This window comes from Cohnella pontilimi (genome assembly GCF_005049045.1).
Classification (GTDB): domain Bacteria; phylum Bacillota; class Bacilli; order Paenibacillales; family Paenibacillaceae; genus Cohnella; species Cohnella pontilimi.
This window is the reverse complement of sequence record NZ_SUPK01000007.1, coordinates 1-57671: the sequence shown is the minus strand read 5'-3', so window position 1 is coordinate 57671 and position 57671 is coordinate 1. Positions and strand designations below refer to the sequence as shown.

The following is a 57671-nucleotide window of genomic DNA, read 5'->3' as shown; positions in this document are numbered from 1 at the left end:
GCCGTATTTCCCTCTTTCTCGCCGGGGCAGCATCAAGCGTTCACGGTTTGGATGACGCTCGGCTATGCGCTCACACTGCTGGTGCCTGCGGCCGTGGACCGGCTGGTGCCGGATTCCGCGGGGCGTGTCGCTGCCGAAGACAAGGACGAAGAACTGGAAAACACGGATGGCAGAGCGGCCTCCGAACGCACAGCGGAAGAACCGGCAACTCCGGAAGCCGAGTGAAATCCTGAACCGTCAGATTTCATGCGGCCGGAATGCGAGCTTTCACCTTTCCACCGATTCTTCTCAAGTGCCAAAGTACACTTATTCTTCTCGGTTTCCACCCCATTCTCGATTTGAAGTGCTAAAGTACACTTATTTTTGCAGGAAATCGGCTCCGACAGGCCGTATACCAGGAAAATAAGTGTACTTTGGTTCTTGTTCGGCTCATAACGCGAAAAACCGGCCGAAATAAGTGTATTTTGGCACTTGCCGCGCGATTGATGACCCATATCGCAGGAGGTTTCCCCCGTATGTCAACGTCAACCGAAGAGCACAAACGCGAAGCGCCCGCCCGCGTCCGCTGCCTGATCGTCACCGTGTCCGACACCCGGACGCCGGAAACGGACAAGAGCGGCGCGCTCATCCGGCAGCTGCTCGAGGAGCACGGGCATCCGGTCACCGGGCATCGGATTGTGCCGGACGAATATGAGATGATTTCCGCGCTGCTTTGCGAAGCGGCGGACGATGCCTCCGTCGAAGCCGTGCTCCTGAACGGCGGAACTGGAATTGCCAAGCGGGATGTCACCGTGGAAGCGGTGCGGGCCGCCCTCGACAAGGAGCTGCCCGGCTTCGGCGAGATATTCCGCTATTTGAGCTTCGCGGAGGACATCGGCTCAGCGGCGATCTTGTCCCGTGCAGTGGCCGGCACGATCGGCAGCAAAGCCGTATTCGCCATGCCGGGTTCGACAGGCGCGGTGCGGTTGGCGATGACCCGGCTCATTCTCCCCGAGCTCGGGCATGTAATGCGGGAAATTTATAAAGACCGCAAATAACACGGCGACTATAAAAACAGCCTTCCCATGACTCCGCATACGCAGCGGATCATCGGAAGGCTGTTATTCATTATGATTTCAAAATCGCTTCAATCCGCGACAATTCTTCGTCGCTAAAGGACAAGTTATCGACAATGGCGGCATTATCGTCGAGCTGGCTAACTTTGCTCGCGCCGATCAACACGCTGGTGACACGGCCTCCGCGAAGTACCCAGGCCAAGGCCATTTGAGCCAGCGTCTGTCCGCGCTCCTGCGCGACATCGTTCAAGCGCCGAACCTTGTCCAGACGTTCCGGCGTGATGCTGCTCTCGTTCAGGAAAACCGACGCCCCCGCTGCGCGGGAATCGCCCGGAATGCCACCCAGATACCGGTTGGTCAGCAGCCCCTGCTCGAGAGGCGAGAACGCGATGGAGCCGACCCCGTTCTCCTCCAGCACATCGAGCAGCTCGTCCTCGATCCAGCGGTCGAACATGCTGTAGCGCGGTTGATGGATCAGCAGCGGGGTGCCGAGCTGCTTCAGAATCGCGATCGCTTCGCGGGCTTGCGGCGCGCGATAGTTCGAGATGCCGACGTACTGTGCTTTGCCGGAACGTACGATGTGATCGAGCGCGCCCATCGTTTCTTCGAGCGGCGTATCCGGATCGGGGCGGTGGTGGTAAAAAATATCGACGTAATCCAGTCCCATACGCTTCAAGCTCTGATCCAGGCTGGCGACCAAATACTTGCGGGATCCCCACTCTCCGTAAGGGCCTTCCCACATGTAATAGCCGGCTTTCGTGGAGATGACCATTTCGTCGCGGTAAGACTTCATGTCCGTCGCCAGCAGTCGGCCGAACATCTCTTCCGCGGATCCCGGAGGCGGACCGTAATTGTTCGCCAGGTCGAAATGGGTTATGCCCAAGTCAAACGCCCGGCGCACCATCGCGCGCCCGTTCTCGAAGGTGTCGATTCCTCCGAAATTGTGCCACAGCCCCAGCGATACTGCCGGCAGCTTCAATCCGGAACGTCCGACACGATTGTACTTCATCGTGGCGTAACGTTCCTTGCTTGCCGAGTAAGTCATAGCTCCTGCCCCTTTCCCATTCAGAGAATTGGATGACGCTCTGCCGCCCGCCCGTCCGGCAGCGGCAGCGCCACGAGTCGCGGCGGCGCTTCTTCTCCCGAATACAGCACCACCAGCGCCGTTCCCTCGGATCTATCCACACGCCCGTCCTGCATCCACAATCCGTGATCGAACGGCAGACGATCCAATGCCGCCTTCTTTTGCAGCTCCCGTTCGTCCATGCTCATCCGCTCCGCCGCCCATTTCAGGCCGCTCGTCCATTCCTTTTTGTCCATGCGGTCATCCCACCACGTTTTGCGCGGCTTGTACTTGTGCTGCAGGTAATAGTCGATTTTGAGCAGCCCGAACGCCACATCGCGGTCCAGCTCAGCCGGCGCGTCGCTTTCCAGGAACGACCACAGCCGGATGAACAAATCCTCAAGCTGGTGCCCGATCCGGCTCCATCCGCGGGCTTCCCAATAGTCTCCAAATTTCTGGAAAAAATCAAAAGGGGACGCATACACACGGCTTACCAAATATTCCATGGTGCGGTCCATCCGGTGGGCGTTCCAATATTTATCGAGTACGTCTTCCACCCGTTTAATGCGGACAATATCCCCGAACGGCATCAGATCGTTGCCCAGCATCTCGTAAGGTGCCCGTTCCATATAGATGTAGCCGAATTTGTCCGCATCCCGCCGCAGTCCGGTTCCCCGCAGCATTTTCAGAAAACCCAGCTGCAGCTCCTCCGGACGGAGCGCAAAGACGTCGTTAAACGTTTTGCGAAACGTATCGTAGTCCTCATGCGGAAGCCCGGCGATCAAATCCAGGTGCTGGTCGATTTTGCGGCTTTCCTTGATTTTGGTCACCGTTCGCGTCAGCTTGGCGAAGTTCTGCCTCCGCTGCACGGCCAGATTGGTCACGTCGTTCGTCGACTGCACGCCGATCTCGAACCGGAAAATCCCCGGAGGCGCATGCTCCGCCAGGAAATCCAGCACCTCGGGACGCATGATGTCAGCGGTAATCTCGAATTGGAACACGCAGCCGCGATGGTTATCGATTAAAAATTGAAAGATTTCCATCGCATAGTCACGTTTGATATTAAAGGTGCGGTCCACAAATTTGATGAGTTTGGCGCCGCTGTCGATCAAGTAGGTCAAATCCGCTTTCACCCGCTCCATATCGAAGTAACGGACGCCCACCTCGATGCTGGACAAGCAAAACTGGCAGCTGAACGGGCAGCCGCGGCTCGTTTCGAAATAAACGACACGGTTCCGTAATGACGGAATATCCTCCTCAAAACGGTGGGGCGAAGGAATCTCGTTCAAGTCCAGCTTCGGACGGGGCGGATTCAGCACGGCCTCGGCCTGTCCTTCTTTGCGGTACGCGAGACCGAACACGAAATGATATTTGCGCTCTCCGGCCAATTGCCGAAGCAGATCGCGGAACGTCTCCTCTCCTTCTCCCATCACGATAAAATCGACCGCCGGCAAACGGCTCATCCATTCCGCGGTGTCGTAGGATACTTCCGGCCCGCCCAGCACGATTTTCACATCCGGCAGCACTTTCCGCAGCATGTCCGCCACAGCGATCGTCTCTTCAATGTTCCAAATGTAACAGGAAAAGCCGATCACATCCGGCTTGCGCGAATACAGGTCCGCCGCTATGCTCATGGCCGGATCTTTAATGGTAAACTCCGCAATCTCGATATCGAACTCGCTTGCGTTGAAAGCTTTCAAATAGCGTAAGGCGAGCGAAGTGTGAATATATTTGGCGTTCAGCGTCGCGATGACGACTTTCATGGCGTTGATCCTCTTTCCTAGTCAGGCTTCTCTTCTATTGTAACGGAAGAAACCGCCGCAAGACAAAAAGAAAGACAGCCCCGGCCATTACACACAGGGATGTCCTTCTTCATGCGGCTGCTTAGGAAGCCTTCAAGCCTTCCTTGGCACGCTTCTCGATTCCGTCGCGGAACATCTTCATTGCCGGAATGTCCACTTGCATCCCGTCGTCGGCTTTATTGAAGAAGGCACCGTTCGTTTGACCCAGCACTTCCAGCAATTCAGCCGTCAACTTCGCAGTGACCGTACCCGGATGGCTTGACACCGTTTTTTGAAAATGGGTTTTCATTTCCGGAAGCACGTGATAGGAATCGTCATAGTTCGGCGTATTGTCCAGACCCACCAGGTATAAGGTCAAGTATTGGACAAACCATTGCTCTACTTTGGCATATTCCGGAGAGTCGGGATATTGCTTCGCGAAATTTTCGGCCTGGATGATCCGTTTCACCAGCTCGTCCCGGGAAATGGCAAAGGCGGCGTCCGTCATCGTTTTATGCTCCGACTCCGCGGCCATAATCGACAAATAGTCTTTCATGGCCGGGGAAGCACTTTCCGCCGATGCTTGGAGTTTCGCATAGTCGACGATCGGGTAGACGAACCCTTCGCTGGTCTCGAGCTTATACCCTCCGTTCAAGGCTTCGGATGCCAACTTCCGCGTCTCGTCGTCTTGGATGCCGTTAATTTGCTCTTGATTCAGAGGGAGGCGAAAATTCAGCTTGGACAGCTCTTGCTGGATTTTTTCGGCCTCAAATTTCTTCTCCATCTCCGGCTGGTTCCGGGTGTAATACTGATCCATCGCGCGCAGCATCTCATCGGCATCGGCCGGAGACGCCGCCGCCACCGACCGGCCGAGTTCGCTCAACAGCTGATCCGCCGGCATGTTCTCCGAAGCGTGCTGTACAAACTCATCCACCAGCCGTTTGTTCGCGGATTCCGATGGAGCCGGTGACTGCGTCTCCGGCGCGGTCACGGACGGAGAGCTCGGAGCGGGAGACGGTTGATCCGCGGCATTGCGGTCTCCGCAAGCGCCGATCAATAGGACTGCGGCAAGTGCCGCGGGGTATCCAGCCTTTCGCAAAAGGCGGTTCGTCATGGAACAGACCTCCTTAACCCTTTTGCTTAAACGGACGATTCGATTCCCTCTAAGGTTGCGGCTTCGGGTTATTTCACGCTTAATACAATACGTTCGCGGCGCCGCGCCGAAGCGAGGCATGCTTCGAGCAGCTTCATGCCGGCCACGGCATCTTCCGCAGGGAAAGCCGCCGGCTCGAGGCCGCGGACCGTACGGGCGAATTGATCCGCTTGACGTACGTAAGCGTTGACGCCGTAAGGTCCTTCCTTGCGCGTCGTGTTTCCTGTATACACGGTAATTCCGTCACCGTCCGCGGGCGGCAAAAAGGCATGATCGAGTACGATGCGGCCATCCGTTCCGACAATTTCGAGCGAGTTGCGATAATACGTCCACATGCCGCAATCGAATGTCAACGAAAGCCCGCCGCGAAATTCAACCAACCCGGAGGCCATCATGTCCACACCTCCATGATCGGGCGAGAACATCGCCTGAACGGTTACGGCTTCCGGCTCCGCACCGAATATAAAGCGGGCCGCGCTTAACGGATAACAACCCACATCGTACAGCCCGCCTCCTCCCCATTCGACGACGTACCGGATATTTTCTTTTTGAGCTGCGCCGTTAAATGAAAAAACACTATGTATGCCTCTTAGTTCGCCGATTTCCCCGCTTGCGATAATCTCCTTGACCCGAGCGATGCGCGGATGATGACGGTACATGAATGCCTCCGCTAAGTGCACGCCCGCAGCCCGGCAAGCTTCTGCCATTTCCTGCGCTTCTTCGGCATTCAGCGCGATCGGCTTCTCGCACAGTACATGCTTGCCCGCCCTTGCGGCCGCGAGTGTCCAAGGCTTGTGCAAATGATTCGGAAGCGGAATGTAGACCGCTTCGATATCCGGATCCGCCAATAGCTCCTCGTAGCTTCCATAGGCGCGGGGAATTCCGTATTGCTCCGCTCTCCTCCGTGCTTTCCCGATGTCGCGGCTGGCGATCCCCGTCAAATCGGCGGTCTCCGAAGCCAGCAAAGCCGGAATCACATCCCGGTCACCAATATTCGCGGCGCCGATCATTCCCCATCGTAAACGCTCCATGCCCGATCTTCCTCTCACTTGGAATCGATTCCCATTATAGCATGTGACCTTTCTTTCAAGCCCGCCATTTTTGCGATACAATGGAACGAATAATCGCTTGCCGACTGAAAGGATGAATCGAAAATCATGCCTTACCGCTTCATTGCCATCGATCTGGACGACACGCTGCTAACGGACGATTTGACCGTCACCGACACCACGAAGGAGGCGATGAAACGGGCGATTGCCCGGGGAGCGCACCTCACGATCGCGACAGGCCGAATGTTCGATTCCGCGCAGCGGATCGCCCGGCAGGTCGGATTGAACGTCCCGATCATCACCTATCAAGGTTCCCTGGTCAAAAACCTGCTGGACGAAAAAGTGCTGTACGAACGCGCGGTACCGGCGGCGGCCGCAGCCCGGCTCTACGAATATTGCCGGGAACACGGCCTCCACCTGCAAACCTATATAGAAGATAAACTGTTGACCGGAGAAGATAACGAAAAAATTCAGGCGTACGCCAAACAGTCCAAGATTCCGTATACCGTCGTGCCGGACTTCGGCTCGCTCGCGGCTTCCTCCCCGAAGCAAACGAAGCTGATCGTGATCGACGATCCGCAGCGGCTGGATGCGATCGCGCCGGAGCTCCGGGAGCTGCTCGGCCCTGACGTGCATGTGACGAAATCCAAGCCGCACTACCTGGAATTCCTTCACCGGGAAGGGACGAAGGGACACGCCCTGCGTTTTATGGCGGAACACTACGGCATTCCGATGGAAGAGACGATTGCCATCGGCGACGCGTGGAACGACCGGGAAATGATCGAAGCGGCAGGGCTCGGCGTCGCCATGGCCAATGCGGTACCCGCTCTCAGAGAGCTGGCGGACTATGTGACGCTGAGCAACAATGAGGACGGCGTACGGCACGTGCTGGAGAAATTCGTCCTGGGATAAATAAAACCGGCAGCCTGAATGCGATCAGGTTGCCGGTTCGTTATTTTCGCCTGTGTATCTTTGTTTGCTTCGCTTGGCTTTCAGTAGACGGAACATTTCGAGGCTTTCGAGCAAATGCAGCGCTTCCTCGTCCGTCAATTCCTCCGGCCTGCCCCCCACCCAAATCCGGTTGGCGGATTTTCCCTCGTTATCCCGGCCCGTCAGCAGCCAGTCCAAGGACACTTCGTACATTCCGGCCAATTCCCGCAGCGTCTCGTTATCCGGTTGAGACTTGTTGTTTTCGTATTTAGACACCGTCGTAAAATCGATACCTAACTGCTCGGCGACCTGATATTGGGTCAGACGTTTATTGGTTCTCGCTTTTTTCAACCGGGTACCGAACGTGTTCATCGCGATTTTCCATCCCCTCTGCCTTCAGTATACGGGATGAAAAAAACGTGTGAAATCGGGTTGAAGAAAATTCAAGATTGTAGTTGAAAATTGAATGAATTTCGAGTTAAAATAAGGAAAATTGACAGCTGCATTCCATCGTTTCGGAGGCGATCCCGTGTACTTGTACCCTGCACCTCTATGGATGTGGATTCTCGGTATTTCTTGCTTGATCCTGTTCTGTTATTTGGAATATCGGGACAGGCTCGATAACCCCAACCGCAAAAACGAGCGGGACACTCGGCCTTAATGTTAAGAATGAACCTCTAAGATTTCAAACCCAGCTTTCTGGGTGGGAGATGCGTGCGCAGCAATTCTTTTACCTGCTGCCATTGTGCGCCGATGTCTCGTTTTGGAACCAAAATTGCCCGATTGCGGGCCAAGTAGAGAATGAGCTCATTACGTGTTTCCGCCGCCCTGTAAACGTCTGCCCATTCTACCAGGTTGGATGATTCCGCCGTGGTATGCCGGATCCCGGTCTCCGAAAAATGCAGCTGCTGCTCCATTTGCGCCAGTTTATCGTTTTGGAACAGCTTCCGGGTTTTCACTTTGATCGACCACAAGTGCATGGCGATCAGCAGCCCGCTGAGCACCAGACCGGCCGGAATAAGGAGGCCGAACCGGCCGGCGTCCGCGGCACCGCCTCTCATGCCCGCGACCGCAACGAACACGATCCAGTAAAGGAAGAACAATAAAGCCATCTGCCGCCTTCCGTGGTATCGGTTGAACTCGGCATAATCGTCCGCCGTCAATTGGATGCGAACCGGTATCGTTTGTTGCTCCGGCATGGCCATATCCCCTTCTTAACCAAGCAATTTTTTCTCCATCGTCAATGTTTTGACCGTGCCCTCCGGCCGGACGACCAATTCCTGATCCACAATTTCGTAGCCCATATCCTGATACATCGCGACATTATTCTGCACGGTCTGTCTCACCCTGCAGCGGCTGACGTTCAACGCCTGGCTGCGTCCCTGCTGTTCAATCCAGCGGACAAGCCGTTTCGCGTAGCCTCTGCGTCTGCGGGAAGGGATAACGGACAAACGGAAAAAGGTAATCGCGTCGTCCCGCATTTCGTATCTGACCATGGCGGCGGGCCGCCCGCCTTCGTACAAAATCGCGGCTTCTTGTCCGGATTCGAGGCCTTCCCGAACGGACTCCACCGTCTCCTCCAAGGCGCTGGATGGCGGCACGGCCGTACTATACTCCTCGAAGGCTTCCATCATTAGCGAGTGCACGACGGCTGCGTCCTCCGCTCCCGCCGGACGTATATCGACGATCGGGTCGACCTTGACGATCGGAACAGGGCGGGTTTCTTCCAGTTCGGCGGAGAGAGCTTCAGTAGACAGCGGGGTCCGTTCTTTCCCCGTCGCCGACATGCTGTTGAAGTATGATTTCGCAGAACGGGTGAAGAGCAGAAAGACGATGACGAGGCCGATCACGAGTTCAATTTGATTTCGTATCGAAAAGACGAGAAGCAGAACGGCTGCCAATAAAGCCGGCATCCTCTTTTTGCGGCGAATGTAGTAAACGGTCAGAACCGCTGCTGCAACGGGGATGGCCATAAATACGAGATTCAGTACAAGCTCGCCGGCTGTAAATTCCTTGAGATTCACTTTACTTTGTTGCTGCAGAGTCGGCGATATCACAATGGCGATATTGATGCCAAGTGTCATCAGGCTAAGCAGCAATTTGACATAAACAAGCCATTCCGCGGTTCGAATGCTGTTCGGTTTCGGCAACGCAACGTCCTCCTCATGCTCGTCCGTCAAGGCTTCGAAAATGGACATATCCCCTCTATTGTATGTATTTTGATGTATAAACACAAAAAAAAGGCGCGTTTCGCCGTCCGGAACGGATGCGGCACGCGCCGAAAGCGGGTCTTATTCTCCCGCCAGCACTTGATACCATACGCCCTGTTTGGAATAAAGCGTATCGCGGACTTTGCTCCATCCCCCAAGATACCCGATGTCGAACAATTGCGGAGGCTCGGGATACCGGTCCTTCAGCTCGACGGCCAGCGCGGGCAGAACCGGCCGGAAGCCGTGTTCGGCGAACAGCTCTTGCGCCTGCCGGCCATGGAGAAACTCGACGAATGCTTCGGCGGCTTCGCGAACGCCGTGACGATCTGCATTGCGATCGACGACCGCGGCCGGATTCTCGATCAGTATCGTGCTTTCCGGCACGACGATTTCATAAGGAATACCTTGCAAGATTCGGGCCATCAGCTCGTTCTCATAGGTAACGATGACGTCGCCGACTCCGTATTCGAAAGCGGCCATCGACGCCCGCCCGCTCTTATCCATCGATTCGATGTTGCGGTGCACGTCCGCCAGAAACTGTTTGGCCGCCGCCGGGTCTTGGCGTCCGCCAGACGCTTCCGAGCGCTTCAGGCCCGCTCCGTAAATCGCATTGATGTCCCACTGCGCTCCGCCGGACGTTTTCGGATTCGGGTACAACACTTTGACACCGGGACGTGTCAAATCCGCAAAATCCGTGATGCCGAGCGGATTTCCTTTGCGCGTACCGAGAACCACAATGGACCGGGTGACCATCCCCCCGTCCGCCGACCGTTTCCAGTCCTTGGGCAGCAGACCCGCCTTCGCGATTTTATCCAAATCGCCTTCCATGGCGAGCAGCGCCACATCCGCTTCAAAGCCGCCTATGATGGCGCGCGCCTGCGTGCCCGACGCCTCATAGGACTCTTGGAAGCTGACGTTCTGCCCAGTCTTGCCCTTCCAGTAAGCCTTGAAGGCGGGTAGAATATCCGCGAGAGCATCCTTCGCCACCGAGTAGGCGCCAATGACGAGCGTGATGTTCGCCTTCCCGTCGGCCGGCATGGGAGTTCCCGTCGCGGTCGCTGCCGACGGCTCGGCATCGCCGCCGCACCCCGCCAGCATGAACACGAACGCCGCGAGAACGGAGAAGCCGGCCTTTCTCACCAGCCGCTGTAACACGCTATCCCTGCTTCCCGGCTTCCCCATGTTGATCTCACCTCTTTAAAAAATTACAATCCGGAGCGCTTAAATGTGAACGGGCATCGGATCTTCCTTCAGCCGGTTCTCCATTATCCAGCTGTCGTTGTCGTTGAATAGGTACGCCCTGTGCACCAGCACTTGAATCTCTTCGCCCGGGTGAAGCACTTCCTTCTCCAGCGAACGGTAGGTCACGAGGCGGGACGCTCCCACGTCCACTTCGACGAGCCACTCGCTGCCGCGGAAGTGCAAATGACGGACCCGGCCCGTCTCGGTTGCGGATAGCAGCCGAAACTCGTTCGCTTGGCCGATCTCCACATATTCCGGTCGGATGAGCGCCTTCGTGCCCGGCCAGTCGGCCGCCTGTTCGAAGCCCCGCAAAGTCGAGACATCTTCCACGATCGTCGATTCTCCGATGAATCCGGCTACAAAAGGCGTCTCCGGGTTTTTGTAGATGTCCCAAGGCGAACCTTTTTGCTCCAGATTCCCTTTATTGATAATCATAATCTCGTCCGCTACTTCGATCGCTTCGTCCTGGTCGTGCGTGACGAAAATGGACGTAATCCCGAGCCGGTCGATCATTTCCCTCAACCAGGCGCGGAGCTCTTGGCGGATCTTCGCGTCGATAGCCGCGAACGGCTCGTCAAGGAGCAGGAGCTGCGGTTCCGGGGCCAACGCCCGCGCGAAAGCGACCCGTTGCCGCTGACCGCCGGACAGCTGATGCGGATAACGCTTTTCGAACCCCGACAAGCCGGTCAGTTCGATCAGCTCCGCCACCCGCTCCTTGATCCGGTTTTTCGGCCACTTCTTGACCTCGAGCCCGAAAGCGATGTTCCCTTGAACCGTCATATGCTTAAACAGGGCGTAATTCTGGAATACGAAGCCGATCTCGCGCTCCTGCGGAGGCAAGTCGTTGACCCGAGTGCCGTGAAATACTATATCTCCGGAGTCCGGCGTTTCAAGGCCGGCCAGCATGCGGAGAATCGATGTTTTGCCTCCGCCGCTGGGCCCGAGAAGTCCGATGAGCTGCCCTTTGGCGATCGAGAAATGGACGTCGTTCACCGCCGGGAACTCGCCGAACTTTTTGGTTAATCCGCGAACCTCCACATGCATCTCGAACACTCCCTTTTCGCATGCTTTCAAGAAAAATGATTTATCCCTCTCGGCGGGACTTCGCCCATTCCATCAGGAGCAACAGTCCGACAGAGCCGGCCGCGAGCACCAGCGCCACCGCATTCGCCGAAGCCAGGTTGAAATTTTCGACGTCTTGATACACCAACGTTGTCGCCGTCTGCGTTTTGAACATGATGTTGCCGGAAACGACGAGCACGGCGCCGAATTCCCCGAGCGCCCGCGCGACCGTCAACACGACGCCGTACACGACGCTCCATCGAATCGAAGGCCAGGTGACCCGCCAAAATGTCGTCCACCCGTATGCGCCCAATGTCGACGCCGCTTCTTCCTGCTGGCTGCCGATTTCCTGAAGCACCGGCATCACCTCGCGGATAACCAAAGGAAACGTCACGAACAGCGTGGCCAGAATCATGCCCGGCAGCGCGTACGCGATTTGAATGCCGCCGCGCTCCAGCATCGCGCCCAGTGCGGTCTCCGGCCCAAGCAGCAGCACGATCATTAGGCCTCCGATGACCGGCGAAACCGCAAACGGCAAATCGACGATACTGTTGAGCAGGCGCTTCATCCGTTCGCGGAGCCAAGCCGCCCTGACAAGATATAAGGAAAACAGGACGCCGAACGCTGTATTGACGACCGTCACGACGACCACAATCAGCGCGGTCATCCCGAGTGCATGAAGCGCTTCTGGCCTGGTCAGTCCGTGCCGGAACCCTTCCCAGCCCTCGCTCCATGCGCCGATGGCGATTCGAACGACGGGCGCTCCAAGCAACAGCGCGAAGACGACGCACGTCAAACCGATCCAAAGCCGCCTCATACGCCTTTCCTCCGGGATTGCAAGTAATTGACCAGCCATAAAATGAGCAGCGAGAACGTAAGAAGTACAACGCTGACGGCCGTCGCTCCGGTGATGTTATCGCTCTCGATCTCACCGAAAATGTACACCGAGGCAATGAGCGTCTTGCCGGGGATATTCCCCGCGACGAGGACGACCGCTCCGAACTCCGCCAGCGCACGGGAGAAGGCGAGCATGGCACCGCTCGCAATGCCGGGCAGCATCGCCGGCAGAATGACGCGGACGAATGTTTTGGCTTTGGTTGCGCCCATCGTATACGCCGCTTCTTCCTCGGAACCGTCCATTTCCTCCAGCAGCGGCTGAACCGCGCGGATGACGAACGGGAACGTCACGAACACCATGGCGATGACGATGGCCGGTTGATGGAACAGGATCGAGAAGCCCAGCTGCTCCGCCCATTGCCCGACAACGCTTTGCGGACCGAGCAGCAGCAAAATCATGAGACCCGCCACCGCCGTCGGCAGTGCAAAGGGCAAATCCACCAGGCTGTTGAGCAGCCCGCGCCCCGGAAACCGGTACCGGATCAGCACCCAGCCGGCCATTGTGCCGATCAGCACGTTGATCATTGTCGAGACGAAAGCAAGCTTTACCGTAAGGAGCACAGCCTTCCAAGCCAACGGTTCCGTAATGTTTTCGGTGAATGCGGCCAAGCCGGCGGACAACGAATACCCATAAATGCCGAGGATGGGAAACACGATCAACAAAATGAAGTAAAGCATGACTGCGCTGCGAAAACCCCAACTCCACCAACGGCTCTGTAGCGTGGAACTCACGTTGACGCGTACCTCCTGAGCCCGAAGCCGAATTAATTACTTACAATTCCTATTTATTTACTCGGTATTAGTACTTTAGCAAAACGGAACTTATCCCGTCAACCGATTCAGACGGGCCGAAGCCCATTTTTATTAAAAAAACTGATGTATAGTATTCTTTTCGCTTATGGGCGGTGTTTGGACACTTTTCGTGCGGGATGACGGATTTCCGTTTAATATAGGAGAAAGGTGCGGGAAGGCCCGCCGTGAAGGCGGGTGTTACAGGGAGGCGTCGTTTTGAGGGAGTATTACACGAAAGTTATGCAGCCATCCTGAGCGTTCATTCGTTCTCGATAAAATAGCGCTCCTCGCCGGCTTCCAGGACGGCCTGTCCTTGCGTGAAGTCGGTGATCCAGGCTTGAAACCTCTCCGCTTCGCCGGCTTCCGGAAGGCACAATACGCGTACGCGATCGGTGAACGCGACGTCTCCGACCCGGATTCCGCGGTCCCTCAGCACATTTTCGAGCTTGCCGTACCAGGTATAATCGATATCAACGGTAATTTCCCGGTGAAGTACCCGGACGATCGGATCCGCCGCATCGATCCCCGCAACCGCACCGTCGGTATAGGCGCGAACCAGACCGCCTGCGCCGAGCATGATCCCGCCGAAGTAACGGGTCACCACGACCACCGTATTTTTGAGACCGCGGTTTTTGATCACTTCGAGGATCGGTTTGCCGGCCGTGCCGCTCGGCTCCCCGTCGTCCAGCGCTTTCTGGAATTCGTCGCGTTCGCCGATGAGGTAAGCGGAACAGTTATGTGTGGCGTCCCAATGTTTTTTTTTGATTTCTTCGATAAAGGCGACCGCTTCTGCTTCGGTTTCCGCCGGACGGGCGTGACCGATAAAGCGGGATTTTTTGATCACGATTTCACGGCTGCCGTACTGACGAACCGTCGAATAACGCGCAATCACCTGTATTTCCCCCAATCGATAAATTTACATGACGGTGCTGAGGACCGGTTCCTGTTATCCTGCTCTGTCACCAGGAGGTGCTTCATATGGAATGCCGGGTAGGATGTGCCGCCTGCTGCATCGCCGTGTCCATCACTTCGCCGATACCGGGCATGCCGCTGGGCAAGCCGGCCGGCGTACGATGCGTGCAATTGACCGAAAATAACGCCTGCAAGCTGTTCGGACGGCCGGAAAGACCTTCCGTCTGCGGCAGCTTGCAGGCGTCGATCGACATGTGCGGCGAAACGAATGAAGACGCGTTGCGGATTTTGTCGGATATGGAGCGATTGACGCGGCCGAATCCTCAGTGATTCATTCTGCTTCTGCGGATTCGCTTCAAGGATACGACTCCGTAGGCGACGACACCGGCGGTCATGACGATCGGGACGAGGAACAGCATATCCGCCATCCAGGCCTCCAGCCAGCTTCTGACCCATTCGTCCCGGACCAGCAATTCTCCGGCGGTGTATCCGAGCAGGCCGGCTCCCAGCCATACGATGATCGGGAAACGTTTCATCAAACTGGTGAGCAGTTGACTGCACCAGACGATGAGCGGAATGCTGATGGCCAATCCGAGCCCGATCAGCAGCCAGTCTCCGTTCGCCGCCGCGGCGACCGCTACGACGTTGTCCAAGCTCATAACCACGTCGGCGATGACAATCGTCCGGATCGCTTGTCCCATCGTAAAGCCCGCGGTTTCCTTTCCCTCTTCCTCTTCAGTGGAAAGCAGCTTCACCGCAATATACAGGAGAAGAAGGCCGCCGATTGCCTCGATAAGAGGGATGCGCAGCAAGTAAACGGCTACAAAAGTCAAGACCACTCGGAAAATAACCGCGCCGAACGTGCCCCAAAAGATCGCCCTTTTCTGCTGCTCAGGCTTCAGGTTTCGGCAAGCCATCGCGATAACCACCGCATTGTCCCCGCTGAGTACGATGTTAAGCAAAATGATTTTTAAAAGTCCCAATAGCCAATCAATATCCATGTTGAGCCCCTCTCCTGATGATCGGCTTGCGTCTTCGCTGAAACGAGGCCAGGCGATCATATACCTTATCGATATAAATGAAATACCCTGTTTTCCGGAAAAGCAGACTCCTTGCGGAGCCTGCTTCCGTTGGTATACATGCCTTTAATGCCGCTGATTAGGACAGGCGGGCTTCCAGCGCTTTTTTCTGTTCCTCGAAACCGGGTTTGCCGAGCAATGCAAACATGTTCTTCTTGTAAGCCTCGACGCCCGGCTGGTCGAACGGATTGACGCCGAGCAGATAGCCGCTGACGCCGCACGCGATCTCGAAAAAGTAGACCAGGTATCCGAACGTATAAGCGGACATGTCCGGCAAGTTCACGATGAGATTCGGAACGTTGCCGTCCGTATGCGCGAGGAGCGTGCCTTCGAACGCTTTCTTGTTCACGAAGTCCAACGTTTTGCCGGCCAGGAAATTCAGCCCGTCCAGATCATCCGGATCGCTTTGGATCGTAATTTGCTCCGCTACCTCGCCCACTTGCAGCACGGTTTCGAAAATGATTCGGCTGCCTTCCTGGATGAATTGCCCCATGGAATGCAAATCGGTGGAAAAGTCGACGGAAGCCGGGTAAATGCCCTTGAAGTCTTTGCCTTCGCTCTCGCCGTACAGTTGTTTCCACCACTCTGAGACGAAATGAAGTCCCGGTTCGTAGTTGACGAGAATCTCCACGCCTTTGCCCTTGCGGTAAAGTGCGTTGCGGACGGCTGCATATTGGTACGCCTGATTCTCGCTCAAATTCGGGTTGTTATATTGTTTGGAAGCGTCCTGTGCGCCTTTCATCATCGCTTCGATGTCGATGCCCGCAGCGGCGATCGGAAGCAGCCCGACAGCCGTCAGCACGGAGTAACGGCCGCCTACGTCGTCCGGAATGACGAACGACTCATAGCCTTCTGCCGACGCCAGCTTCTTCAGGGCGCCGCGCTCTTTGTCAGTCGTCGCGTAAATGCGTTTTTGCGCGGCTTCTTTGCCGTATTTCTTCTCGAGCGCTTCGCGGAAAATCCGGAAAGCGATCGCCGGCTCGGTCGTCGTGCCCGACTTGGAGATCACGTTAATGGACCAATCCTTGCCTTCCAGCGCTTGCAGCAGATGTGTCACATAAGTCGAGCTGATGTTGTTGCCGGCGAAAAAGATTTGCGGCGACTTGCGCTGCTCCTTGGAGAGCGTGTTATAGAAAGAATGCTGGAGCATTTCGATGGCCGCGCGGGCACCGAGATACGAGCCGCCGATGCCGATCACGACCAGCGCGTCGGAATCCGAGCGGATTCGGGCCGCCGCTTGCTGAATGCGCGAGAACTCTTCCTTGTCGTATTCGGTCGGCAGGTTGATCCAACCGAGATAATCGGAGCCGGCCCCGGTCCCGTTATGTAATTGCTCATGCGCCAATTTCACCGCAGGCGCCAAATAGTCGACCTCGTGCTGCCCGACGAACTGCAGCGCTTTGGAATAATCAAAGCGAATCCCTTTGCTCATGTTTCATCCTCCTTCTATACGGTAGCGTGTCCACTCGTTGCATTTTTAGGATACTCAAATTTAGGCCCCCGCACAAGCAAAAACCCGCCTTCCTTATCGGAAAACGGGGTTCGTGCGGCGCTTTTTCTTTTTAGTCGAAGTGACGGCGGGCTGGCCAAGACCCTTGCATTTTGCGAAGCAGGATGATCTCCCCGGTATGATAGGCGTCGTGGGCGATCAGGCTGTTCAGCGCACGTCCTATCGTATGGTCGGGCAAGCTTTGGTCGAAATCTTCCTCTTTCATTGCAGAGATCTTGTGACGGATTTCTTTGTGAACACGGTCCAACCGGGCCAGCGTTTCCTGCCAGGCGGCTTCGCTCTTCTCCGGTACCGCGAACGTATCGTCGTTCGTCACCCCCAGCGGATTGCCCGTTTCCTTGCCCAACCACCTTTTTAGAAGCCGCTCCTTGTAAAAAATCAAGTGGTTGACGTTGCCCCAAATCGTACTTAGGGAGTCGAAGCCTTGCGGTAACCACACCGCTTGCTCGGCGGTTACTCCTTTTAAGGCGTCCAGCAGCGGGGGATACCAGTCTTCCTTGTCGTAGGCGTGATCCCACCCGTGAAGCAGCAGTTCTACCCGGTTCTTCATCACGTTCTCCTCCTTGGATTGGATGTAACTTGCTAAATTATATATATTGGTTACACCAAAAACTGTAACATGAACCGTTTTGGCGTGCAAGTAACTAGTGAAACAATTTTACGGGTGTTACAATGGAAGCAGACAGCAAAGGTGCAAAATGGAGGCTTGGCGCGATGTTATGGGACGATTTTCTCAACAGCGACTATCATGATTGGCGGGGTACGGGAAAGTCCGAAGACCGGCTAGACAAGCCCGGATGGCTGGCGAATTGGCTCGCGGAGCACGGCTTGAAGGATCCGGGTACTCCGACTTCGGCAGATATGAAGGCCCTTAAGCGGCTGCGGGCGCAAATCCTCTCCATCGTGCAAAAGTTGGAGGGCGGTTCCGCGGTTGAGGTCAGCGATTTGGCGGAACTGAACCGCGTTTTGGAGGAAGGCCCGGCGGTCCAGAAGCTGGAGGAATCCGATGAGGGGCTGCGGCTGAACACGGTGCGGCTCCGCCATGATTGGGCCGGAGTGCGTGCCGAAATCGCTGCATCCTTCGCCCGCACGCTGACGGAAGGCGAGACGTCGAGGTTCCGCATTTGCGACAATCCGGATTGTCTCTGGGTGTACTATGACGAGACGCGTAACCGTTCCAAACGGTTTTGCGACGATAAGATGTGCGGCAATCTCATGAAAGTACGCCGATTTCGCGCGCGCCAAAAATCCGCCGGACCTGCAGGAAAGAACGGACATTCATGATCTTGGCCGAGCCGGCCTGCATGGACCGTATTTCGATTTTGCCGTTTGGTATGGTACAAAAGAGATAGACTTTTTTATTCCCCGATAAGGAGACTCGGCAATGAAAACGATCGGATTTATCGGACTCGGGGTCATGGGAGCGCCTATGGCCGCCAATTTGCTTCGCAAAGGTTATACGGTCACCATTTATAACCGGACACCGGGAAAAGCGGAAGAGCTCGTCTCGCTCGGCGCTCGGGCGGCGGACTCGCCGATGGAGGCGGCCCGCTCCGCCGACGTGCTGATCACGATGATCAGCAACGACCAAGCGGTGGAAGAAGTGTACTACGGGGAGAAAGGCGTATTGGCCGGAATCAAGCCCGGTGCCGCCGTCATTGACTGCAGTACGGTATCCCCGGCTCTCTCCCGCAGATTGGCCGGCGATATTCGGGACAAGTACGCGCAATTTCTCGATGCACCGGTTACCGGGAGCAAACCCGCCGCGATCGACGGCACACTGTTGTTCATGGTCGGCGGGGACAAGAAAACGCTCGAGGAGAACCGGGATATTTTCGAGACGATGGGCAAGCAAATCGTGTACCTGGGCGGCAGCGGCGCCGGTTCGATCGCCAAGCTCGCCCACAACACGATCGTCGGCATCAACGCGGCCGGCTTGATCGAAGGCCTGGCGATTGCCGCCAAAGGCGGAATCGACGCCTCCGCGTTTCTGCAGATCGTGCAAGCAGGCGGTGCGGCAAGCAAGCAGGCGGATCTCAAGGGCCGCAAAATCATTGATCACGATTTTAGCGTTCAATTCTCGCTGGCACTGATGCTCAAGGATTTGAAGCTGTCCTCCGTGCTGACCGATACCATCGGCGTTTCCACCCCGATGCTTGAGGCGGCCAAAAGCTTGTTCCAGTTGGGCCAAAACGCCGGCTACGGCGAATTGGATTTGTCCGCGTTGGCCCAGGTATATGAGGAATGGATCGGCATGCGGATCAGCGAGCTGCAGCCGGGCGAGCTTGAGGGGCATTCCGGCGCAGCGGACCGGAGGAAACAAGCGCGTCTGCCGCTGAATATTCCGGTCATGCTCTCGATTTATCAATGGCTGCAGGAAGGCTCGTTCTCCGGGCAATCGGCGGAAGGTGTTCTGCGAGACGTCTCCGAAGAAGGCCTGCAAATCGCCTCTACACTGCCGCTCGCCGTCGACATGTTCGTCATCATTCATCTGCCGCCGGATTCCGGTCTGCCGCCGATGACGGGCCGGATCATCCGGATCGACAAAGAGGACGACATGTTCCACTACGGCTGCCTGCTCAGCGGTCTCCCGCTTTTCCAGCGGCTCCAGCTGAAGGAGTATCTGGACAAGCATTTAAGCGAGTAATTCGCGTCTGCGATAGGAAAAGCCCCGATTTTTATCGGGGCTTAATTGCGTTCGAGCTTGCGAGCTGGCGTTCGGTCGAGGGAGATAAGTAGCAGCGTGCTGCTATGTGCCGGTTTGGCTAACGATGGCACGTGGTCGGGGCAGGTGCCGCTGTTAGTTAGTGTGAGTCACTAACGATGGCACATGGTCGGGGCAGGCGCCGCTGTTAGTTAGTTAGTGTGAGTGACTAAGGATCACGTGTGGTCGGAGAGTGCGTCGCTGTTAGTTAGTGTGAGTGACTATCGATGGCGCGTGGTCGGGGCGGGCGCCGATGTTAGTTAGTGTGAGTGACTAACGATGGCCAGTGGTCGGGGCGGGCGCCGATGTTAGTTAGTGTGAGTGACTATCGATGGCGCGTGGTCGAGGTGGGTGCCGCTGTTAGTTAGTGTGAGTGACTAACGATGGCCAGTAGTCGGGGCAGGCGCCGCTGTTAGTTAGTGTGAGTGGCTAACGATGGCCAGTAGTCGGGGCAGGCGGCATTGTTAGTTAGTGTGAGTGACTGCCATCCGATCGACGGAATAAATAGCAGCGTGCTGCGATACCAAGTATATTTGACAGACTCATCCGGTAGCGGCTTGCTCACTGAAAAATGGCGACCGGGGAGGTCGCCATTTTGCGTTCACCTATTTATTTCAGCGCATTCAAAGCATCGACGTGTCCATTGCCGAAAAATTTGCGGTCCGTACCTGTGACGGAGTTGACACCCTGCTTGAGAAGCAGTCCTTTCAGCTTCTGCGGGCTCATCGGTCCGTACTTGTCCAACAAAAGCGCGGCAACTGCAGACACTTTTGGAGTCGCCATGGAGGTGCCAGCCATCCAGGAGTAGCCGCCGTTTTTATAGGAGCTTAGGCACATGTCGGTGAACCAGTCGCCGTCCGGATAGCGAAGGAAGTCGCCGCCGGGAGCCGCGATGTCGACAAAGCCGGAGCCCCAGTTGGAGTAAGACGAAAGCGAGTGATCCGGTCCCGTCGCGGAAACGGTAACCACACCGGAGACGCTGCCCGGCGCTTCAAATCCGGCACCCACGAAATACAATCCGTCGCCTCCATACTCCGCATTGAGATAGCCGTTCACCTGCGCCTTGTTGCCTGCGTCAATCGCTTCGTTGCCGGCCGCGACAACGGGCAGCACTCCATGGTCCGTGGCGTATTGCAAGGCGCGTTTGAAGGCTCTTAAATCCGCAATATCATTGCCTAAACTCGTCTTTTTGCCTGTGATCGGATCAACGAAGAAAGCTTGCCCAATCACGTCGTAACCGCCCAAGCTCATGGAAATGACGTTCACGTGGTCGTTCGTCGCTTGAATGATGGCCTTCGCGATCCAACTCGTTTCAGCCGACGAAGAACCAAACACGCGGTATGCCCGGATTCCCATGTTCGGTGCAACGCCAAGGATTCGGCCGTTGCCGGCGATTGTTCCTGCCACATGCGTCCCGTGGCCGTGTACATCCGTAACCGCGCTTGCGGCGCCTGTCTCCGCCGGTTCGCTTCCCTGGAATCCGCCGGCCGGGACGAAGTTCATCGAGCCGGGCAGCAAGTTGGCCTTGATTGCCGGATGGTTCGGGTCAATACCGGTATCGATGATCCCTACCACCGTATTGTGAGATCCCGTTCCCAGGTTGTAGCTCGCCCCATCATGCGTGACATTTTTGATATCCCACTGATAGCTCTTATACAAATCGGCATTCAGATTTACTGCGGAACTGCTTGTGTCTGCAGGTCCCGTCGCAGCTGCGTCTGCGAACGGAGCCATGTGCGAATCGGGCAGGCTCCATTCAATAGAGGGGCTCACGAGATCCACGTTCGCAAGACTCTGGAGCTTCGTGAGCGCGCTGGAATCCGCTTGGACCTCCGCAAACCCGATCTCCGGAATCGAGTCGACCAGCGTGGCCCCCACTTTGTTCAATTGACTCTGAAAATCAGCAGGAATCGCGTTTTGCTTGAACAGCAAAGAAAAATGCTTTGCACTGCTTGACGGCTGCGCATAGCCGAAGCTTGGCATCACCATGCCTAAAGCGAGAACTGCGCCGACAGCGAACATACTTCTTTTACCGAACAACCGAATCCCTCCCCAAATGGATACCTTCACTTGCGGTTGTAAATATTCAAGCAACCGGCCTCCATTTCCTTTGATGAAAGACGTCATACCGGAACAACCTTTGTCGATTACATACAAATGTAAAACACAAAAGAGGCGACCCTTGGGCCGCCTCTTTCGTTTCGAATCGTTTAGTCATCCAAATACGAGCAAATATAGTCAGTGACTATGTTTACCTTCAGCTTGAAACTGGAGTTCGCCGGGACCTCGAATGAGGTCGGTTCGGTGATTTGGAGCCAGTCGTCCCGGTTCGGGAGGAGAACGGAAAGCTCACCGGAAAGGATGTCCATGACTTCCTTCTGAGCGGTGCCGAATTCGTATTCTCCCGGCAGCATGATGCCGAGCGTTTTGCGGGTGCCGTCCGGGAACAGCACCGTTCGGCTCGTCACCTTGCCTTCAAAGTACACATTGGCTTTCTTCACGACCGAGACGTTATCGAATTGGGACATCGTTTCTCTCTCCCCGACCAGATCTGCGGTTAAATCAGTTTGCGGAATTGAGCTGCTACATTATCGACCGTGAAGCCATATTCCTTGATAACGCGATCGCCCGGAGCGGATGCTCCGAACGTTTCGATGCCGAGAACGGCGCCGGAATCGCCGACGTAGCGCTCCCAGCCGAACGGATGAGCCATTTCGATCGCCAGCCGCGCTTTGACGTTCTTCGGCAGCACACTGTCTTTGTAGCTCTGCGGTTGCTTGTCGAACAAATCCCAGCTCGGCATGCTGACAACGCGGACATGAACCCCTTGTTCCGCCAATGCTTTCTGAGAAGCGACGGCCAATTGCACTTCGGAGCCCGTCGCGATCAGAATGCCCTGCGGCTCACCGTTGGCCGCTTCGGAGACGACGTACGCGCCTTTCGAGATGCCTTCTGCCGCTTTTTCCGCCGTTCCCGGAAGGATCGGCAGGTTTTGGCGGGTAAGCACGAGAGCGACCGGATTGTCGTTGTTTTTGACCGCATAGGCCCATGCAGCGGAGGTTTCGTTGCCATCCGCCGGACGGATGACCGTCAGACCCGGGATGATGCGGATCGAAGCCAGCTGCTCGATCGGCTCGTGCGTCGGGCCGTCTTCGCCGACCGCGATGGAGTCGTGCGTCAGCACATAGACGACGGGCTGCTTCATGAGAGCAGCGAGACGAACCGCCGGACGCAAGTAGTCGGTAAACACGAAGAACGTGCCGCCGTATACCCGAAGTCCGCCGTGCAGCGAAATGCCGTTCATCGCGGCCGCCATCCCGAATTCGCGGACGCCGAAGTATATGTTGCGGCCCTCGTAGCTGTCCGGTTTAAACACCGGCAAGCCTTTGAGGTGGGTCATCGTGGAGCTTTCGAGGTCGGCGGAGCCGCCCACGAGGTGCGGTACGTTTTTGGCCAGTCCGTTCAATGCGTTGCCGGAAGCTACACGAGTAGAAACCGGCTTGTCTTCTGGGGAATATTTCGGGAGATCGGCATCCCAACCCTGCGGCAGCTCGCGGTTCACGGCTGTGTCGAACTGCTTCGCCAATTCCGGATAAGCAGATTTATATTTCGCGAACATGGCGTCCCACGCCTTGTTCGTCTCTTCGCCGCGGCGTTTCACTTCCGCAAAATGAGCCCGAACTTCTTCCGGGACGTAGAACGGATCGTGTTCCCATTGATAAGCCTCTTTGGTCAGCTTCACTTCGTCCATGCCGAGCGGGGAACCGTGCGGACCGCCATGGCCGCCCTTGCCCGCTTTGTTCGGAGAACCGAAGCCGATGACCGTCTTCACTTCAATCAAGGTCGGACGGGACGTTTCGGCTTGTGCCTCGGCGATCGCCTTCTCGATGGCGCCCAAATCGTTGCCGTCTTCGACGCGGAGAACTTGCCATTTGTATCCCTCGAAACGTTTGGCCACATTTTCGGAGAAAGACAAATTCAGCTCGCCGTCCAAGGAAATGTCGTTCGAGTCATACAGGACGATCAACCGGCCCAGGTTCAAGTGGCCCGCCAGCGATGCGGATTCGTGAGATACGCCTTCCATCAGATCGCCGTCGCCGCAAATGGCGTATGTATAGTGACGGACCACATCGTAACCATCACGGTTATAGGTCGCGCCCAACTGGGCTTCCGCCATCGCCATGCCCACGGACATTGCGATGCCTTGGCCGAGAGGTCCGGTCGTCGCATCAACGCCCGCCGTGTGTCCGAACTCCGGGTGACCCGGCGTCAAGGAGCCCCACTGGCGGAAGTTTTTCAGCTCTTCCATCGGCAGATCGTAGCCGCTCAAATGAAGCAAGGAATACAGCAGCATGGAGCCGTGTCCGGCGGACAGCACGAAGCGGTCGCGGTTGATCCATGTCGGGTTCGACGGGTTGTGATTCATCGTTTTGGCGAACAGCTGATAGCCCATCGGAGCAGCGCCCATCGGCATGCCCGGGTGTCCCGAGTTCGCTTTCTCGACGGCGTCGATGGCAAGCGTCCGAACGGTCGTTACCGACATTTGATCGATCGATTTGGTGGTGTTCATGTATGGTCCTCCTTTTTATCTGTTGCACCGCCTTCTCCACTCCAGAGAAAGCGTTCGTACCATTGCTGGGCCGTAAAGGTGCGGATTGTGCCCATTGTACCATGTCGCCAGGCGCAATTTCCAACACAGCCCCTGCGCGTCTACAGCCTCTCCATTATCGCCTTACAGGCGCGCGGCGAAAGCTGACTTCCAGCTCGTCGCACGCTCCATGTTTTACACAAAGGCGACCGTCTTATTCTGATACACAAGCAGCCGGTCCTCCACATGCCATTTGATGGCCCGCGCCAGTACGGTACGCTCGATGTGGCGGCCGATACGTTTCAGATCGGCCACATTTTCGCGATGGCTGACCCGCTGTACGTCCTGCTCGATGATCGGACCGCCGTCCAATTCCTCGGTCACGTAGTGAGCCGTGGCTCCGATCAGCTTCACGCCGCGATTGTACGCCTGCTGATAGGGCTTGCCTCCGACGAACGCCGGAAGAAAAGAATGGTGGATGTTGATGATGCGGTTCGGAAAACGTTCAATAAATTTGGGCGAGATGATCTGCATGTACCGGGCAAGCACAACCAGGTCGACACTGCCGGCAGTCAGTTCCAACTGCTTGCGCTCGGCCTCCGCCTTCGTCTCCGGAGTGACCGGGATGTGATGATAGGGGATGCCGAACGATTCGACCAACTCTCTCATATCGTCGTGGTTGCTGACCACCATGCTGATTTCCGCGTCCAGATCCCCCGCCTGCCATTGCCACAACAGCTCGAGCAGACAATGGTCTTCCTTGGACACGAACAGCGCAATCCGTTTGCGGCGGGCAGCCCGGAAAACGCTCCAGCGCATCGAGAACCGGTCCGAGACGCGCGCGAAATCTTCCTGAAGCGACGGCAGACGCCGCTCCAAATCCTGCAGATCGAACTCGATCCGCATGAAGAACATACCGCCTTCCGGATCCATCGTGTATTGATCGGACTGCACGATATTCGCGCCTTGCTCGTATAAAAATTGCGAGACCGCCGCCACGATGCCGGCACGGTCGGGACAGGAAATGAGCATGCGCGCCCGGTTCGCGTTCTCCGGCCGGCGCCCCGCTTCCTGAGGCTGATAAGGATGCTGACTCATCGACGTTAGTAATCCTTCCGTTTGTGGAATTTTAGAGTTTAGTCAAGTATTCCTTGCCGGCGAGCATCGCCGTCAAACGCTGGTTGACCGCTTCCTCGCTATAGTCGCCTTCCAGCACGCGATTCTCCATGACCATATCGTACAGCCGTTCCATCGGCTCGCGGGGATCCGCTTTTTTCGCCTTGGCGTCTGTCTTCAACTGTTCCCAAGTGTTCAGCACATAAATGCGCGGATGGATGTCTTGTTTGTCGAAAAAGTGGTGAAGCCGCTCGACATCGGTCAAAAACTCTCCGCCGAACCGCCCCTCCGCATCACCGCGCAAAAGCGCGATTTCGGCTTCGTACATCGGACGCACGGTATTTTCCGATTTTCCGATCCACGGGGTCTCCAGCACAAAAGGCTTGTCCTTCAGCGCTTCGTGCCGCACGATGTTCGAAATGGCTTCGAACCCGATCCATCCGTGGCCTACCGGCGCATGGCGGTCTTTGGCCGCACCGGTCGGATTTTTGCTGTCATTCACGTGGATGACCGCCAGCCGGTCGAGGCCGATAACGTCGTCAAACTTGCGCAGCACGCCGTCGAAGTCGTTAATGACATCGTAGCCCGCGTCATGAATGTGGCACGTATCCATGCAGACAGTGAGACGATCGTTGTGCGGCACCTTCTCGATAATCGCCGCGATTTCTTCGAATGTCCGGCCGATTTCCGTGCCTTTGCCGGCCATCGTCTCCAGCGCGATGTTCACGTCCGTTTCTTTCGTGCCTTCGAGCACCTCCGTCAAACCTTCGGCGATGCGCGCGATGCCGTATTCGGCATCTTTCTCGGTGTAAGCGCCGGGATGCAGCACAATATTTTTCACGCCGATATGGTTCGTTCTCCGAACCTCTTCCTGCAGAAAATCGACTGCAAGCCGGAACGTGTCGTCTTTATACGACCCGAGATTGACGATATAAGGAGCATGCACGACGATTTCGCCGATGCCCGCCTTCGCCATCACTTGTTTGCCCTCGTCGATGAACAGCTTGTCCATCGATCTTCTGCGGGTATTTTGAGGGGCTCCGGTATAAATCATGAAGGTGCTGGAACCGTACGATACCGCTTCGTTGGCCGCGTTCAGCAGGCCTTTGTCGGAAAACGACACATGCGATCCGATCTTCAACATAAAATCTTCTCCTCCGCCTCTCCGATCCGCGTCCCGACAAGAGACACGGCAAGTTAAACAATCATTTTAACTATTGTATCGCTTGCGTCGAAATAAATCTAGAAATCCGCTATAATTTCAAGATGAGGTGATGACAGTTGAATTCCGCCCCAAACGGGTTTATGTTTTTTATCGCTTTCTGGACGATCGTATTGGTATTGTTCATGTCCATCGGCGGATTTTTCATGTTCCGGAAGTTCTTGAAGGTGCTGCCGCAGCGGGACGGAAAGTCCAAGCTCGATTGGCAAAACTATTGGGTCGAACGCAGCCGGCCGTTGTGGACGGAGGAATCGAAAGCGTTCCTGGACAAGCTCGTCTCGCCGGTGCCGGGCGCATTCCGCGATATTGCGAAGCATTCCATTGCCGCCAAAATCGGCCAGCTGGCCGTCGAAAGCGGGGCGCAGCACGTAACGGAAGAGCATTGCATTGAAGGCTACATCCTGGCTACGCCGCGGCGCGACCACCGCAGTTTGAAAGATTTTCTGGAGAAAAATCAGATCGATTATTCCGCTTATAAGCATCTCCTCGGTTGAGACTTTGTCAAAATCTTTCGAAACCTTTGCCGGCTTGCCACGTCTAACCTCTTGGAGGTGCAACTTATGAAAAAGCAATCGAGCAAAACTCTGGCATGGAGCACGGCCGTCCTGACATTGATGCTGATCGGCACAGCGTGCAGCGGCGGAAGCTACAACAATTCCGAGGCGTCTTCTTCCCCGTCCGCGGCAGCGGCGTTGGCGCCCAGCGCAAGCGCTTCTCCTTCGGAATCGCCCAGCGCAAGCGCTTCTCCTTCGGCTTCTTCCTCACCGGAGTTGAAAACCGCGACCGGTGAATATGTCGGCCTAAGCGACCCTCATTCGATCGAGATTAAGGTCGACGGCAAATCCGAGAACTTTCAGATCTCGCCCGAATCAGCAGACAAGATCTCTTCATGGGAAAACGGCACGAAAGTATCCTTCCAATACATGGAACAAGAATTGGATGTAGACGGCCAGAAAGTGAAGCAATTGATCATTACGGTCATCGATAAAGCCTAATCCGGGGAGGGGCGCCCATGCGCCTGTTGCTGTGCGGGGGAACGGGCTTCATCGGAAGCGCGCTGGCGGAGACACTGTCGGCTCGCGGAGATGAAGTGTGGATCGTAACGAGGAACAAGCCGGCGAATCCGGTGCCAGCCGCCGCGGGCTATATAACCTGGGACGAGTGGGCGGCGGAGCCGAATCGCTGGAACGGATTTGACAGCGTCGTCAATTTGACGGGCGAAACGATTAACCAGCGGTGGACGGATGCCGCGAAACGGCGGATTGTCGGTTCGCGGGTGCAGGCGGCGGAGAGGATCGCATCCATCATGAGCAGGATGGATGCTCCGCCCCCGGTTGTGGTGAACGCGTCCGGCATCTCGCTGTACGGGCATTCCGGGGACATGATATTCGACGAATCCTCACCTGCGAAGCCTGCCGATTTCCTCGGCCACACGGTGGTTGAATGGGAAAAGGCGGCGGATCGCATCCCCGCACAGCGCCTCGTGAAGCTTCGGATCGGGCTGGTGCTTGCCCGCCGGGGCGGCGCCTTCCCGCTTCTATGGCTGCCTTACCGGCTGTTCGGCGGAGGCCGCATGGGCACCGGCAAGCAAGGCATGCCGTGGATCCATTTGCGGGACATGGTCGGATTGATTTTGCTTAGTCTCGACAACTCCGATGTCAGCGGTCCCTTGAATGGTGTCGCCCCCGATCCGGTGACGAACGATGAGTTCGGCCGGACACTCGCAAGTGTGTCCCGTCGGCCGCACTGGTTTCATGTACCGGCGGGCTTGATGAAGCTCGCGCTCGGTGAAATGAGCACTTTGGTGCTGACCGGGCAGAAAGCGATGCCGCGCAAATCGCTGGACCACGGTTATCGATTCGCCTATTCGAAATTGGAAGTCGCCTTGCGGGACATCACCCGCTAGGCGTCTTTTTATCCGCTTCGTTTGAACCGGTACTTAGACTCCGCCACATCGAGACAGTCCTCCGGCTGCAGCAGATAGGATTCATACGGAACCATCGACGTTCCGTTCAGGCGGGTTCCATTGCGAGAGCCGAGATCTTTAGCCTTCCAGCCTTCCGGAGTTCGGCTCAGTTCCACATGAGCGCGCGATACGCCGACACCGTCATCCACATGATTCGCCGCTACAGGCGAACGGCCGATCACGACCGGAGTGTCCTGCAGCGGAATATGCCCGGGATGGCTCCCGGACTCCCAGTCCAGATAATATGCTTCCTTTTTTGTAGTAGCAGATGCGCCCTCCAGCTGCTGGGTCATATCCGCCTGCCAAGAAGAGCCCAATGCGGAAGTATGTTGAGCGCGGCCGCGATTGTCTAAGGATTCGGATATCGGAAGGATGCCCTCCTGAGCCGGCTGAACGTTATCCGAAGGTCGCCTTGGCCGCATCCAATCCCCGCCTTTCGCCCTTGAAAATTGATCTTCGTCCTTCTGCCACTGCCGATTCCATAACCCTATGACCCCGGCCAGAATGATCAATGTCGCTCCTCCGGATAATAGCAGCCCCTGCTTACCGGGGTAAGCGGCAAACCCGGCACGCCAGGCCACGGCAATTAAACCAACGGCAGCGCAGATCAGCCATATTCGCCGACGCTCCGACTTGTCCGGCTCTACTTCTCGTTCAAATTGAATTTCCCGGCCGAACGGTGCGGAATCCGTCCCAAGCAAACCGGACAGTTGCTGCGGTTCATCTCCGGACGGTCTAAACCAACGCCATCCTTTGGCCGGAGGATCATTCGTCTCGTCCGCCGCTGTGCCCTCGTATCTCCAGTCATCGTCCGTTTTCTCCGCATTCGCTGACCATTCAAGCAAACTTTCACTGTTTGTTTGCCGAACTACGCGCTCATGCTCCGGATTGAAAATACTTCCGCCGGCAAAACCGGCAGCTTTCTCCGCCAAGTACCCTCTGGCATAACGACGCAGTGACGCGGGGCTGAAATCAGGTGAGCGAACGATTTGCATCACCTGTTGGATGGCCGGCCCTTCGAGCTCGGAAACATGAACGATCCACCGGATGATCAGTCTTTCCAAGCTGTCCCTCAAACTCTGTTCGGCACCCGGCACCGGCAAGTACACCATTTTCAGCTCCTGCCAATCTTCTCCTACGAATATCCAATCGTCATCCAGCCGGATCCTTGCCGCATCCAGCAAGTACAACCGGCTTTCCTCCAAAATATCCGCAAGGCGGCACAATACGGTCATCCAATCCGCCATGGACCACTTGGCCGCCCGCATAACCTGGGACAGCATTCTTCCACCTTGCAGGGAGAATCGAAAAGCGAGACTCCCGTCCATCTCTTCCACATCCGGTCTCATGAGGCCGGGAATCTCGCAAGTTTGAAGCATACGAAGCTGAAACTCGTCACACTCCGCCCGGAAGATGGGAGGATCGCCCTCAATCACTAGATAATGGCCGCGATTCCGTTCAAACCGGGGATTGAACCTGTCCATGCCGGCACTGCCTCCTTTCATTGCGGTTGAAATCCGCCAAATATTAGGCTGGACAGGAAAGCGGGAGCTACCGCCAACATAAAGGGAAAGGCGGCTTTCCTGCCGGCCAGCACAGGATGATCGCCCCAGGGCCAAGGCAGTTGGCTGCCCCAATGCCGAATACCGGGAACCCGCAATAGAAGCAACACGACCGAAATGCCTCCGGCCCATAAGACTGAGAAGAAAAGCAGCTGAAGAGCGGTGAGCGCCCCCGCCCACGCACCGAAAGCACCAAACCATTTCACGTCACCGCCGCCCATCCCCCTTAGGACGTACAGAAGCAAAAGCGGAAGCACGCCTGCTGCGGCGCCGCTGGCAGAAAAACGGAAGCCTGTCCACCCGTCCGACAAGAGATGAAACGCCAGTCCGGCACAGGCAAAACCGAACGTAATCGCGTTCGGAATGCGAAGCCGCTTCAGATCCGTCCAGCATGCGCTTAGCAACAAGGCGGACGATACGCCGAGCACCATTCCGTCCATTAACGAGTCTCTCCTTCCGCTTTTTTGCCCGCCACTTGAAACGATTGCCGCCAGCTGCCCCCGCCCGCTCCAGACACTTCCCAGTTCCATTCCCCCGGTGTGGTGTTTCCGGACACATGCCAAGTCCATGTAACTAGTCCGGAGGAATCCGCCGTCGCGCTGCCCAAATGCTTCGCTTTGCTGGGTCCGCTTTTGTATAGGACGCTTAAATCTAACGTGCTTCCGGGCGTCGTACGAAGCACCAGCGTCGCTTTTCTTCCCGGCCGTACGGGAGACGGTTCCAATGACACGAAGCTTACCTGTAATGCAGAGCCGGTTCCCTCACCGTCTGAAAGCGTCGCTTTGGACGGTGTGCCCCCCACCCAGGCCCGCTCTTGGGCAGTAGTGCGGATGGTGAGCGGCCGATTCGAGAAAGGGACGCGAAACGGTAACCGATACTCGGCCTCCACCTTCACGAAAGCGCCGCTTGGATCGTCGTCCTCGGGAAGATGAACGGAGGTCAACGACAGCCGGCCGGGTTCCACGATTCTGGAATTGGCGAAGCCAAGGATCAATTGGCGAAAAGTGAGCTCAGCCGCCCGTTGTTCCACCGACTGAGTGCCTTCCGCCAAAGTCTGAGACCATTCATTCAAGGGCGATGGCAGCAGTCGTCCGAATTCTCCAATTGTCTCTGCAGCCCCGCTAAGTTTACCGGCCCAATGGGGCAATTCCTTCCCGGATTGATCCTGGGCATTGGCTTTCAACTGAGAAATCGGATACCACGAGGATGCCGCCGAACGAACCGATTGGGATACAGCGCCTTGGACCGCCATCGTGACCACAGACGTCTGCACCAAAAAAAGAAGAAAGAAAACGAAAAGCAGAAAGACGGGCATCACCAATGCTGTTTCGAGCGTGACGCCGCCTGCATCATCAGCGTTATTCCCGTTATTGATATGAGCTGTCCGCCGTGTAAACCGCCTCATAACGGTTCCCCTTTATCGTGCCGCCGAGCCGGCCCGCACGCCCCATCACTTTGAGCAAACCGGGAAAAAACCAAAGTCTCAAAGAAGCAGTGCCTTCCCCGCTCACGTACGTATAAGCCTTGGCGAAGGATATGCCGCTTGCCTGTTCCATTACCGCTACGCTTCGGGCAAGGTGGCCGGGCGAACCCCCGTGCACCAGAAGAAACAACCGCAAATAATCCGTGTAAGCCGTGTTGACTTGAACATACTTGCTGAGCGGAACGGAGTCGTGCTCGAGCAGCCGGTTCATATCCAGCATCGCGTTGCGGATTCCGTATACGAGCGCCGCCGCCAATAGGACCAGCGGATGACCCAGTGACCGGCATTCAATCAAGCCTTCCATGGTGCGAATCGCCAACCGGATGGACAGAATTTCCCCGTATGCGGCCGCGATATTCCCCGTCGGATTGCTTATTCCATAAAGGATAAACTCCGTTTCCTGCTTCTGAAGCGAAAGCGGCACTTGTTCTCCGCCCAACATGCGCTTCAACTCGGACGGCGGAAAATACGAAAATCTTTGTACGGTATATTCGGAAAAATACAATTCGTCCCGAAGCCCGGAAAGCGAGCCCTGCAAAGCCTCCATCCAAGCGTCGGCACTTGACATCGCATGGTCTCTCCCCTCTGAAGCGGCGCCAGGCATGGCCGATTCGGACCGTTCATCCTCCGTTCGGTTCCACTCCAAGTTCTCACGAGACAGTTCGGATGCCTTTTCAAAAATCTCACGATCCTCCGGCGAGCCCGAAGGGCCAGACAGAGCCGCGAACATCCCGGTTGTCTTCGTCCATTCCGCTTGAGCTTGACGCTCAAGGATTTTTCTCTCTTGATCGCCGGACCGATGGGCCTCCAATAATGCGCTCCGTTCCCGCAAAACGGACCCGCTGCCGCCATATGCCCGATCATATTCCGACCACATGGATCTGAGCCGGACGGCACCGCCATGGATTGCACCGCCCGCCCCTTCAGTCGAGGCAACGGATCTTATAAATCCAGAGAAACGGTCGGCCTCGTCGCAGAACTGGAGTCCCTTCATTCTCTCGGCATCCAGCTCCGCCGCATAATTCACGAAAAAATCGTCCTCTAACAATAGCTGTGCCGCCGTACGACGGAGCTCCGAGATGGAGTCCACTTTAGCCGAATCCATTTGTTCACCGGACCCGGACGGAAATTCGGTGTTCGTACTGCTCGAAGGATGATTCGCCGCTTGAACGGTAATCGCCCTCATCTCGTCATTGGCTTGCCGCGAGCGGTCCAAAGCACGGACACCCTCTGAGTAGGCTTCGTTCAGTGCGGTTCGTGCCTTGCCCGCAGAAGCCTGAAGCGAAGAAGCCAACTCGCTTGCCGCGGCTTCAAAGGCATCCGCATCCTCCACATCTGCCGCTATTTGCACGGCGTTGTCTATATCCTGTTGCAAAAAGGAAACCGTTCGACCGCCGGCTTGGTGCTGACTCTCCAAAACTTCGTCCAGCGCCGCCTCCCGCCGGTCGTAGGCTTGGCGCACCTTCTCCAGCATGTTCACCGTCGACGCCGCCTCCTGCAGTGCCGGAGATACGCCGCGAAACCGATCCGCAATCTCAAGGGTAAGATCGATGGGCGCTTTGTACTTCATCTCCTCCAGCACTTGCCTGCGGAGAACTTCATGATCTGCCAGCGGACGGCTTTCCGTCACGTCAACGCCCGTCCATTCGGCAGCCAGGTACGGAAAGTATGCTCCGGAATTTGAACTCCCTTCATCCCCTTCGGCCGCGGTCCGGAAAACCTGTTCCGCGTCTTCCCCTCCCCGGATAAACAAGCCGTAACGGTCATACATATCCGGATCGAACGAAGAAAGAACCGAACGCACGCCGGACTGGACAGCCAGTTCCGTCTGGTGACGAAACGCCGCGATCCTCGAGAAGTCAATGAGCAGCGCCGTTAACAAGACAAACGCAGCTGTCGCGGTGATGAAATAAATGGAGACCGCTCCCGCCTCTCTATTCCCATTCATCGCTTTCTCTCCAGCACAGCGGCAGCTTTCGACCGAAAGCTGTCGGCGCCTTGACCCTTGCCGCTTATTTGGGCTTTGTAATAGCGCACGAGGTCGAATGAACGAATCAACTCGGCGGGCTCTACCACGACGGCTGAAACGGCGACTTCCGAACTTTGGCCGGCCTTTCCGCGAAACGCTCGCAAAGGTTGAGGAACAGGGGTTCCGGCCGTTTCCATCGCAATGATTCTTTTCCACCATTCATTCCGGTAGCTCAGCGTTCCTTGGATTTGACCGGTCACCAGATGACCCGACTTGCGCAGCTTCTGTTCCGGTGTATAGCCTTCGTCGCCCGGCATCCCCGGTTCAACGGGGACACGCACACTTTCCTGCTCGTGATTCCATCCGAACAGCCCGGCCAACAGCGCGTCATCTTTGAGGCGCCAGTACAATCCGTCATATTGACCGTTCGGATAAGCGCCTGTACGTAATTCTTTCGCGGAGTTCGACCAGCTGAATGCGGCGCGTTCCACGGTCACAGACGCTGAATAAAAATTCAGCACATATCGGTTCAGTACAACCGCGAAAAGAATCAGCAAAAAGGTGAGCAGCAATACCCAAGGAAAAATCATGGAAGCCTCCAGCGTCACGGATCCGCCTTCTTCGCGGACGAACGCTCTCCAATGGCCAACTCCGCGCCGCATCGGTCTTCTCCTCGCTTTCGGTCACTCGAAAATGGTGCCGGCTTTACCTTCAGCTTGATCCATCAAACCTCGTAAAAAATCCATAATCCAATCCTTAAACAGAATGGCGACCAAAATGAGAACGGCCGCGATGAGCACGATCTCGAGCGTTCCGATCCCTTCTTCATCCGACCACAAGTTCGTAAACTTGCGCAGCCCGCGCATTCCGACGGCTTGCATTTGTTCAAGCATTTTCATCCCTCCCGGAGTTATGACATCATCATGACGGTAGGCGCAGCCACAAGCGACACAATGATTAGAAACACGATCGCAAGCGGGAACGCCAGCCTCGATGAAGCTTGTTCGCCAAGGGTCCTGGCGGCGCTTTTTCTTTTCTCCCACATTTGACGCGTCAAATCCCGCAGGACGGGAACGAATTCTTCACCGCCCCGTTTGGCGTTCATCAGCAATAGCGTGGCGAACAGCTTCACTTCCGGAACCGCACACCGCCGACCGAACTGTTCCATGGCGAGATGCATGCTCTCTCCCCGCTGCATGGCGGCTAACGCGGCGCGAAGCTCTTCATATAAAATGCACCTTCCCCTTGGCAGCTGCGCCTCTACGATCCGATGAAGCGCGCGTCGTACGTTTTCGCCGGCGTTTACCATAACGAGCAGTCTGCTCAGGAGGATAGGCAGTTCCAGCAAGATCGCCTCTTTACGTTGTGTCAATTCACGTTGCAGTTCTTTCGCGCGCAGAAAGGGTATACAACTTGCAATGACCGTACCGAAGAGTGCGGCCGTCAGATTTCCCGAAACGAAAGCAAGCATCCAGCATAAGAACAAACCGCCGTAAGCCATCGCCACTCCCTCTGCCGTCCAGCGCATAAGTCTTTCCGGCGGACACTCGCCTCCTTCCAGAATCACCAGTGCGATTCTTGGGCGATGCAGCAATGGCAGCAGCCGGTCATAAACCCCTCGCCATCTCAGCAGCTCCGCGATCGGATCGTGCCATGCGAAACCAGCCCGGGACCGTTTTCCACCCTTCCTCCGAAATGAACGAAGCCCAAAGCACGCATATACCGACAACAGAAAGAAGCACAAAATTCCGCAGCCCATTGCCGTTACACCTCGATATCCATAGTGCGTACCATCCACCAGCAGCAGGCCGCCAACGACAAGAGGCAAACGGCCAGCACGATCCATCCGAATCCTTGGTGCAGAGGAGCCATGTAATCCGGTGCGAAAAAGCCGAGAAAGCCGATAAAAGCAAACGGCATGGCCATCATGATGCGGGATTCGAACCGTTTTTGCGACAGCAGCACCGATACTTCCATTTCCACCTCCAACGTTTCCGCAATGATTTGGGAGGTTCTTCGGACAATCTCGACCAAGTCTCCGCCGGCGCGCTTCGAAATACTGAACGCTTCGGCGAAATTACGGACTTCTTCCAAATCCGACCGCGCGGCAAAATCCGTCAGCAACGACTCCAGCGGTTCCCCGTTTCGCATCCGGTTCGTCAGGATACGAACCTCGTGAAGCAAGTCGGTTCGCGCCTCGCCGAGGAGCATTACAAGTTCTCCCTCCAGGGAATAAAAAGCGTTCTCGACCGAACGGCCGGCGGACAGCAGGGAGGAGAGCACTTGCAGCATCTCTTTGAATTGCATTCTGAGTTTGGTCTTCCGCATACGGCACCGTCTGTCGCGATAAAATCGAGGATAGAGCCAACCCGCGGGAGCGCAAGCCAGCGCGGCCACCGAATGCCGGCACAATATCCACATCCCGGCGGCGCTGATTATACAGCCGAAGCATAAGGCCCATACATACTGCCGGCGAGTCAAGATATAGCGGCTGTAATCGGTGGTCACGCCGATTCCTCCGCGAATCCTGCAAACAGGAGCTTTCGGATATCCTGGAGTGACTCTACGGCCGTAAGCCTGCCGATCACTTTGCCGTTACTCTCCGATTGTTCTTCAAAACGGAATAGTGTACGGAGTTCGACTTCTCCCGCCATCCAGCCGGTAACTTCGCAAATTTCAGTCACTTTCCGGCTTCCGTCGCGGAAACGGCTCACGTGGACGATGCAATCAATCGCGGAGGCGATTTGCTTCCGCACCACCTGCAACGGCAAATCGGAGCCGCTGAGGACCATCGTCTCCAAGCGGGAGATCATGTCTCTCGGACTGTTGGCATGCCCGGTAGACAAGCTGCCTTCATGCCCGGTATTCATGGCCTGCAGCATGTCCAATGCTTCCGGTCCCCGGACTTCCCCGACGATGATCCGGTTCGGCCTCATCCGAAGAGAGGCGCGAATCAAGTCTCGTATTTCGATGCGGCCTTTGCCTTCGCTGTTCGCGTTTCGCGTTTCCATAGAGACGTGGTTCTCGACTCCCCGGATTTGCAGTTCCGCCGCATCCTCGATCGTGATAATCCGTTCCGATGCCGGAATCCAGTCCGAGAGCGCATTGAGAAATGTCGTCTTACCCGAACCTGTGCCTCCGCTGATGAAAATGTTGTATTTCGCCATCACCAGCCGCTTCAGCCATTGCGCCGCTTCCTCCGTTAAGGCGCCCAGCCCGACGAGCTCTTTCATGCCAAGCCGATTTTGAGGGAACCGGCGAATGGTGACACAGGGCCCTTTCAAAGCCACCGGCGGAAGCACGACGTGAAGCCTGGAGCCGTCCGGCAGCCTGGCGTCCACGATCGGCGAAGCTTCATTCACCATCCGATTTACGCGGCCCACCATGCTTTGGATCAAATCTTCCAATCTCTCCGGAGACTCAAACGCTATGCCGGAAAGCTGCATCTCCCCCCGCCGTTCGATATATATCTCATCATGGCGGTTGATCATGATTTCGGTAATCTCCGGATCATCCAGCAGCGGCTGCAAAGCGTCCAGGCCGCGGAATGAATGGAACAGCCGCTCCACCGCCGCTTTGCGTTCGGACGCCATCATTCTCCTGGACCTTTCCCGGTGGAATAGCTCCGCTTCGATCAATCGCCTGAGCTCCTCGTCCGGTACGGAAGCGTCCCAGGCCAGCCGGGATCGAACAGCCTCCCGCAGTTCGGCCAGCTCCTCACCGGACAGTCCCCAAGCTTCCATTCGTCATGTCCTCCTTCCGTCCCGATCCCCAGCCGCATGCGTCCAACAGACCATCCAACGCACCGCTGAAGGCTGCGGCACCGAGCATGCTCCCCGGCCGGCTCATTCCTTTCCATTGAGAAATGTAGGGCAGCACTGCGGCCGGCGCGGCCGGCAAATTCCAACGGTTAGACGGCGCACCTAGCCCCTTGTTCCGCACAAATGAAATCCGGCCGGACCAATCGGCGATGTTCTGCCTCCAATAAGCAAGAAGCCGCTCGGTCTTCTCCATGCACTGCCAGTCATCCGTCACCAGCCATACAATCCGGTCGCTCAGCGCGAGCAGCCTCCCGTGCCATTCGCCGATGCCGCTGTCCGGATCCGCGATGATCAGGTCGTATTTCCCCGTGCTTCTAATCTCGTTGATCAGCCGTTCCAGCAGCTCGGCGGACATGGCGACGCGCTCTCCGGGATATTCAGGCGCCTCGATGAAGTCGCTGCGCAGCGCCGGCTGGTGTCTGACACATTGCGGCAGCCGCTCCGCGAAGCAGTCCGGTTCCGTCTGAAGGTAATAAAGCAATCTCGACAAACTGTCCGGCTCGCCGATGCCGAACAACCGGGAAGTCGCGTTTAACAACTCCAAGTTCATATAGAAGGTTCGATATCCTCTTTCCCCAGCTTGGCGAACGAGATTTAAAGCGGTGGTCGTCTTGCCGGCACCCCCTGCGGCCGAAAACACCGTTGCCAGCTGGCAGCCGCGGTTCACCGGTCTCACCATTTCGGATAACAGTGCGCGCAACCTCGACGTCAAAGACGGCAGCGGCTGAAACATGCAGATTTCCGGCCATGCATTCTCCGCCAGCCCCGCTTCCTCCACCAAGGCAGCCACGCATGCCACACCCGCCAATTGTCCATCCAGTTGGCGAAGGAGCGACGGCGCGCCGATCAGCAGATCGACCTTGGCCTCCTCCTGCAATCGCAATCGGAGAGCGGCTTCATGGGTGAATGCAGACGTCTCCCATTCTGGTTCGGTTTCCCGCATGAATTCGGCGATTCTCGCGGCATAGTCGCGATTCGGCAGCGCCAGCACGATTTTGCGAGTCATCGCATCCCCACCTTCCGCTCCGCGGAAAAACAAAAAAACCGCAAACCCCGGCTCATTCGCCGTGATTTGCGGTGCTTCCGCTTTCCCATGGAAATCTTGTATCGAGATCATACCATGATCTTCCAAACTCGTCAACGCCGTCACCGCTCTACTTTTTCCGAAGCGGCAGCCACTCCAGCACCCGCTGGATATGCGTGTCCCAATAAGCCCAATCGTGCCCTCCGGGCGCTTCCTCATAGACCAAATCCAAGCCCAGCTCGCGGGCATGATCCCGAAAGCCCAAATTCATTTCGTACAGAAAATCTTCCGTCCCGCAGCTCTGGAACAGCTTCGGTATCTCGCCGCCGCTGGCCGCCAGCCTCTCCGCCACATGCAACAAGTCGTCATCCGATCCGCGCAGCTCTTCTACACTTCCGAAAATACGCCGATTTTCCGCATTCCAGAAATCATCGTCCGGCCCCCAGCGAGTTACCATATCCAGCGCTCCCGAGAGGCTCGCACCCGCGGCATACATGTCCGGACGCCGCATGGCCAGCTTGAACGCCCCATATCCACCCATCGACAACCCCGCTGCGAAATTGTCCTCTCGTTCCGTCGACAGCGGGAACCACGCACGCGCCAGCGCCGGTACTTCCTCACTGATGAATTTCCAGTAGGGGAAACCGTCTTTCATGTCCGTGTAAAAGCTCCGATGCCCGTTCGGCATGACGACCGCGATTCCATATTCTTCGGCATAGCGCTCGATGGATGTCCGGCGAAGCCAAATCGTATGATCGTCCGACAAACCGTGGAGCAAGTACATCGTCGGAAATCCATCCGCTCCCGCTTGTCCATTGTTCGGCAAGATCACGGTCATTCCCGTCGATAACCCCAACACGTTCGAAAAATAATCACATTGGAAAAGTGCCATGTCCGTCCTCCTCACCTGATTCCATCACCATTTTATCGTAACCGATGAAGGAAGCTGCCTGCAACGCGCGTCACCTGAACGAAGGGGATAACGGCAACCGGATCCATACAAAAACGGCTGCCGCGGCAGCCGTTCATTAGTTGATTTTACATTATTCAAGCGGGAATGTTTGACTGAAGTGTACCTTCCCGGATTCGTCGCGAATCTCCACGGTGAACTTCTTGTGTTCCGGATCGATCCGGCATGCCCCAAAGTTAAAGAACCCGCCTTCGGCGTACAGCCGCTCAGGTCCGAACGTGGGATCCAGCTTGCCGGGCATTCCTCTTCCCGCGCCGATCGGACCGCTGACAAGCTCACGATAATCGGCTATTCCGTCGCCGCTCGGATCATATTGGATCACTTCCGCAAAATGGGTGTCCGTAGTCACGAACACGACGTTTTTGATTTCCTTTTGCACAATAAAATCGGAGATTTTGCGGAATTCCGTTTCAAAACCGGTAAGGTCTCCGGCTTCCCCGTTGGCCCATCCGTCCCTTGCGCCTGCTTTGCCTGTTGGGATCGAGATCGGCACCGATGTGGCCACCAGCTTCACGGCGGCATCCGAATGCTCCAGCTGATCGAAAAGCCAGTTCAGCTGCTCCTCACCCAGCATCGTTTTATCCGGTCCGTCCGGAGCCGCGTTCGGAGCGCGGTAGCCGCGATTGTTCAGAATGATCAGATCCATCGTGTTGCCCCAGGAATAGGCATGATACAGCTTGTCCATTGAGCTCCGTTCCGCGGAAACCGGCCAGTAATCTTTGAAGGCCTGAAGTCCAAATGGAGTCAGCGGCTCGAAAGGTCCGGAAAAATCGTTAATCACTTCATGATCGTCCCAAATGGCATAGGTGCTTGTCTTCTGAAGCAGGCTGCGAAGCCCGGCATCCGTACGGTTTTCCTTATACTTGGCCCAGAAGTCTGGTACACTGTCGGAAGGCGGATTGGGAACCGACGGCGTTTGATTGTCGGCGTAGATCGTGTCGCCGCTAAAGAGGAAGAAATCCGGATTCAAAGCCGCCATGGCTTGAAACGCCTTGAAGGGCGGAATCTCGCCTTGTCCGCCTGTGTCCCCGCCCCATACGAAGGTCAACGGCTTCTGGCTGCCTTTCTTCGGCGCGGTATGGAACGATCCACTCACGGTATACTGCCCGGGTAAAGCTTTCGCACGGTAGTAATACGTCGTATCCGCACTCAGGCCGTCCACCTTCACTTGAACCGTGTAATCGCGTTCCGCCGCGGCACGCTCATTTTTTCGAACCGTAGGTGCCGTGAAGGACGGGTCTTTCGAAATCTCGAACTGAATATCCGATTCCTTGTTTGCCCTTGCCCAAAGCACAGCCGAAGAATCCGTCACATCTCCGCTGGCCGTGCCATGAGAGATGTACGGCTTTTTTAACAATTCGGCCATGAGATCGGAATTGTTGGTGAACATGCCGTCAACGCCCAAAGAGAGCAGGGACACCATTTCATCCTGCGTATTTACCGTGTAGGGATGCACGATCAATCCGTTGCGATGGGCGGCATCGATCAATTTCGGCACCAGCACGCTTTTCGTAGGACCGACGCCTGTAGCATACTCCGAAATGCGCTTGAATTCGGCGTACACATCTTTATCCTTCAGCATGGCTGCCGAATAAAGCTGAACACGCGGAAGCTCGGGCGCCAACGTCTTCAGCTTGCGAAGGCTTTCCTCGCTGAACGATTGAAGGATGACGTCACCGTTGTCGATCAAGTCGTAACGGCTCAATGCTGCAATCAATTTTTCTTCCATGCCGGGGTATACATCCGGCGCTTTCGTTTCAATGTAGAGCCCGACTTTGCCTTTCTGCGCTTGCTTCACGAATTCGATCGCTTCTTCCAGCGTGGGCACTAGGAGACCCGCGTAGTGTTTGTCGGCTGCCTCGGGATAAGCCTCGTTAAACCAGGAACCGGCATCGAGTCGGCGGATTTCCTCCAAGGTAAAATCTTTGACGGCCCAAGGAGAACGGTCCGGATACACCTGCTGGGCATTCGTCGTTCTGTTCAACGTTTCATCGTGCAGCACCACAAGCCGGCCGTCTTTCGTCATCTGCAAGTCAAACTCCACGTAATCCGCTTTCATCTGAATAGCCTGCCGATAGGCCTCCAACGTGTGCTCGGGCGCATATGCCGAAGCTCCGCGATGGGCGACGACGGAGACATTCCCGACGATCGGCTTCAAACTGGACTGATTCTCCGCTGCGGCTGCGGCTAAGGCTTTCGGAGAAGCCGAAACCTGAAGCATAGACGGCGACGACAAGACGAGAGCTGAAGACATGGCGAGCACGATCCAACGTTTTTTCACATCAATTCACTCCTTTTTTGTATGGTACAATTTCACTCTATTGGTTATTTGTACGAGCATTTTCAACTTGGTGATAAGTTTAAGTAAATTCCGGTGCAACACAAAAAACCCTTGCGCAATCGCGCAAGGGTTCAGGTCGGTTATACGCAGTTCTGATTCAAAGGCTCTTGTTCGCGGCCTTCGTTCAAATCGTCCTCCATGAGGTTGACGGGCGTCGTTTCTTTCGCATTTTCCAAGGTGTCGTTCACGAACGCCATATCTTGATTCTCGGCGTTCATATTCGCCGTGCCGGTATAGTTACCGCGATGCTTCCTGTTCTCCACCATATGCCTGATCGCTCCTTTGCGCATTCAGGCATAGAATTTGCCAAATCGCCCGGGATTATCCGGAGCGCGAATTAGCGTTTGCGCAAACGTTTGGCGATCCAGGTGCCCAGCGACTGCACCAGCTGAACGGCAAGCACGAGGAGGATAACGCAAGTAACCATGACCTCCGGTTTCCATCTCTGGTAACCATAGCGGATCGCGACGTCACCGAGTCCGCCGGCACCGACGACGCCCGCCATCGCGGATGCGCCGATGAGTCCGATCGTGCCGATCGTAAGGCCCAGAATGAGCGCCGGTCTTGCTTCCTTGAGCAGTACCCGCGTAATGATTTGTGTCCGGGTGGCGCCCATCGCCTGGAACGCTTCGATAACCCCGCGGTCCACTTCCAGCAGTGCCGACTCCATCAGCCGTGCAATGTAAGGCGCCGTGTACACCACGAGCGGAACGATGGCGCCTTTAATGCCGATGGAGGTCCCCACGATCCATTTGGTAATCGGAATAATCGCCACCATCAAAATAATGAACGGCAAGGAACGCAAAATGTTGATGATGACGTTCAGTACCTGGTAGACGACCACATTCGGCAAAATATGATCCCGCCGCGTCACGACCAGGACAACGCCGAAAAACAATCCAATAACCGTCGAGATCGCGAGCGCGTAGCCGACCATGATCCCGGTTTCTCTCAGCGCCTGCCCATACAAATCGCCGAACTCGCCAAAGTGATCGAAATATTTAGCCAGCATGCGGTATCACCTCGATCCGGAGCTCCCGCTCTTCCAAGTATGCCATCCCGGCTTTGATCGCCTCGTCCGAACCGGTCACCTGAATAATCAGCGTGCCGAACGTGGTGTCTTTGATTTGCGTGATATTCCCGTAAAGGATGCTGGGATGCAGCGAGAACTTCGTGACCAGCTCCGCCAAAACCGGTTCCCCGACATGGTCTCCGATAAAGGAGATACGGAAAATTTTGCCCGGATCCTGTTGGCTCTCCAGCTTCTTAAGAAGCGGCTCCGGCAAATTCACGTCAAAGATGCTCTTGATGAAGTTGCGCGTGATCGGCTTTTGCGGGTTGGAGAAAATGTCGAGCACCTTGCCCTGTTCCACCACTTCGCCGTTTTCCATTACCGCAACGCGGTCGCAAATTTTCTTGATAACGTGCATCTCGTGCGTGATGAGCACGATCGTGATGTTGAGCTTCTTGTTGATTTCCAGCAGCAAATCCAGAATGGAGTCCGTCGTCTGCGGGTCCAGCGCCGAAGTCGCTTCGTCGCAGAGCAGAATTTCCGGGTCGCTAGCCAAAGCCCGCGCAATCGCGACGCGCTGCTTTTGCCCGCCGGAAAGCTGCGCAGGATAGACGCTCTCCTTCTCTTGCAAGCCGACCAAGTTCAGCAGCTCGCGCACTTTGCGGACGATTTCTTTCTTCGGAGTATTCACGAGATACAGAGGAGTCGCAATATTATCGAAAACGGTGTCCGAGGACAGAAGGTTGAAGTTCTGAAAAATCATCCCGATCCGTCTGCGTGTCGCTCTCAGCTGCGCCCCGTTCAAGCCGGCCAAATTGACGCCGTTGATGCTGACCGTGCCTTCGGTCGGCCTCTCCAAAAAATTGATGCAGCGGATCAGTGTGCTTTTACCCGCTCCGCTGAAGCCGATGACGCCGAAAATTTCACCCTTGTTCACCTGCAGAGTGGCATTTTTCACAGCTTCGATTTTTTTGTTGCCTTGATAAAAGGTTTTGGAGACATTGTCCAAACGGATCACATCGTTCACCTTCTTCTCTAAATAGAACGACAGGCCTCCCCTTATCGAAGAGACCTGCGCTTGGGATGATCGGATGATTACCAGGCCGGAACCATGGAATCAGCGTAATTATCTGTAACGTATTTCTTCACTTCTTCGGATTGGTACGCCTTCACCAGTTTTTGGAACACCGGCTTGTCCTGTTCGCCTTCGCGGACGGCAATGATGTTCACCCACGGGGAGTCTTTAGGCTCGCGATAGATGGCGTCCTTGCTTGGGATCAAACCGTTGTCTACTGCGAAGTTCGTGTTGATGACCGCTGCGGTGAGATCCGGCAAAGCTTTCGGAATAAAGGCGGCGTCCAGTTCTTTGAACTTCAGTTTCTTCGGATTTTCCGCGATATCGCGTACGGTAGCCGTGATGCCTACGCCGTCTTTCAATTTTATCAGACCTGCGCTCTGGAACAAAATCAGCGCCCTCGCCCCGTTCGTCGGGTCGTTCGGCAGACCGAGCTCGTCGCCGTCTTTCAGCTCGCTCAAGTCTTTGATTTTTTTGGAATACACGCCGATCGGATAGTTGATTGTATCGGCGAGCTTCACGATATGCGTGCCGTTGTTTTTGTTAAACTCGTCCAAGTAAGGCGTGTGCTGGAACGCGTTCGCGTCGAGCTGGCCGTCTTCCAGCGCTTTATTCGGTTGAACGTAGTCGTTGAATACGACCAGTTCCAAATCCAGTCCGTCTTTGGCTGCGACTTCTTTCGCCACTTTCCAGATGCTTTCTTCTACGCCGGCCATAACGCCGATTTTGAGTTTCTCCGGTTCAGCGGATGCGCTGGCGCTCGGAGATGCGGAAGTCGATGCCGCCGGAGAAGCGGAGCTGCCGCTGTTGTTCGATTTGCCGCAGCCTGCTGCGGTGAGAGCAAATACGACTGCGAGCAAAAGCAATAATGATTTCTTTTTCATGCTGTACCCCTCTGCCATGAAGTATTTTACTCTGCCGGAATAGTTTACTATACCCGATCAGATTAGTATGAATTACACTATAGGGCTTCTGTCCCTCTTCGTCAAGATAAAAAAGTCGAAAAATATCGAACGTTTAGTTACGGATAAATAAAACAGCAGAGCCGCCCGACGGACAGCTCTCACTTGTCTTATTCGACCTGAACGACGAACGGTACCGTAAACACTTTTCCGTTTCGTTGGAATTGAGCCCACACTTTATAAATCCCCGGATCCGGGAACTGGGTGGCGAACTTCGCATCCGGCCCTTTGGCTGTCTCGTCGATCGGGTGTACGTGCAAGTACTGCTCGGTATTCTTACTTAGCACGACCACGTGTCCCACAGCCCCCAAGTATGGCTGCAAATCGGTGATCGGTTCTTTCGTCGCCGCATCCGTCAACTTGTAACTCAACTCAAAGTCCTTTCCGGCTTGCGGGTGATCGTTCTCCAGCGTCACTTCCACGCCTTCCACGATCTTGGTGTGAGACTTATCCGGCGTGAGCGGCACAGGGTCGGCTGGCGCGCCGTCGATCGTAATCCACTTCATTTTCGTGGTTTTGCTTCCCCCGGACGGCACATAATCGGCGATCAGCTTGTATTCGCCGCCGGAAGGGAAGTTGTTCGTGACGACGAATTCCCCTTGGCCCTTATACTCGGGATGGATATGGTTGAAATAAGACATATCTTTGCTGACTACGATCAAGTGCATCAATTTCTCATGCGAAATGTCAAACTTATCGATCGGTTTTCCGTTCTCATCCTGAATTTGAATGCGGATTTCGGTATCCTCGCCTTTGACCGCATTCTCCGTGGACCAGAACACCTCGGTTTTGACGGCTTGGTCGCCGCTGTCGGCTCCATGAGCATCGGAAGCCCCATGTCCATGTGTCATTTGTTCCTGACGGACAGGCGCACCTTGTTCCGCTTTAGGCGCAGCGTCCTGCCGGCCGAACCCGTAACCCGCAAAGAAAGACATGGCGACAAACACCAGAATCAAAATAAACTGCAGCTTTCCACTCATCTGATTGCCTCGCTCCTCCGGCTTTCGATCCACATTTTGCAATCTGAGGGCATTGAGCACGACGGACACGGAGCTCAGTGCCATTGCGGCTCCCGCGAGCCACGGTTCCAGGTACCCCAGCGCCGCGACCGGAATGCCGATCACATTGTACGCAAGAGCCCAAAACAAATTTTGCTTGATGTTGACCATCGTTTTCTTGCTCATCGATATCGCATCGGGGGTGCTGTTCAGGTCTCCGCGCATCAGCGTGACATCCGCGGCTTCCATGGCCACATCCGTACCCGTTCCGATCGCCATTCCGATATCCGCCGTAGCCAGTGCCGGCGCATCGTTAATGCCGTCTCCGACCATGGCCACTGTTTTTCCGGACGCTTGCAGCCTCTTCACTTCGTTCGCTTTGCCGTCCGGAAGCACCTCCGCCAGAACATGATCGATCCCGACGCGGCTTCCGATTGCTTGCGCCGTACGTTCATTGTCGCCGGTCATCATGACGACCTCGAGTCCGAGATTCTTCATGCGGGCAACCGCTTGAGCGGAGGTTTCCTTAACCGTATCCGCTACGGCGATCATGCCCGCAAATCGGCCGTCAACGGCGGTCAGCATAACGGTCTTACCCTGGGACTCCAGCTCGGACATTGTCTCGAAGGCATGATCGACCTTCACGCTGTATTCGGCCATCAATTTCTTGGTTCCGATCATAATGCCTTTGCCTTCGACGACCGCCATGATGCCGTAGCCCGGTATCGCTTGGAAAGACTCCGTATCTGCCAGCGTAATTCCTTTGCTTCGAATACCGGTTACAATGGCTTCCGCTAACGGATGCTCGGAGTTTTTTTCCGCCGCGCCGATCCACGACAACAGCTGCTTTTCCTCGAAATCATTTTCCACGCGCACATCGGTCAATTCCGGCTTCCCTTTGGTCACCGTACCGGTTTTGTCCAATACGACTGTGTTGACCCGATGGGTATTCTCCAGGTGCTCTCCGCCCTTGAACAAAATACCCAGCTCGGCCGCACGTCCGGAACCCGCCATGATCGAAGTCGGCGTCGCCAGCCCTAATGCGCAGGGGCATGCGATCACGAGAACCGCGATTGCTTTCTCTAGTGCGGCCGCCAAGTCTCCCGGTTCTGCAGCAAAGTACCAGATCAGGAAGGTAAGCACCGCAATGCCCACCACAATAGGAACGAAGATCCCCGAGATGACATCTGCTATCCGTTGAATCGGAGCCTTCGAGCCTTGCGCTTCTTCCACAACCTTGATGATTTGCGAGAGCGCGGTTTCTTTCCCTACTTTGGTCGCCTTGACCTTTAACACGCCGTTTTTGTTTAAAGTGGCGCCGATCACCGGATCGTCGGCACGTTTCTCTACCGGAATGCTTTCACCGGTCAGCATCGATTCATCGACAGCCGAGACGCCGTCAATCACGATTCCGTCAACCGGCACTTTCTCGCCCGGCTTGACCAGAAAAATATCGCCGGCGACGACTTCTTCTACCGGGACGTTCATTTGTTGGCCGTCGCGAATCACGGTTGCCGTCTTCGCCTGCAAGCCCATGAGCGATTTGATCGCCTCGGAGGAACGCCCTTTGGCCAACGCTTCGAACAGCTTGCCGAGCAAGATCAGCGTAATGAGCACCGAACTGGTCTCATAATACAAAGCCGAAGGGACTTCCCAAATGGTGACATAGAGGCTGTAAAAATACGCCGCCGAAGTCCCAAGGGCCACGAGCACGTCCATATTCGCACTGCCGTTGCGGAGCGCCTTGTAGGCTCCCACGTAAAATCTGGCTCCGATGATGAACTGAACCGGTGTGGCCAGATAGAACTGGAACCACGGCTCCATGAAACGATCCGGAACCCAAATCCACGATGTAAAGGAAAAATGCCCGACCATCGCCCACAACAGAGGCACCGTCAGCAGAGCTGAGATGATCAGCATCGCCTGTTGTCTGCGAATTTCTTTCCGACGGTGGTCTCCCTGCTGTTTCGCTTCGGTTTTCGATTTTGCTTTATAACCCAGCTGCTCCACTTTTTTGATCATGTCGGCGGTGGAGACGACGGACGGGTTATATTCCACGTGAGCGGTCTCAAGCGCTAAATTAACCGTCGCTTTGACGCCTTCGAGCTTGTTCAGCCCTTTCTCGATCCGGGTGGCGCAAGCTGCGCACGTCATGCCCATAATATCGAAATCGACCGCTCCCTTAACCGCCTGGTTTGATTCGGATGTTGGAGACTGACTCATGGGATCACCTTCTCGTCAGGTACTTCGTGTCACGAAACCACGTCGTTACCTTCATGTACAATCGATTGTGATGTCATCATAATATACCCCCAGGGGGTATGTCAACTGCATGATGGAGCCCCGTCTCGTCCCATGCACATCTTACTTCCCGTATCAGCTTGCACGGCTAACCTCGTAAGTTATACTTCCAGCACGCTGCCTGGAGAACAGTTCCTGGTAATATCCGTTTTGTTTCAGCAATTCGTTGTGACTTCCTTGCTCGATGATTTCCCCGCTTTTGATGACGAAAATTTTGTCCGCATGCACGACCGTAGAAAGCCGATGGGCAATCATGACGACTGTTTTCTCTTTGCCGATCTGTTGAATGGATTCTTGCACCAGCTTTTCGCTTTCGTTATCGAGAGCGCTCGTGGCCTCGTCCAGGATGATGAGCGAAGGATTTTTCAAAAATACTCTCGCCAGAGCCACCCGTTGCTTTTGACCGCCTGAAAGTTTGATGCCTCTCTCTCCGATTTCCGTGTCATATCCGATCGGAAGCTGCGAGATAAAATCGTGCGCGAATGCTTTCTTGGCCGCGGCGATGATTTCTTCATCCGTCGCATCCAGCTTCGCCATTCGGATGTTGTCCTTGATCGATGAGCTGTAAAGGAAGTTGTCCTGCGTCACGATTCCCATATGATTCCGCAGACTGGACAAGGAGTAGTCCTTGATGTTCACGTCATCGATCAGGACGGAACCTTGCGTCGCATCATACATCCGCATCAAAAGTTGAAGAATCGTGCTTTTGCCCCCTCCGCTTTCTCCTACGAACGCATAGGTTTTTCCCTTTTCGAGTGTAACTGAAAGTTTCTTGATCACCGAATCACTGTCGCTGTAAGCAAAGGAAACACGATCGAACCGGATCGATTTTGACAACGATTTTAACTCCACTGCATCTGCTTTATCTTGAATTTCTGCCTGAATCCTCAGGAAATCAAATATCCGCTGAAGCGCGACGCTTCCTTCGGTAACAGCCGGAAATGCCTGCACCAGCGCGGTAACCGGGCTTCTCATTTTATCCACATAGGCGAAAAAGGCGATCAAACTTCCGAGCGTCAGGCTGTCATGGATGACGAACAGGCTTCCGGTCAACACAACGATGAATGGAGTGATGTCGCTCAAGACATTGACGCAGGACAACGTGACGGCGTTGAGCTTCGCTTGTTTGTCCGTCAGCTGCTCGTATTGCTCCAAGTGCCGGTCCAACTCCTGTTTGTCGCGCTGCTCGGAGGCAAACAGCTTGGAAATGAACGCGCCTTGAATTTTTTCAAATACAAAACCGCTGAGCACCGAACGGTATTTCATCATGGCCGCGGTAGATTTTTTGAACTTCTTGGATAACAAATGGGCCAGTAGAAACTGGAAACCGACCAGCAAAACGGCAAGCAGCGTCAGCTTCAAATTCAAGGTGGCCATCACACCCACAACGAACACCAGCACGATCGTTTCAATCCAGATGTTCGAGAAAACCGCGGTCATGTAGCCTCTTGCCTTCTCGATATCGTCGAAGAATCGGGTTCCGATTTCTCCGCTCTTATGGTCTGCGAAATATTTGGCATCCAGAGTGTGGATTTTGGCAAACACGTCTTTACGCAGGTTTTTAATAATATTGTTGTTGGCTTTATGCAGGCAATATTGCCGGACGTATTCCATCGGAGCCCGGATCACGAGGAAAACTGCCGCCATCACGAGGGCAAGGTAGAGCAGCTGCCCCATTTTTTCCGAACTGGAAAAAGCCCCGTTTTGAAGCAAATCGTCGAAAATATATTTCATCACAAGGGGAACGGCAAGCGGGATGAGGAAACGAAACAAACTGCCAACGAACCCTAAAATATAGAGCTTCATTTCATTTTTTACATACGGCAAAAATGTTCTCATGGTCAGGGTACCTCCTGCTTTCTAAGACCTAAGAGAACAATAAATGAAACATGAGCCCCTCAACGCGCAAATAAACGGCATCGACGCGCAAAAAAAGGGCATTTACACGCAAAAAATTGCGGTTGCCCGCAATTTTCATGTGTTGTATGCAACTTGAACGATTTGCGTTAGTTAGATCTCTCATTTCGATGATACGATCGCCCGCATCGGGTAGAATTCCGTGTTCATTAACCCTGCCTGGATAGCAGGATCATCCTGGATAAAGCCACGAACTTGCTCCTCACTATCAGCTTCCACAATTCCCAAGCCATAGAAGCCGCCGGGGGCCATTACGGGACCCCGGCGAAGTTGAACTACTTAATCCCATAAATTAGTTCAAGAGTACCTCTCTTTTTCGATATTTTTTCCCATGGGAATTAGAGGAATAGTTGATATAAACTCTCTTTAATCCTTTTATTTCTCCGTCGCACCGTCAGCAAGGACAAATCAATTATTCAGAGTGCCGAAGGGAGACATGTCATTTGAAAAAGAAAGCGTTTTTATCCAAGGTATCAGGTTCCGTATTAGCCCTCCTCCTGCTCACTTGCAATCTCGTAACTGCAGCACCGGCTGAAAAACACTCCTACCTTGTAGGACTGATGCCCGGCGCTTCTTCCAAAGCCTTATCGGCTCCCGGTATCGAGATGAAGGAACAATGGGACAATCTCGGCGCCATGCGAATTGAGGCATCGGCCAATGCGGCTCAAGGTTTGGCGCACAATCCCAATGTTTCCTACGTTGAAGAGGACCGGGTCGTTCATGCAACGAGCGCCACTGGGACGAGTTACACAGATGGCGATCTCACATGGGGCTTGCAAGCGGTCAACGCCCAACAAGCATGGAATCTGGGGGCATCTGGACAAACGATCAAAGTCTGCGTTCTCGATACCGGTATCGATTATAACCACCCGGAATTTAACCGCAACGGCACATCAGTCATTAAAGCAAGCAAAAACTTCGTGAAAGACAAGCATCGGGACGCAACCGACGGATACGGACACGGCACGCACGTGGCGGGAACAATCGTCGGCCAGACCGCGAACAGCGGCAGCCGCATCGGCGCAGCACCGAATGTCGATTTGTTTGTCGCCAGAGTGCTGGGTGATGACGGCAGCGGCGCAACAAGCGGTATTATCAACGGATTGAACTGGTGTCAGCAAAATGGTGCCAAAATCGCCAGCCTCTCGTTGGGAAGCAGCCAAGGCTCCAAGACAGAACAAAAGGCGTTCGATCAGGCTTATCAGAACGGAATGCTCAGCATCGCGGCGAGCGGCAACGACAGCGGACCGATCGGATACCCCGCCAAATATAGTTCTGTGGTAGCAGTAGGTGCAGTGGACAGTAACTTCAATCTTGCCTCGTTCTCCAATTATGGAGCGGAGCAGGAAGTGGTGGCACCGGGAGTAGGTACACTGTCCAGCGTACCACGAGGCAAAGGCAAGAAAACTTCGGCATCGGAAAATGGCACTGTTTATAGCAGCCACGAATTGGAATATTCCGGTTTGGGCAATGTGTCAGGTCCCCTGGTCGATTGCGGATTAGCCGACTCGACTACATCCTGCGCGAACAAGCCTGCGAGCGGCGCATGGATTGCATTGATCAACCGCGGAAGTATCGCCTTCAGCGATAAGATTTTGAATGTCACGGCTCAAGGCGCATCGGCAGCCATCATAACCAATAATGACTCTGTCAACGCAGACGATCCGGGCAGCTTCACCTTGGGCAGCGCAGGAAATTGGATTCCTGCGATTTCCGTCTCCTACAACGGCGGAGTTTCAATCCGGGCGGGCGGACTTGGTTCGGCGAACGTTACCGTTTCCGCTTGGGATTACAGCTACTTTGAAGGAACCTCCATGGCGACACCGCATGTCTCGGCAGTAGCCGCACTTGCCTGGTCCGCCAACCCTAAGCTGACCAACGTGGACATCCGCTCCATCCTGAAAAAATCGGCCAAAGACTTGGGCACGGCCGGATGGGATTCCAGCTTTGGATACGGCATCGTTCAGGCGGACGCCGCGGTTAAGCTGGCGAATCCGAACATAGCTGTAAAGACGGCCAAAGCAAATTAATCGGACAAGAGCTCATATGTTGCGGGACTTGCCTGCCCTGCTCACATGAGCTCTTTTTTCATGCCCAGTTTGATTCTCAACTTATATAGAAGCCAAGAAGTTAAGATCGATTCATTGGCTTTATGAGAAGAAACCTTGGCCTGTTCTTTCCGGAACGCATTGCCATATGCGCCCCGCGGTGAAATGTGCTTTAATATAGCAAAGGAGCGTGATTCAGTGGACATTAAATCGTTTCTTTATCCCAAGAACGAGGTCTCTTACCTCACGACATCCTCCAATATGAAAGAAGCCTTAGACCAATTGGAGGCGTGCCACTATAGTGCAATTCCGATCTTGGACGAAAATGGCGCATATTTCGGAACGCTTGCCGAGGGAGACTTGTTATGGAAGATGAAGGCAACACCCGGCCTCAGCTTCGAAAACATGCACGAAATTCCCATCGTATCCATCAAAAAACGACTGAAAATCGAATGCGTCGCCATCGGCGCCGATTTGGACGATATGCTGGCGCTGGCAGCCGATCAGAACTTCGTTCCGGTTGTTGACGAAAATCGCATCTTCCTCGGGATTATTCGACGCAAAGACATAATCGAATACTATACCCGAAACATAATGGATTAGTTGGAAAGACCCGATCATGCCGGAAGATGATCGGGTCTTTCTTTTGTCGGGCGACGAAGAGCTCACATCAACTACGTCCCATTCGTTCAATCTCGTCGGACAAATAAATGCGGGTTCCTTTATCCGGTAGCTGTGCGGCATGATACATAGCCCTTGCAACAACAACCCCCTCTATCGCACGGTATTTCCTTAGCCCGCCAACCAAGAGAAAGGATAGCCGGGGGACCAGGAACGCGGCAACACGTTCTCCTAGCCGGAATTCATCGCGATCGCCGAGCAGTAAAGAAGGCCGGAAAAGATGTAGGGAGGGCAACTCCAGCCTGCGAAGGTCACGTTCCAAGCTGCCCTTCATCCGGGAATACCAGATCGCTGATTCCGGATTGGCATTCATAGAACTGACCACAAGGAACCGTTGAACACCCTTGCTTTTGGCCAGACGTGCGGCTTCCAGGGGATACTCATAATCGATCCGGTTCATGGCTTCCCGGGTTCTCGCTTTTTTAATCGTTGTTCCAAGGCAGCTGAAGACGTCCTCTACCTGAAACTGATCGACATCATCATTCAGCGCATCAAAGTTGACGATAACTTCATTGAGTTTATCGTGCCGGATCCCGAGCGGCCGGCGCACCAGTGCTTTAACCCGTTCATATTCCGGGGCATCCAGAAGTATTTGCAGAAGAGCTCCTCCAACCAGTCCGCTGGCTCCCATAATCAGAGCAGTTTTATGTTGCATATGTACTTCCTCCGATCTGCACATCAGAACATGCCACTCTCAGTTCTCTTCCATCGCGATCATAAGCGAATCAACGCCGCCACGAAAAAAAGCCTTCCTTAAAACTTATTATCGGTTGTTTTGAAAAAAGTGCTCGATCTTTCTCAATCGCACATGCAAACGCTCAACGGAAATTTCATCTTTGCTCGAAATCGCTTCGCGGAGCGCCTCGATTTCAAGTTGCATTTCATCCAGCATTTTATAAAATCGTTCGTAATCTTTAACAACTTGATCCAAAAACGCATCAACCTGATCGGCGTCGTAACGTCGTGACCATATTCTCCCCTTGTCGAAATCTTGTTGATGGACATCGAGCGCGGTAAAGGAGATACCTTCTTGTTGCAACAATTGCTCAAGCTTTGGACTAAAAGACATGATTACACCTCCGGTGGAATAAAACCGACCTTAACTACATTAGAGACGAATAAATGCATCAAATGTTCCAAAAAGCCATTGCCCCGAACCTCCACCAACTCTAAACATTGAAACTGAATTGCGTATGGAATATAGTGGAATTGCCAGCGAGGAGGAAAATTATATGGAAATACGCTTTAAGAAAAGCTTTGTATTAGCCGGCGTTATTATTCTCTTATTTGTTCTATGGTTCAGTTGGATGTCTATTTCATCCCACAAAACTGCGAAAATGGAGGATAAAATGCAATCGTTATTAGCATCAGGATTGCAGATCGCCGCGATGGATTCACCAAGAGTTAAAGTAAACAATGACGGTGGATTTTACGGTCCTGACTTAAATAATTCACATGCCATTCAAAATGTATACCCACGTGTTTATGCTTCCATTTTAGAAGGTCTGCAAGATTCAGCAAGTCCGTTTTGTAAGGTAGAAAACCTAAGAATGGAAACTGATTATATATCCAAACTAACTGCATATAGCACTGTACGATTTGTGGTATTCCTAGGTGTGACAAAAACGATTTCTGTAACCGCGTCAATCAAAGCACCTAGGTATAAAGAGATCACCGGACTTGCTGAGGTCGGCGGATAACAATGTCGCAATAACGCGTAATAAATTAACATTTAAATACATATTATCATCAAAAGGAGAAAAACTATGCTGGGCATTGAGCATTATGAACTGTTTTTGTTATCCGGAGTTCTGTTAAATCTGACGCCGGGCACGGACACGCTTTACATCCTTAGCCGGACAGTTGCGCAAGGAAAAAGCGAAGGCTTGATGTCCGCTGCCGGCATCAATTGCGGGGCGCTCATTCATACCTTGTTCGCGGCATTTGGATTGTCCGTTGTATTGATGCAGTCGGCGCTCGCGTTCAACTTAGTCAAATGGATCGGTGCGGCCTATCTGATCTACATGGGCATCAAATCGATCCGGACACGCAGCAATCCTTTTGAACTACAGCATATGGGACAGGCAAAAAAACATAAGCTGTTCTTTCAAGGAATGCTTACCAACGTATTGAATCCCAAAGTGGCTTTGTTTTTCTTAGCATTCATGCCGCAATTCATCGATCCCGAGCACACTTCGGGCGCTTTGCCATTCATTATCTTGGGGCTTACGTTCATTGTGACGGGAAGTATCTGGAATATCATCCTGGTTCTATGTTCGAGTTGGATGACACGCCGTTTGAGAAGCAGCGTGAATTTCTCCAAATACCTCAACAAGCTCACCGGTGTCATTTTTGTCGGCCTGGGCATCAAGTTGCTCCGCACTTCACGGAGTTAATTATCTAGTTGGTCTAGCAATAAAATATGCCGAACGAATGCCGATTTCGAAAGAGTATTTAGCTCAATGATCTAGCCTTGGTAATATGGTACGGTTCTCCGTAACGGGTCTATCGGCGAAATAAATGGCGGCCCTGCGGCCGCCGAAAGTGATCCTTAATTTTATTCAGTTCTTTACCGGACGTAACATGATACGTTCACTTTCCATCTGACTATGCTTAACCATTAAAAAATTAATATTACTCACTCTTTGCACTCTCCACTTTTACTTTAATCCATTTATAATTTTTTCAATATCGTTGTTTAGTGATGCGATGTTTGGATAGCCGATTCGCTTGTCAGAAAGCTTGTATTTTTGTTTAAGCTTCATAATCCGATAAACCGAATCATCAATTCGCTGTTCAGAAATCGTTCCTTTTACAACGGCTTGTTTTAATGCATGGAAGGCATTTATTTGCTCATCTTTATGAAAAGAAATCATCACAACATCCGCCCCCGCTTCAACCGATTTAACGGCAGCAGTTTGAATGTCGTAGCGTTTAGCAATCGCCCCCATGGTCATATCATCCGTCATGATCACACCTTTAAAATTTAATTGATCTCTTAACATGTTCGTCATAATCGTGCTTGACATGGATGCAGGGTATTTGGTCTCTAGCCCCTTTACAAGTTCATGCGTAACCATAACCACATCCGCATCGTTCTTAATCGCATTTTTATAAGGAAGCCAGTCGTTTTTTTCTAATTGATTGCGTCCATATTCAACAGTCGGCAAGTCTTGGTGAGCATCAACGCTAACGCTCCCATAACCCGGAAAATGTTTAACGACAGGGATGACATTCTGGGAACGGATGCCCTTCATTGCAGCTACGCCTAAACGACTGACCAGATTGGGATCCGTGCCAAAAGACCGCTTGCCAATAGCAGAAGCAGAGGGATCTTTGATGACATCAAGAACAGGGGCATAATCCATGTTGAAGCCTAGATCGCGAACGGCTTCGCCAAGTGTTTCCCCGACATTGTATGAAAAATCACTGTCATCTTTTTTCCCAACCGCAAAAGCAGAAGGCATTTTCAATATTGGACTCGGCATGCGATCTACAATTCCCCCTTCTTCATCAACACTCATAAAAAGAGGAAGCGGGTTTTTAGCGCTTTGATTCATTGCTTTGAGTTGATTGGTAAAATCAACGGTTTGATTTGCGGTTTTGATATTACTGCCGTAGAAAATGATGCCGCCCGCATGTAAGTTATTGATCATCTCCTTTGCATCGCTTCCAGCTGTGGTTCCATTGACACCAACCATAAGCATCTGGCCAATTTTTTCATCTAAGGTCATGTTATATAATTGAGCTGCAAGAGAATGGTCGGCAATTTCCGGGTCGTAAACGGAAATATGGTCAACGGATGAATTTGAATTTTCATTCGTTGGTTTGTTGATGATCCATTTTAATTCTTTTCCATTCTTAAGCGAATAAACGAGAATTTGCTGATGTACAGCATGATCATCATAAGATGAGACTTTATTTGGTTTTCCCATTGCTTTTTCAATGTCGTTTAAGGTAAGTTTCTTTAAATCGCTGCTATAATCACGCACATCAAATATAGGGGAATGACGATAATAACCGAATGTTGTTTTGTTATTATCATAAGTTGCGTATAGACCCACTTTTGTATCACTTACGTTATTTGGTTTTCCCCATTTATGTGTAATGTCATTGATATCTGTTTCACCAAGTGTAAAAGGTTCGTTAGGCGTTTGACCGTTTTGAGCAGCTGTTACAATTTCATTGATGTAAGAATCGATATTAGGTTGCGGACTGTAGTTTTGAGCTTCAGGCGGAGTGCTTTGAGCTTGGGGTGGAGTGCTTTGAGCTTGGGACGGCGTACTTTGTTCGGGTTGAGCATTGGAAAAACATCCTGAAGTAAACAAAGTCAATGATGAAATCAATAATACAAACACACAATTTTTTAGAAAACGTGTCAACCGAATCATCTCCTGTAGTCTAGACTCACTCTTGTTGCAGGATTTCCCAATTGTGCACAGTTATACTGCCGTTAGTTCATTCAGGGGCACAACTGAATTTCCTTAAACAACTTTAGTTCGGTATTCCATCGGACTAAGGTTGTTTAATTTCGCTTGGAATCTGTCATGAAGTGCTTCTTCCGGCTCAAATGATTGCAGATAAATGCAATCTGAATGCCAGGTGGAAACCCGACCGCTTCCGTTAATCAACCAACGGCTTTGCGCCAGCTTCTGATCTCGGCGTTCAGGTCCTTGATTTTAGGTACGGCGAGCGCACGATCGGACAATCCGTACTTGCGCTTCAAGGTGAGAATTCGCGTGACGCTCTCATCGATCCGGGATTCCGGAATGCGACCGGATTTGACGCTGGCAAGCAGCGCTTGTTCGATTTTTTTAACGGTTTCATATCCGAAGGACACAAGGATGATGTCGCTGCCCGCCTCAACCGAACGGACGGAAGCATCCTCGATGTCGTAGTTTTTCGCGATGGCGCCCATCGCCATCGAATCGGTAATGACGACTCCGCGGAAGCCCAATTTGCCACGCAGTTGTTGACCGATGATTACTTTGGAGAAAGAGGCGGGGGCGTCCGGATCGATTTTCGGAAACAATATATGCGCGACCATGACGCTATCCGCGCCGGCATCGATCGCTGCCTTGAACGGAACCCACTCCATCTTCGACAGCTCGGCAGCCGTTTTGTTGACAACCGGCAAGTTCAGGTGGGAATCGACCGAGGTGTCGCCATGCCCCGG

At 54.4% G+C, this 57671-nt stretch carries 54 protein-coding genes and 1 pseudogene (1 of these 55 running past the window's edge); 13 read left to right on the top strand and 42 right to left on the bottom strand.

Translation table 11 applies throughout. From position 1 onward, the window contains the following. Together E5161_RS14660 and E5161_RS14655 are read left to right on the top strand one after the other, a co-directional pair. Positions 1-225, top strand: the end of a protein-coding gene (locus E5161_RS14660) for a hypothetical protein (protein ID WP_136778584.1). 282 nt of this gene lie to the left of the window's left edge; the window shows 225 of its 507 coding nt (coding positions 283-507); its start codon lies off the left edge, out of view; its stop codon occupies positions 223-225. A 290-nt stretch (positions 226-515) separates the two neighbouring features. After that, on the top strand, positions 516-1037 hold the full coding sequence (locus tag E5161_RS14655; RefSeq protein WP_136778583.1) for a MogA/MoaB family molybdenum cofactor biosynthesis protein: 522 nt from the start codon (positions 516-518) through the stop codon (positions 1035-1037). Between the two features lie 70 nt (positions 1038-1107). Here the strand turns inward: E5161_RS14655 and mgrA are convergent, their stop codons facing one another. From mgrA to E5161_RS14635, 4 genes are all read right to left on the bottom strand, one after another. Continuing rightward, positions 1108-2100 carry an L-glyceraldehyde 3-phosphate reductase gene (gene mgrA / locus E5161_RS14650; RefSeq protein WP_136778582.1) on the bottom strand — a complete coding sequence of 331 codons (993 nt, stop codon included), beginning with the start codon at positions 2098-2100 and terminating at the stop codon, positions 1108-1110. 20 nt (positions 2101-2120) lie between these two features. Further along, positions 2121-3881, bottom strand: coding sequence for a B12-binding domain-containing radical SAM protein (locus E5161_RS14645; RefSeq protein ID WP_136778581.1), 1761 nt, complete (start codon positions 3879-3881; stop codon positions 2121-2123). Between the two features lie 121 nt (positions 3882-4002). Further along, entirely contained in the window at positions 4003-5013 is a 1011-nt protein-coding gene (locus E5161_RS14640; RefSeq protein WP_136778580.1) for a hypothetical protein, read from the bottom strand. 68 nt (positions 5014-5081) lie between these two features. Further along, entirely contained in the window at positions 5082-6083 is a 1002-nt protein-coding gene (locus E5161_RS14635) for a Gfo/Idh/MocA family protein (protein ID WP_136778579.1), read from the bottom strand. 126 nt (positions 6084-6209) lie between these two features. On the opposite strand from E5161_RS14635, the gene E5161_RS14630 reads away from it, so the two are divergent. Next, the gene (locus E5161_RS14630; RefSeq protein WP_136778578.1) at positions 6210-7013 is read left to right on the top strand and encodes a Cof-type HAD-IIB family hydrolase; all 804 of its coding nucleotides are present in this window, start codon (positions 6210-6212) and stop codon (positions 7011-7013) included. A 24-nt stretch (positions 7014-7037) separates the two neighbouring features. Here the strand turns inward: E5161_RS14630 and E5161_RS14625 are convergent, their stop codons facing one another. From E5161_RS14625 to E5161_RS14590, 8 genes are all read right to left on the bottom strand, one after another. Further along, positions 7038-7403: a helix-turn-helix domain-containing protein gene (locus tag E5161_RS14625; protein ID WP_136778577.1), complete on the bottom strand. Its 366-nt coding sequence runs from the start codon at positions 7401-7403 to the stop codon at positions 7038-7040. A 305-nt stretch (positions 7404-7708) separates the two neighbouring features. Next, entirely contained in the window at positions 7709-8230 is a 522-nt protein-coding gene (locus E5161_RS14620; RefSeq protein ID WP_169306704.1) for a YcxB family protein, read from the bottom strand. Between the two features lie 15 nt (positions 8231-8245). Beyond that, entirely contained in the window at positions 8246-9181 is a 936-nt protein-coding gene (locus tag E5161_RS14615; RefSeq protein WP_169306703.1) for a GNAT family N-acetyltransferase, read from the bottom strand. A gap of 141 nt (positions 9182-9322) precedes the next feature. Beyond that, the gene (locus E5161_RS14610) at positions 9323-10423 is read right to left on the bottom strand and encodes a sulfate ABC transporter substrate-binding protein (protein ID WP_136778574.1); all 1101 of its coding nucleotides are present in this window, start codon (positions 10421-10423) and stop codon (positions 9323-9325) included. A 39-nt stretch (positions 10424-10462) separates the two neighbouring features. Further along, positions 10463-11527 (bottom strand): sulfate/molybdate ABC transporter ATP-binding protein, encoded by a 1065-nt coding sequence (locus tag E5161_RS14605; RefSeq protein WP_136778573.1) that lies wholly within the window; start codon positions 11525-11527, stop codon positions 10463-10465. Positions 11528-11567: 40 nt separating this feature from the next. Beyond that, a complete protein-coding gene (locus E5161_RS14600; protein WP_136778572.1) occupies positions 11568-12362 on the bottom strand; it encodes a sulfate ABC transporter permease subunit in 795 nt (264 codons plus the stop codon). Further along, entirely contained in the window at positions 12359-13174 is an 816-nt protein-coding gene (gene cysT / locus E5161_RS14595) for a sulfate ABC transporter permease subunit CysT (protein ID WP_136778571.1), read from the bottom strand. Before cysT ends, E5161_RS14600 begins: the two co-directional genes overlap by 4 nt. Before the next feature lie 319 nt (positions 13175-13493). Then, positions 13494-14126: a YigZ family protein gene (locus tag E5161_RS14590; RefSeq protein WP_136778570.1), complete on the bottom strand. Its 633-nt coding sequence runs from the start codon at positions 14124-14126 to the stop codon at positions 13494-13496. A gap of 86 nt (positions 14127-14212) precedes the next feature. Between E5161_RS14590 and E5161_RS14585 the strand changes: the two genes are divergently transcribed. Further along, complete coding sequence (locus E5161_RS14585) at positions 14213-14476, top strand: YkgJ family cysteine cluster protein (protein WP_136778569.1); 264 nt, start codon at positions 14213-14215, stop codon at positions 14474-14476. Here E5161_RS14585 and E5161_RS14580 read toward each other — a convergent pair. The 3 genes from E5161_RS14580 to E5161_RS14570 form a co-directional block, all read right to left on the bottom strand. Then, a complete protein-coding gene (locus tag E5161_RS14580; protein ID WP_136778568.1) occupies positions 14470-15147 on the bottom strand; it encodes a TerC family protein in 678 nt (225 codons plus the stop codon). The genes E5161_RS14585 and E5161_RS14580 overlap by 7 nt on opposite strands. A gap of 157 nt (positions 15148-15304) precedes the next feature. Continuing rightward, entirely contained in the window at positions 15305-16657 is a 1353-nt protein-coding gene (locus tag E5161_RS14575) for a glucose-6-phosphate isomerase (protein WP_136778567.1), read from the bottom strand. 130 nt (positions 16658-16787) lie between these two features. Beyond that, positions 16788-17285 (bottom strand): DinB family protein, encoded by a 498-nt coding sequence (locus E5161_RS14570; RefSeq protein WP_136778566.1) that lies wholly within the window; start codon positions 17283-17285, stop codon positions 16788-16790. A 164-nt stretch (positions 17286-17449) separates the two neighbouring features. Between E5161_RS14570 and E5161_RS14565 the strand changes: the two genes are divergently transcribed. Continuing rightward, positions 17450-18019, top strand: coding sequence for a CGNR zinc finger domain-containing protein (locus E5161_RS14565; RefSeq protein WP_136778565.1), 570 nt, complete (start codon positions 17450-17452; stop codon positions 18017-18019). A 100-nt stretch (positions 18020-18119) separates the two neighbouring features. Beyond that, entirely contained in the window at positions 18120-19382 is a 1263-nt protein-coding gene (locus E5161_RS14560; protein ID WP_136778564.1) for an NAD(P)-binding domain-containing protein, read from the top strand. Between the two features lie 666 nt (positions 19383-20048). On the opposite strand, the gene E5161_RS14555 is transcribed toward E5161_RS14560, so the two are convergent. The 5 genes from E5161_RS14555 to E5161_RS14535 all read right to left on the bottom strand — a co-directional run bounded on the left by E5161_RS14555 (position 20049) and on the right by E5161_RS14535 (position 26287). Next, positions 20049-21479: a S8 family peptidase gene (locus tag E5161_RS14555; protein WP_246042274.1), complete on the bottom strand. Its 1431-nt coding sequence runs from the start codon at positions 21477-21479 to the stop codon at positions 20049-20051. A gap of 170 nt (positions 21480-21649) precedes the next feature. After that, the gene (ppnP, locus tag E5161_RS14550) at positions 21650-21967 is read right to left on the bottom strand and encodes a pyrimidine/purine nucleoside phosphorylase (RefSeq protein ID WP_136778563.1); all 318 of its coding nucleotides are present in this window, start codon (positions 21965-21967) and stop codon (positions 21650-21652) included. Between the two features lie 29 nt (positions 21968-21996). Then, positions 21997-24009, bottom strand: a complete 2013-nt coding sequence (gene tkt / locus E5161_RS14545; protein WP_136778562.1) for a transketolase — start codon at positions 24007-24009, stop codon at positions 21997-21999. Between the two features lie 213 nt (positions 24010-24222). Continuing rightward, positions 24223-25125, bottom strand: coding sequence for a formyltetrahydrofolate deformylase (gene purU / locus E5161_RS14540; protein ID WP_136778561.1), 903 nt, complete (start codon positions 25123-25125; stop codon positions 24223-24225). A gap of 31 nt (positions 25126-25156) precedes the next feature. Then, on the bottom strand, positions 25157-26287 hold the full coding sequence (locus E5161_RS14535) for a deoxyribonuclease IV (RefSeq protein WP_136778560.1): 1131 nt from the start codon (positions 26285-26287) through the stop codon (positions 25157-25159). A 161-nt stretch (positions 26288-26448) separates the two neighbouring features. Here E5161_RS14535 and E5161_RS14530 point away from each other — a divergent pair, with 161 nt between their 5' ends. The 3 genes from E5161_RS14530 (at position 26449) to E5161_RS14520 (ending at position 28271) form a co-directional block, all read left to right on the top strand. Then, complete coding sequence (locus E5161_RS14530) at positions 26449-26859, top strand: DUF2621 family protein (protein WP_211246745.1); 411 nt, start codon at positions 26449-26451, stop codon at positions 26857-26859. A 66-nt stretch (positions 26860-26925) separates the two neighbouring features. Beyond that, positions 26926-27360, top strand: coding sequence for a hypothetical protein (locus tag E5161_RS14525; protein WP_136778558.1), 435 nt, complete (start codon positions 26926-26928; stop codon positions 27358-27360). 17 nt (positions 27361-27377) lie between these two features. Then, positions 27378-28271 (top strand): TIGR01777 family oxidoreductase, encoded by an 894-nt coding sequence (locus tag E5161_RS14520; RefSeq protein ID WP_136778557.1) that lies wholly within the window; start codon positions 27378-27380, stop codon positions 28269-28271. 8 nt (positions 28272-28279) lie between these two features. Here the strand turns inward: E5161_RS14520 and E5161_RS14515 are convergent, their stop codons facing one another. The 18 genes and pseudogenes from E5161_RS14515 to E5161_RS14430 all read right to left on the bottom strand — a co-directional run bounded on the left by E5161_RS14515 (position 28280) and on the right by E5161_RS14430 (position 49688). Then, positions 28280-29815 carry a DUF6382 and FHA domain-containing protein gene (locus E5161_RS14515; RefSeq protein WP_246042272.1) on the bottom strand — a complete coding sequence of 512 codons (1536 nt, stop codon included), beginning with the start codon at positions 29813-29815 and terminating at the stop codon, positions 28280-28282. 17 nt (positions 29816-29832) lie between these two features. After that, positions 29833-30333, bottom strand: coding sequence for an A24 family peptidase (locus tag E5161_RS21170; protein WP_246042270.1), 501 nt, complete (start codon positions 30331-30333; stop codon positions 29833-29835). Beyond that, positions 30333-31298 carry a TadE/TadG family type IV pilus assembly protein gene (locus tag E5161_RS14505; protein ID WP_136778554.1) on the bottom strand — a complete coding sequence of 322 codons (966 nt, stop codon included), beginning with the start codon at positions 31296-31298 and terminating at the stop codon, positions 30333-30335. Before E5161_RS14505 ends, E5161_RS21170 begins: the two co-directional genes overlap by 1 nt. After that, the gene (locus E5161_RS14500) at positions 31261-33324 is read right to left on the bottom strand and encodes a hypothetical protein (RefSeq protein ID WP_136778553.1); all 2064 of its coding nucleotides are present in this window, start codon (positions 33322-33324) and stop codon (positions 31261-31263) included. Before E5161_RS14500 ends, E5161_RS14505 begins: the two co-directional genes overlap by 38 nt. After that, entirely contained in the window at positions 33321-34007 is a 687-nt protein-coding gene (locus E5161_RS14495; RefSeq protein ID WP_136778552.1) for a pilus assembly protein, read from the bottom strand. The genes E5161_RS14500 and E5161_RS14495 overlap by 4 nt, the downstream gene beginning before the upstream one ends. 21 nt (positions 34008-34028) lie before the next feature. Next, a complete protein-coding gene (locus tag E5161_RS14490; protein WP_246042269.1) occupies positions 34029-34238 on the bottom strand; it encodes a Flp1 family type IVb pilin in 210 nt (69 codons plus the stop codon). Between the two features lie 17 nt (positions 34239-34255). Continuing rightward, the gene (locus E5161_RS14485) at positions 34256-35104 is read right to left on the bottom strand and encodes a type II secretion system F family protein (RefSeq protein WP_169306702.1); all 849 of its coding nucleotides are present in this window, start codon (positions 35102-35104) and stop codon (positions 34256-34258) included. Between the two features lie 5 nt (positions 35105-35109). Then, complete coding sequence (locus tag E5161_RS14480; protein WP_136778550.1) at positions 35110-35853, bottom strand: type II secretion system F family protein; 744 nt, start codon at positions 35851-35853, stop codon at positions 35110-35112. After that, positions 35850-37088: a TadA family conjugal transfer-associated ATPase gene (locus E5161_RS14475; RefSeq protein WP_136778549.1), complete on the bottom strand. Its 1239-nt coding sequence runs from the start codon at positions 37086-37088 to the stop codon at positions 35850-35852. The genes E5161_RS14480 and E5161_RS14475 overlap by 4 nt, the downstream gene beginning before the upstream one ends. Then, positions 37063-38283, bottom strand: coding sequence for a P-loop NTPase family protein (locus E5161_RS14470; RefSeq protein WP_136778548.1), 1221 nt, complete (start codon positions 38281-38283; stop codon positions 37063-37065). Before E5161_RS14470 ends, E5161_RS14475 begins: the two co-directional genes overlap by 26 nt. 37 nt (positions 38284-38320) lie before the next feature. Next, on the bottom strand, positions 38321-39082 hold the full coding sequence (locus E5161_RS14465; protein WP_136778547.1) for an alpha/beta hydrolase: 762 nt from the start codon (positions 39080-39082) through the stop codon (positions 38321-38323). Positions 39083-39233: 151 nt separating this feature from the next. Then, positions 39234-41441 (bottom strand): glycerophosphodiester phosphodiesterase family protein, encoded by a 2208-nt coding sequence (locus E5161_RS14460; protein ID WP_246042267.1) that lies wholly within the window; start codon positions 41439-41441, stop codon positions 39234-39236. A 140-nt stretch (positions 41442-41581) separates the two neighbouring features. Beyond that, positions 41582-41767, bottom strand: coding sequence for a hypothetical protein (locus E5161_RS14455; protein WP_136778546.1), 186 nt, complete (start codon positions 41765-41767; stop codon positions 41582-41584). Positions 41768-41838: 71 nt separating this feature from the next. Then, a complete protein-coding gene (locus E5161_RS14450) occupies positions 41839-42513 on the bottom strand; it encodes a methionine ABC transporter permease (RefSeq protein WP_136778545.1) in 675 nt (224 codons plus the stop codon). Further along, a complete protein-coding gene (locus E5161_RS14445; protein WP_136778544.1) occupies positions 42503-43531 on the bottom strand; it encodes a methionine ABC transporter ATP-binding protein in 1029 nt (342 codons plus the stop codon). Before E5161_RS14445 ends, E5161_RS14450 begins: the two co-directional genes overlap by 11 nt. Positions 43532-43608: 77 nt before the next feature. After that, the gene (locus tag E5161_RS14440; RefSeq protein ID WP_136778543.1) at positions 43609-44472 is read right to left on the bottom strand and encodes a MetQ/NlpA family ABC transporter substrate-binding protein; all 864 of its coding nucleotides are present in this window, start codon (positions 44470-44472) and stop codon (positions 43609-43611) included. Positions 44473-45560: 1088 nt separating this feature from the next. After that, positions 45561-47732 (bottom strand): annotated as a pseudogene (locus tag E5161_RS14435) (heavy metal translocating P-type ATPase); the annotation flags it as partial. A gap of 192 nt (positions 47733-47924) precedes the next feature. After that, on the bottom strand, positions 47925-49688 hold the full coding sequence (locus tag E5161_RS14430) for an ABC transporter ATP-binding protein (protein WP_136778541.1): 1764 nt from the start codon (positions 49686-49688) through the stop codon (positions 47925-47927). A 521-nt stretch (positions 49689-50209) separates the two neighbouring features. Here E5161_RS14430 and E5161_RS14420 point away from each other — a divergent pair. Next, on the top strand, positions 50210-51796 hold the full coding sequence (locus tag E5161_RS14420) for a S8 family serine peptidase (RefSeq protein WP_136778539.1): 1587 nt from the start codon (positions 50210-50212) through the stop codon (positions 51794-51796). Between the two features lie 216 nt (positions 51797-52012). Further along, complete coding sequence (locus E5161_RS14415; protein ID WP_136778538.1) at positions 52013-52417, top strand: CBS domain-containing protein; 405 nt, start codon at positions 52013-52015, stop codon at positions 52415-52417. A 67-nt stretch (positions 52418-52484) separates the two neighbouring features. On the opposite strand, the gene E5161_RS14410 is transcribed toward E5161_RS14415, so the two are convergent. Both E5161_RS14410 and E5161_RS14405 read right to left on the bottom strand, forming a co-directional pair. Further along, entirely contained in the window at positions 52485-53150 is a 666-nt protein-coding gene (locus E5161_RS14410) for an oxidoreductase (protein WP_136778537.1), read from the bottom strand. Positions 53151-53258: 108 nt separating this feature from the next. Beyond that, the gene (locus E5161_RS14405) at positions 53259-53564 is read right to left on the bottom strand and encodes a DivIVA domain-containing protein (protein WP_136778536.1); all 306 of its coding nucleotides are present in this window, start codon (positions 53562-53564) and stop codon (positions 53259-53261) included. 163 nt (positions 53565-53727) lie between these two features. Between E5161_RS14405 and E5161_RS14400 the strand changes: the two genes are divergently transcribed. Both E5161_RS14400 and E5161_RS14395 read left to right on the top strand, forming a co-directional pair. After that, entirely contained in the window at positions 53728-54195 is a 468-nt protein-coding gene (locus E5161_RS14400) for a hypothetical protein (protein WP_136778535.1), read from the top strand. A gap of 66 nt (positions 54196-54261) precedes the next feature. After that, positions 54262-54891 (top strand): LysE family translocator, encoded by a 630-nt coding sequence (locus E5161_RS14395; protein WP_136778534.1) that lies wholly within the window; start codon positions 54262-54264, stop codon positions 54889-54891. 264 nt (positions 54892-55155) lie between these two features. On the opposite strand, the gene E5161_RS14390 is transcribed toward E5161_RS14395, so the two are convergent. Then, positions 55156-56877, bottom strand: a complete 1722-nt coding sequence (locus E5161_RS14390; protein ID WP_169306701.1) for a glycoside hydrolase family 3 N-terminal domain-containing protein — start codon at positions 56875-56877, stop codon at positions 55156-55158. A gap of 245 nt (positions 56878-57122) precedes the next feature. Continuing rightward, on the bottom strand, positions 57123-57671 hold a 549-nt coding region (locus tag E5161_RS14385; RefSeq protein WP_281279882.1), incomplete at its 5' end, for a glycoside hydrolase family 3 N-terminal domain-containing protein.

Bases quoted from the DNA above. Each gene is read 5' to 3' on its own strand.
- E5161_RS14535 (WP_136778560.1), bottom strand. From the start codon at position 26,287: ATGTTGAAGATCGGATCGCATGTGTCGTTTTCCGACAAAGGCCTGCTG.
- E5161_RS14455 (WP_136778546.1), bottom strand. From the start codon at position 41,767: ATGGTGGAGAACAGGAAGCATCGCGGTAACTATACCGGCACGGCGAAT.
- E5161_RS14515 (WP_246042272.1), bottom strand. From the start codon at position 29,815: ATGGACAGGTTCAATCCCCGGTTTGAACGGAATCGCGGCCATTATCTA.
- E5161_RS14655 (WP_136778583.1), top strand. From the start codon at position 516: ATGTCAACGTCAACCGAAGAGCACAAACGCGAAGCGCCCGCCCGCGTC.
- E5161_RS14505 (WP_136778554.1), bottom strand. From the start codon at position 31,298: ATGAGGCGGTTTACACGGCGGACAGCTCATATCAATAACGGGAATAAC.
- E5161_RS14640 (WP_136778580.1), bottom strand. From the start codon at position 5,013: ATGACGAACCGCCTTTTGCGAAAGGCTGGATACCCCGCGGCACTTGCC.
- purU (WP_136778561.1), bottom strand. From the start codon at position 25,125: ATGAGTCAGCATCCTTATCAGCCTCAGGAAGCGGGGCGCCGGCCGGAG.
- E5161_RS14580 (WP_136778568.1), bottom strand. From the start codon at position 15,147: ATGGATATTGATTGGCTATTGGGACTTTTAAAAATCATTTTGCTTAAC.
- tkt (WP_136778562.1), bottom strand. From the start codon at position 24,009: ATGAACACCACCAAATCGATCGATCAAATGTCGGTAACGACCGTTCGG.
- E5161_RS14485 (WP_169306702.1), bottom strand. From the start codon at position 35,104: ATGGGCTGCGGAATTTTGTGCTTCTTTCTGTTGTCGGTATATGCGTGC.
- E5161_RS14560 (WP_136778564.1), top strand. From the start codon at position 18,120: ATGAAAACGATCGGATTTATCGGACTCGGGGTCATGGGAGCGCCTATG.
- E5161_RS14605 (WP_136778573.1), bottom strand. From the start codon at position 11,527: ATGCATGTGGAGGTTCGCGGATTAACCAAAAAGTTCGGCGAGTTCCCG.
- E5161_RS14405 (WP_136778536.1), bottom strand. From the start codon at position 53,564: ATGTCTTTTAGTCCAAAGCTTGAGCAATTGTTGCAACAAGAAGGTATC.
- E5161_RS14525 (WP_136778558.1), top strand. From the start codon at position 26,926: ATGAAAAAGCAATCGAGCAAAACTCTGGCATGGAGCACGGCCGTCCTG.
- E5161_RS14490 (WP_246042269.1), bottom strand. From the start codon at position 34,238: ATGCTTGAACAAATGCAAGCCGTCGGAATGCGCGGGCTGCGCAAGTTT.
- E5161_RS14530 (WP_211246745.1), top strand. From the start codon at position 26,449: ATGTTTTTTATCGCTTTCTGGACGATCGTATTGGTATTGTTCATGTCC.
- E5161_RS14465 (WP_136778547.1), bottom strand. From the start codon at position 39,082: ATGGCACTTTTCCAATGTGATTATTTTTCGAACGTGTTGGGGTTATCG.
- E5161_RS14440 (WP_136778543.1), bottom strand. From the start codon at position 44,472: ATGAAAAAGAAATCATTATTGCTTTTGCTCGCAGTCGTATTTGCTCTC.
- E5161_RS14575 (WP_136778567.1), bottom strand. From the start codon at position 16,657: ATGAGCAAAGGGATTCGCTTTGATTATTCCAAAGCGCTGCAGTTCGTC.
- E5161_RS14585 (WP_136778569.1), top strand. From the start codon at position 14,213: ATGGAATGCCGGGTAGGATGTGCCGCCTGCTGCATCGCCGTGTCCATC.
- E5161_RS14610 (WP_136778574.1), bottom strand. From the start codon at position 10,423: ATGGGGAAGCCGGGAAGCAGGGATAGCGTGTTACAGCGGCTGGTGAGA.
- E5161_RS14495 (WP_136778552.1), bottom strand. From the start codon at position 34,007: ATGCGGCGCGGAGTTGGCCATTGGAGAGCGTTCGTCCGCGAAGAAGGC.
- E5161_RS14600 (WP_136778572.1), bottom strand. From the start codon at position 12,362: ATGAGGCGGCTTTGGATCGGTTTGACGTGCGTCGTCTTCGCGCTGTTG.
- E5161_RS14400 (WP_136778535.1), top strand. From the start codon at position 53,728: ATGGAAATACGCTTTAAGAAAAGCTTTGTATTAGCCGGCGTTATTATT.
- E5161_RS14500 (WP_136778553.1), bottom strand. From the start codon at position 33,324: ATGAATGGGAATAGAGAGGCGGGAGCGGTCTCCATTTATTTCATCACC.
- E5161_RS14475 (WP_136778549.1), bottom strand. From the start codon at position 37,088: ATGGAAGCTTGGGGACTGTCCGGTGAGGAGCTGGCCGAACTGCGGGAG.
- E5161_RS14410 (WP_136778537.1), bottom strand. From the start codon at position 53,150: ATGCAACATAAAACTGCTCTGATTATGGGAGCCAGCGGACTGGTTGGA.
- E5161_RS14520 (WP_136778557.1), top strand. From the start codon at position 27,378: ATGCGCCTGTTGCTGTGCGGGGGAACGGGCTTCATCGGAAGCGCGCTG.
- E5161_RS14395 (WP_136778534.1), top strand. From the start codon at position 54,262: ATGCTGGGCATTGAGCATTATGAACTGTTTTTGTTATCCGGAGTTCTG.
- E5161_RS14645 (WP_136778581.1), bottom strand. From the start codon at position 3,881: ATGAAAGTCGTCATCGCGACGCTGAACGCCAAATATATTCACACTTCG.
- E5161_RS14635 (WP_136778579.1), bottom strand. From the start codon at position 6,083: ATGGAGCGTTTACGATGGGGAATGATCGGCGCCGCGAATATTGGTGAC.
- E5161_RS14625 (WP_136778577.1), bottom strand. From the start codon at position 7,403: ATGAACACGTTCGGTACCCGGTTGAAAAAAGCGAGAACCAATAAACGT.
- E5161_RS14570 (WP_136778566.1), bottom strand. From the start codon at position 17,285: ATGAAGAACCGGGTAGAACTGCTGCTTCACGGGTGGGATCACGCCTAC.
- mgrA (WP_136778582.1), bottom strand. From the start codon at position 2,100: ATGACTTACTCGGCAAGCAAGGAACGTTACGCCACGATGAAGTACAAT.
- E5161_RS14620 (WP_169306704.1), bottom strand. From the start codon at position 8,230: ATGCCGGAGCAACAAACGATACCGGTTCGCATCCAATTGACGGCGGAC.
- E5161_RS21170 (WP_246042270.1), bottom strand. From the start codon at position 30,333: ATGGACGGAATGGTGCTCGGCGTATCGTCCGCCTTGTTGCTAAGCGCA.
- E5161_RS14430 (WP_136778541.1), bottom strand. From the start codon at position 49,688: ATGAGAACATTTTTGCCGTATGTAAAAAATGAAATGAAGCTCTATATT.
- ppnP (WP_136778563.1), bottom strand. From the start codon at position 21,967: ATGTCCCAATTCGATAACGTCTCGGTCGTGAAGAAAGCCAATGTGTAC.
- E5161_RS14450 (WP_136778545.1), bottom strand. From the start codon at position 42,513: ATGCTGGCTAAATATTTCGATCACTTTGGCGAGTTCGGCGATTTGTAT.
- E5161_RS14565 (WP_136778565.1), top strand. From the start codon at position 17,450: ATGTTATGGGACGATTTTCTCAACAGCGACTATCATGATTGGCGGGGT.
- E5161_RS14630 (WP_136778578.1), top strand. From the start codon at position 6,210: ATGCCTTACCGCTTCATTGCCATCGATCTGGACGACACGCTGCTAACG.
- E5161_RS14470 (WP_136778548.1), bottom strand. From the start codon at position 38,283: ATGATCTCGATACAAGATTTCCATGGGAAAGCGGAAGCACCGCAAATC.